Origin of the sequence: Bradyrhizobium sp. (assembly GCF_022844465.1) — a bacterium.
Lineage (GTDB): Bacteria > Pseudomonadota > Alphaproteobacteria > Rhizobiales > Xanthobacteraceae > Bradyrhizobium.
In genome coordinates this window covers 1-40,627 of sequence record NZ_JALHLP010000027.1, presented here as the reverse complement: position 1 = coordinate 40,627, position 40,627 = coordinate 1, and the positions used below count along the sequence as shown (strand labels likewise).

Sequence of the window (40,627 nt, the reverse complement as noted above, 5' to 3'; positions counted from 1 at the left end):
GTCTGCAGCGCCTGGTTGGCGATCGATTTGGCGGTATCGACCAGCTTCTGCAGCGAGGTGATGCCGGTGTTGGCGGCCTGCAGCACCTGCACGCCGTTGCCGATGCCGTCGAGGAGGTTATTGATATCACCGGCGCGCGCGTCGAGCAGCTGCGCGGTGAAGAAGTTGGTGGGGTTGTCGAGGGCGGTGTTGACCTTCTTGCCGGTGGCAAGGCGGTTCTGCGTGGTCGCGAGCAGATCGGCGGTCGACTGCAGCGAGAGAAGGTTCTGGCGAACCGACGAGGAGAGAACAATACCTGACATGACTGATTACCCTTCTGGATGAACGCGATTGACGCAACGCCGCAGCTTCATAGGCGACGCTGCCACACTGGCGGCTCAGCACTACCCGTTCGTTAACGCGCCACGCTGCAGGCCTATGCAACGGCGAGAAAACCCCATCGCCTTCTTTTATGGTAAACAATGTATGATCAGGCCGGCCCTGACTTAACGCGCCGTTCAGGAAGCGCCGAGCGTTGTCGCGCTGAAGCTTTGCCGCGCTGAAGATGATGTCGACGCGCGCATCATGCGCCGCGGCACGCAACCGTACTTCTACGGCTTCAGATTTTCACCGACGGATAAGGTTGATGAATGATAACGACACCGGCCAGGGGAGCACGCTCATGTTCACGTTTGAAACACGCGATCAAAAGGAAGTGCGGCGGTTGCGCATCGCCCAGTTCAACGGCAGGACCGCGACGGTGCGTTCATCCGGCGCTGTGGTCACCGGCCACGTTCGATCGATCGCGCCGAGCAAGTCCGGCGGCCCGGCGGCGTGGACCATCACCATCATTGTGAAGCAGCCGAAGGCGCCGACACTCCTGCGGCCCGCGCCGCGCATTCGCGCTTTGGTGGAAGATTGCCGCGAAGCGGCGGAATAGACGGCCGCCCCAGTTCAGGCGGACTGCAGCAGCGCCTTGCGAACGAGATCGGCGGTGTTGCGGGCGCCCAGCTTGCGCATCGCCTCGGCGCGATGGCTCTCGAACGTCCTTGGGCTGATGTTCATCCGTAATCCGCCCTGCTTGTTGGTGTAGCCTTCGCTGATCAGGCTCAACACCTCGCGCTCTCGCCTGGTCAGCGGCTTCTGGCCGGACGCTGGCGCGAACGTCGCGCCGCGCGGGCGTTCGCCGCCCCTGCTGCCGACCAGCCGCTCCCTCGCCTGCGCGAAGTCGGACGCCGCAGTCGGATCATTGCCCGACATCTGCCTGACCAGGGCGTAGACGTGTTCGGTCTGCTCAAGCGCATTGTCCACGACCTGCTGCAGGTAGAGGCGACCGTCCTGCGGGTGGGGCAACTGGTGGCTGTGCCGCTTGATCTCGTTGATATAGAGCAGCAGCGCGGTGACAGGCCCATTGAGTTGGCTGGCTAACGCCGCTCCGGCCTCGTCCGCTGCCTGGATGCGCGCGACAGGAGGCTCGGCCACCTCGAGAGCGTCTTCGCCAGGCGCGATTCGTTCGGCCCGTTTTGGGGCCTGCGAATCAACGGGTTGACGGGCCTGTTCCGACATGGGCGGAACTTATCGGTTGCGGTATCGCGGATGGTTAACTTCGCAGCCGGTAAGAATACGGGGCAAACCCGGCTTGACCGCGCGAAGGCTGCGAAATCATCGAAAAGATCACATTATCGCGCGGAAATTCACTGGTCGCGACCAATGCCGGGGTCGGGGTGGGATTTGGCGGCCGATATCTCCCGTAGTTTTGCGGGGATCGCATTTACCTTCCGGGATCGCCGCCGCCTGCATTTCTCGCGACCTTCAGGCATCAGGCACGCCGCCACGGCCCGGACGCATCAGGATCAGCCGAGCCTGGAAATCTGCTCTTCGGTTACGACCCGCTCGACATTCTCGGACTTGCTCTTGATGCGATAGCGCGGCCGGCCGTCGGCCTCGATCGGCAGGCACGAGACGATGGTATAGATGCTGCGTTCCTTCACCGTGGCGCGGCCCTGCGGACCCTGCTGCTGATGATGAACGTCGTCATTGATCGCATAATTGTGGGCCATCGCCGGTCTTTCCGCTGAAAAAAGGCTTGTAGTCTCAAAGGCCTCGCAAGGCAACAGATCGTTGGCCGGGAATCGCATGGTTCCATCGATCAGGCCGTCAGGAGCGCCTTTCGGCTGCCGATCCGCACGATCGAATTCGCTACCGCCGAACCGGACAGGGCCCCCTCGCGCAGACCGTCTGCGACGCATTCGGCGATCCCGGCCATTTCCTGCTCCTGATCGAACAGGTTGTTACCGATGCAAAGCATGTCGATGCCGGCCTTGAGCGATCGCAGGCAGGCTTCTCTTGTGCCGAGCGCCTTCTGCAAGCCCTGCATCTGCATGTCGTCGGTGATCAACAGCGTATCGGGAAGGCGCCGACGCAGCCGGCCAAGCCCCGCCGCCGACAAGGTCATCGGCTGATCCCCGCCCCATTGCCGGACGATAGCGTGGCTGACCAGCACCGCATCGCCGAACATTTTCGGCGCCAGCGAGTAGAACAACTCCTCCTGCTCGGGCGCCAGCGCATCGGAAATGTCCATGAACGCCTGGTGGGAATCCACCCGCGCCCCGCCGATGCCGGGAAAATGCTTCAGGCAGAGCCCGATGCGCTCAGCCCGCGCGACCTCGCTTGCCAGCAACGCATTGGCTTCCACCTCGGCGATGTCGGCCGAGTAGGATCGTTTGATGCCGCCGATGTTGGGATTGTCGGGGTTGTAATTGACGTCAATCACGGGCGTGAAATCATAATGAATGCCAAGCTGCCGCATCTCGGCGAAACTCGCGGTGAGGATGGCGCGCTTCTGACCCAGCGCGAGGTGGTTGAACTCCTTCGCGCTCGGTAGCGGCGCAAAGCCGCGGTCCTCCTTCAGCCGCCGCACCAGGCCGCCTTCCTGATCGATGAACACCATCGGCCCCGAGGGCAGCGCGGCAATCTCCGCGCAGAGGCGCCGCATTTGGTCGGGGGATTCAATGTTGTTGTCGTATTGCAGCGTCCGACAGGAATAATCGAACAGGATCACGCCGCCGAGCCCGTAGCGGCCGGCGAATTCCCGCAGCCACGCCGGAACTGTCTTGCCGAAGAAGCCGAGGATGAAGAGTTCGCCGATGGGCATGGGGGTGTTTCCGTCGCTCGGTCCTCACGCACACGATGCTAACACGAAATCGCTTTCTCGCGGACCATCAGGACATCGCCTGCATCAGGGCCGCGATCTTGATGGTCGCAAAGTTGGAATAGGTGTCGGATACGGCGTAGGGCAAGATGATCTGGTCATTGTGCCGTATCGCCCCGCAGGTATAGACAACGTTGGGAACATAGCCTTCGCGCTCGGACGCCTCGGGATGCAGCAATGGCTCGACCGAGCGCGCCAGCACCTTCGATGGATCGGTCTTGTCCAGCAGGGCCGCGCCGATCGAGTATTTTCGGAGCGGACCCACGCCGTGCGTGAGCAGCAGCCAGCCCTCGTCAAGCTCGATCGGTGAACCGCAGTTTCCGATCTGCACGAACTCCCAGGGGAATTGCGGCTTCAAAACCGCCTGACCGCCGTCCCACTGGTGCAGGTCCTCCGAATAGATCAGATAAAGGTTCTCATTGTCTTGGCGCGCGATCATGGCGTACTTGCCGTCGATCTTGCGCGGGAACAGTGCCATGCCCTTGTTGAGGGCAGCCGTCCCCCGCAGCGGCGTCATTCGAAATGACAGGAAGTCGCGGGTCTCGATCAACTCGGATCGGATCGCCTTGCCGCTGTAGGCGGTATAGGTGGCGTAGTAGGTCTTGCGGCCGCCATCACTGAACTCGACGAAGCGAGCGTCCTCGATGCCGTTCGACTGGGAATCCGTAACTGGAAAGATGACGCGCTCGCTGAGTTCTTCGTCCGCATTGAAAGTCAACTCGATATCGTCGCCATCTGGCCTGGGTACACGCAGTTTGATCCGCGGGCTGGAGGCGAGGCGGGCCGTCGGATCGACGGACAAGCTGCCGTCGGCTGCGACCGTGCCGGCACGAAACGTCAGCGACGATACATGCCCTTCGCCGACCGCACGCAGGCTGAGAACGAAGCGCAAGCCGCCCTTCGGCGCGTCCGACTGATCGGGATGCGGCACAATGCTGGGATTGAACAGCGCCGAGGCCTCGAACGAGTATTCGTTCAGAAAATAGGCGCCGATCAACTGGCGCTGCACGCTGGAGAACGTACCGTGAGCCGCCAGCGCCTGTTCCATGACATCAGCGCGCGCCTCGAAGGTTTCCAGCAGGTTTCGGTGCCGGTCCTCAAAGTTTTCCAGCACCTCTGTCAGCAGTTGAGCTGCGACCTTGGGATCCAGTGCCAGAACACGTTCAACGATGTGATTGGCGCGTGTCTTGTCGGTCGGGTTCAGATCGCGCGGTTCAGTCGTCGGCTTGAAGGGCCGCACGATCACCCGCGCTGGGTCGGGACGCAGATAGAGCGCCTGCCGGTGAAGGAAAGTGGCTTTTGACACGGTATCCTCGGTTCTCTGGGGAATTTGACTCAGACGCCAACGGCGCGAAGCGCCATTGGCGGTGTCACGCCGACATCGACACGCGCAAGCTGACGAATATCCGCAAGACCGAGCAGATAGGACACCACCGACTCGCCGCCACGGTTTTCGTTGGCGCGGTCGGGATGCAGTCCATCCCGGCAACTGCCGGTCTCGGGATCGACGAGCGCGATCGCCAGATCGTTGCGCCCGAGGAACCAGGCAAAGACGTTGGTTGCGATCGCCTTCCATTCGGCATCGCCATCCGCGCGCCATGCGGTCAGGCAGGCGGCGATGGTTGCCGCCGCCTCCACCGGCTGCTGGTCGAACGCGCGCGGCGGCTGACGCAATTCGCCGAAACCGGCGCTGCCGATGGGACGGAAATGTCCTGACGGAGCCGTTTGTTGCGTCATCAGCCAGCGCAGCGAGCGCAAACCGGCAGCGAGGTACGCGGGTGTTTGCGTCGCCATGCCTGTCAGCATCAGGGCTTGCGGCATTCGCGCATTGTCATAGGCGAGGCCTTCCTCGAACCACGACCATTCCGGCGTCTCGACCGCCGCCAGGCTGGACATCAGGCTGTCGGCAAGGGTGCGCCGAAAATCGCGGGCGCGCGCATCGTCGGCGGCAACGGCGCAATAGCCGTCCAGACCCAGCAACGTGAAAGCCAAAGCGCGCGGCGAACTAAACGTTTCGACGGCTGGAAGCGCCTCCGCAAACAAGGCAGTGGCCCATCGTCGCCGCGAAGGGCTTGCATCCCTGCGCGCGCACTCGCCCAGCGCCCACAGCGTTCGCCCATGACTGTCCTCGGAGCCAGTGTCTTCAAGCCAGGTCCGGTTGAATCCCATGAAGTTGCGAAATCGTCGCGTGTCGGGATTCCACGCATGCTGCACGAAGGCAGCAAAACGGGCCGTCAGAACCTCTGACAGGCGTTTTTCACCGGGATTGTTGAGGGCGCATGCCAGCAGCAGGGCGCGGGCGTTGTCGTCCACGCAATAGCCGTGCGCGCGATCGGGCACCGAATGCACCGCATGCTGGAACAGGCCGGTATCGTCGCACATGGAGAGGAAGTGGCTCAGTTGCATGTCGGACGCCGCAGGGCTGTGCGCGATCGCGACCGGTCCGGTACGCGCGATCACCTTGAGCCAGTCGCCCTGGCGCGCTTTTTCGAAAGTGGTCAGGTAACGCTCGGCCGCGCGCTCCCATGTCATCGATCGGCTGGTTGCGTAGGCGCGCACGCGCATTGCCTGCCGGCGTGGGGCGTCCGTGAGCAGTTGCGCAATCTCCCTGCCGATCGCGGCGGCATTGCCGAACGGCACGATGACGCCACGGCCGTCATCGAGCAGCTCCAGCGCGTGCCAGTACGGCGTGGAAACCACCGGCTTGCCCAATCCAAAGCTGTAGGCCAGGGTGCCCGACGTCATCTGCGCTTCATTGAGATAAGGCGTGACGTAGACGTCGCACATCGAAATGAACTCCAGCAACGTCGCCTGATCGACGAACTGGTCGAGGAATATGACGTGGTCCTCTACCCCAAGCTCGCGGACGCGCGTCACCAGACTCTCGCGATAGGCCTCGCCCTGATCGCGCACCAGATTTGGATGGGTCGCGCCCAGCACGACGTAGACCGCGTCCGCGCGCCGTTGCAGGATCGCCGGCATGGCATCGATCATGACCTCGATGCCCTTGCTGGGGGACAATAGTCCGAACGTCAGAATGACGGAACGGTCGCTGAATCCGAGCTTGGCCTTTGCCGCGTCGGGCTCCACCAGCGGGAAGTCGGGAATGCCGTGGGCAATGACCTCGATCTTGTCGTTCGACAGGCGATACACGCTGCGCAGCATCTCGTGTCCCTTGTTGGCCATCACGATGACCTTCGAAGAGGCTTCGACAATGCGTTCCATCACCGCGCGCTGGGCCGCGGTCGGCTTGGCCAGCACCGTATGAAGCGTCGTGACGACGGGCATGCTGAGGCGTGAAAGCAGCTCGAGAATGTGGGCGCCGGCCTCCCCGCCGAAAATTCCGAATTCATGTTGCAGACACACGACGTCGAACCGGCCGGCGTTCAGGAATGCCGCCGCACGCACATAGTCCTCGATGGTGTCGTCCCTGATCTGCAAGGCGACCGAGCCAGGATAGTCATAGGCCTGCCCGCGGTCGTTCATGGCGACAATGCTGACCTCCAGATCCGGTCGGGAATTCGAAATCGCCCGGTGGAGATCGGTTGTAAAGGTCGCGATGCCGCAGCGGCGAGGCAGCGAATTGCCGATGATGGCGATGCGGCGAAGCGGCGTCATGCTCGCCCCCCGATCTGGCCTGCAGGTCGCGCCATGGAGGCAGCGTCTGGGTGCGCAGGCTCGGCCGGCGCCGCGCCCGTTCTCTGCAACAGCGAAACGGCCGGTCTGGTGGCGGGATACGCGATCAGTGCGCTCAATCCGTCGCTGCCAACCTCGATGCTGGTGCGACCGCCGCCGATGAAAATCGCTTGTCCGATCGACGCCGCGCTCGCCCCGATGGCGGCCCGGCCGTCGAGGACAAGGAGCCATGTCTCGGGTTCGGCAAGCAGCGCCCAGCTTGACCCCTCAGGCAACGCCAGGCGCTCGAGAACAAAATGCCGGCTCGCGACCAGAATCGTTCTGTTTGCGGTATTCGCGGCAAACGGCGTCGGAATACCTGAACTTCGAAGCGGCCATGTGTGGGCGACGGCGACCCCGTTGTCTTCGTGTAATTCGCGCGCCCGGCCGTGGTCGAACAGGCGGAATGTCGCGTCGCTGTGCTGCTGAATTTCGGCGAGCACGATGCCGGCGCCGATGGCGTGGATGGTGCCGGCCGGAATGTAGATGACGTCGTCTTTGGCAACAGCTCGCCACTGGACGAGTTCGGAGATCGAGCCGTTCTGGATCGATGCACGCAATTGCTGCGGCGTTACCGGATGTTTCAATCCGGCGCCGATTTGCGAATCGGGTTGGGCTGCGAGGATATACCAAGCCTCGCTCTTCCCGTTCGGCATCCCCAGCGCGCGCGCGAACGTGTCGTCCGGATGAACCTGGATCGACAAAGGCTGGCTGGTGAACAGGAGTTTGAGGAGCAAGGCTGGGGTCGGCGCCGTGCTGTCGGCGCGTTCGAACCAAAGCTCGCCCACGGCGTCACTGGACCCGTCAACCTGGCTCCAGGGCTTTAGATCGCCGAGTCCCCACGGCTTGTGAACGACCCGTATGGCGGCATGTTCGGTAGGCATGGGAAGTCCTGACCCGTTGCGCGCGCATCAAGGCGATGCGCCGCTGGCCGAAATCGTTCTGCAGAATGTCGTTTGGCTGATGTGTTGCGGTTCCGGCAAGTTGCGAGGAACCGAGGCATCGACTAGGTAGATGGGGATCCAGGCTCCCGAAAACAACCCGGTGTCCACCACAAGAAGCGATCCAGGTTCGATTCGGCGGCACGGAATCGATGGCCGCCATGCCTCGTTACCCGAGGCGTGGTTCGCCTGAACGACCGACACGAAGGAGCGCTGTACGCCGGCGCCATTCAGCCTATACTGGAGGCAGATTGACTTTCCAGCGCGCCCCAGCGGGATGCCCAGCAGACAGGCGCATATTCAGCTTGGCTAATGCATCTCTCCACCGCTCTGAATGGAGCTCGATAGGTCACGTGAACCAGGGTCGCCGGCATTAGGCGTTCGCAACAGGCGTCGCCGCAGCACCACAGTCGCCGCACGACGGCGAATCCGGGAAAGGAAACACCGATGAATCTCTCCGCCTTGCTGGCGCAGCGCGCCGCAAAAGGCCGCCCGGTCCGCGTCGGCTTGATCGGCGCCGGCAAGTTCGGCTCGATGGTCCTGGCCCAGGCGCAATGGCTCAAGGGCTATCAAATCGTCGGCGTCGCCGACCTCGACGCATCCAAGGCGCGCGCCGCGCTGGCCCGGGTCGGCTGGCCGCAAGAGCGCTATGCCGCGTCCAGCCTCGGCGAAGCGGTGAGGGCCGGCACAACCTGCATCGTCAGCGACGCCGCCGCACTCTGTTCGTTCGAAGACGTCGATTGCATCATCGAGGCGACCGGCCACCCGATCGCCGGCGTGCGCCACGCGCTGGCGGCGATCGAGGCCGGCAAGCATGTGGTGATGGTCAACGTCGAGGCCGACGTGCTGTGCGGCCCGCTGCTTGCGGAAAAAGCCCGCGCCAAGGGCCTGGTCTACTCGATGGCGTATGGCGACCAGCCGGCGATCATCTGCGAACTGGTCGACTGGGTGCATGCCTGCGGCTACGAGCTGACCGCCGCCGGCAAGGGGATGAACTTCGAGCCGCGCTATCGCTATTCGACCCCCGACACGGTGTGGGGCTTCTTCGGCTGGAGCGAGGAAGAGGTCGCCAAGGGCGATTTCAACCCGAAAATGTACAACTCATTCACCGACGGCACCAAGGCGGCGATCGAAATGGCCGCGGTCGCCAACGGCACCGGGCTCGACTGCCCCGACGACGGCCTCGCGTTTCCGCCGGCAGGCCTGCAGGATCTCGCGCGCGTGTTCCGCCCGGCCGCCGATGGCGGGCGCCTTGCGCGCCGTGGTCTTGTGGACATCGCGGCGAGCCAGGAGCCGGACGGACGCGAGGTGTTCAACAACATCCGCTACGGCGTCTTCGTGACGTTCAAGGCCAACAACGAATATACCCGGGCGTGCTTCCACCAGTACGGGCTGTTGACCGATCCGTCCGGCTGGTACGCGTCGATGTGGCGCCCGTTCCACATGATCGGACTGGAAACCTCGGTCTCGGTTCTGTCGGCAGTATTGCGCGGCGAAGCCACCGGCTCGCCAAAAGAATTCCGCGGCGACGCCGTCGCCACCGCCAAGCGCGATCTCAAGGCCGGCGAAATGCTCGACGGCGAGGGCGGCTTTTGCGTGTGGGCCAACGCGATCCCGGCCAGCAAGAGCCTGTCGGTTGGCGGCTTGCCGATCGGGCTGGCCCACAACGTCCGCCTGATCCGCGACGTCACGCGCGACCACATCGTCACTTTCGCCGACGTCGAGATCAAGTCCGACCTCGATGTGCTGGCGTTGCGGAAAGAGATGGAGAAGAAAGCCGCGATGCAATCGGCCGGCGCGCGCTGAAGCTCGTCGAGATCGCGGATAGGAAGCGGCGTCGGGCGCCTTGCTGAGATGGCGGCTGTTCAGGAAGGGCCCGATACCGGCGCAAGTTAAGGAAGGGGAGGAATTGAATAGCGGCTAGATGGCTTCCCACTGTTCAACCGGAGCACGCCCTTGTAACTGGTCATCATATCGGTCGGATTGATGGTTGTGGCGGCGTCTGCCTGGGAAGGCGTGAGCACCGCGTGCGACCAAGTCAACAACACCATCACGACGATTGCAAAGGCACCCATTGAAAGGACTAGTTTGCGCATTGTAGGCCCCGTTGGTTGTCAATTCGATGCGGCAATGGTGTGCGCACCGTGTTTCGCGAGTGTGTTGTCGCAAGCCAAGGATGGTTTCGTCGCAGGGTTATTCGGTTTCGTGGCAGGCCGTGCGAGATTCGCCAGGGCGTCAGCGGACGGTACGGACGATTTCGCATGGCGAGAAAATTAAAGACTTACCAGACTGCGCTGGGATTCTTCGATCTGGCGATTGCCGCGCCATCGATGAAAGCAGCTCTGCAAGCATGGGGCGCTGACAGCAATCTCTTCCATCAAGGCGCGGCAAAGGAAAGCGACGATGCGGACGTCATTGCCGCGACCATGGCAAAGCCGGGCGTCGTTCTCAAGCGCCCCGTCGGCTCCGATGGCGCTTTCGGCGAGCATGCCGAACTGCCCACCCACCTGGGCGACGACGAACGACCGACGAAAGCCGCCCGCAACTCCAAAGCCGCCAAGCGGAAGAAACCGTCCGACAAGGCGGCGGAACGAGCGGCCGCGCGCGCTTTCGAAAGGCAGCAGAACCGACGCGAGCGGGAGCGCGCGGACGAAGAGGCCGCCAGGCGCAAGGCGGGTGAACGCCGACAGCACGCTATCGACAGGATTGAGGCGGCGCTGGCGGCGGCCACGCAGAAACATGCGAGAAAGGCTGCGGCGCTTCAAGCTGAAGTAAAGGCCATCGCAAAACGGGCGCGGGCTGAAGATATGCGATGGATCAAGGAGAGGGAGCTACTGGAAGCTGCGTTGCGCCGAGCGTCAGCGGCTAGCTGAGCTGCGTGTGTTTCAGGTAACGAACTTGCTGTCCACCCTGACCGGCTCATGCAGCAAATGGGTAGGTCGCAAAAAACAAGAGCCACAAATCAAATGCCCCGCTCTCACGGGGCATTCGGATCTCTGGGATCGCAGTCTTACGCCGCCTGAGCCTGCTGATTGATTGCGGTCTTGGCAATCTCCGTCAGGGCCTCGTCAGTCGCCTCTTCTTCCTCAAGGGTTTCTTCCAGCAGGGAGACAGCATCATCGAGACCCAGCTCTTCGGCCCACGCGATCAGGGTTCCGTAACGGGCAATTTCGTAGTGCTCGACCGCCTGTGCGGCACCGAGGAGGCCGGCGTCCAGCGCTGGGGACCCTTTGTATTCTTCCATAATTTCCGCACCCTCGTCCGTGATGCCGACGATAGCAGCGCAGGTCTTGCCCTGGGGCTTCTTCTCGATAACAGCAAATACCTGCTCGAGGCGATCAATCTGTCCCTGGGTCTCGGCGTGATGTTTCTCGAATGCAGCCTTGAGTTCCTCGCTTTGAGCGGCCTTCTGCATCTTGGGCAGCGTCGATAGAATTTTTTTCTCGGCGAAGTAGATATCCTTCAGCGTATCATGAAACAGCTCTTCGAGCTTCTTCGGTTCCTTGGCCATAACATCATCCTTTGTGGTGAGCCGACGCTCCACTGGAGGTGAAGCTGACGCTCTAACGGACGGCCCGATAACTCGTTCCTGCAATGGCGGGGAACACTCTCACGGTCAAACTTCAGCTGGATACGACCGGCCGGCCATAGGTGTCAGCTCCGCTGCTGAAGCTCCGCGGCCGCTTCGTTGATCACATCCATAATGGGCATCGTTGCCGATTGATGCACCATATGGCCGGCGCCGGGAACCCGGCGCAATTTACTGTTCTTCAATTCCTGATGAAGTCGAGCCGATTGCTCGTCGATATCAATCAGCCGGTCATCCTCACCGGCGACGATGACGACAGGCAATGCAAGTTCACCGTAAGAAGGGGATGCAGAAAACGCTGCGGGGATCATCAGCATGGCTTCGGCGGCAGCGGCCCGAATCTGGGATGGCCGAACAGCCATCTCCTTCGGGAACCCTTGGAACTTTGCTGGTACCGGCCGCGGCCCAAACATTTTTGCGAGATTGGCTGACCACATCAACCGAGACAGCAGCGGCGCCAGCGAGTAAGCGAGCAAATCTCCGATGACCGGTATGGCCGGTCCGGATTGCGCGACCACGTCCGCACGGACGGTTGGGAAGTAGTACCCTGACGCCAGCACGAGCGATTGCACGAGAGATGGATGCCGCCTTGCGAGCGCGAGTGCGACCAAAGTGCCCCACGAATGACCCAAGACGACGGCCTGATGGACTTGAAGCCGGGTGAGAGCCTTCACGAACAAATCGGCCTGAGCCTCGGGGCTCCAAACCACTCTTCGCGGCCGCGAACTGTGACCAAACCCCGGTCGATCGAACGCGATAACCCTGAAGTTCCTGGCGGCGAGATCAATCAAGCCGGCCGATTCAAAATCCTGGATCATGCTTCCGTTGCCATGAAGCAAGACAAGCGGTGGACCGCTTCCCCGCTCGACATAATGAAGACGAACGCCGTCGATGTCCAAAAAACGACCCTGCGGCGGATTATCGCGCTCTGCCTTCCTGGACAATCGCCAATTGACGAAAGAGATCACTGCGAGAACGCCGATGGCGGATGCAACCGCCGTGCCGACCGGATGGCTTGACGTCAGCGAATTGCGATTGTCCCTTACGGGCAGCGCACGCGCGTTTGAAGTATTCACGAGAGAGTCCTTTCCTTGGCGGCTGCATTTGGATCACGGCCAAGTAACGCCACCGCGAGCGTCGCCTCTGCCGCGAGAATCTAAGCGCATGGCGGGTCTCGATGATAATGAGAACGCATGCGCCGTTGGTGGTCACGGCATGCAGGCGCAACAGGCCCGGGATGCCATTGTTCCTGTGATCCGGAATAGTGATCGCTTCGCGCTGCCGACGGCGAGGGCGGCTTTTGCGTGTGGGCCAACGCGATCCCGGCCAAAAAAAGCCTGTCGGTCGGCGGCTTGCCGATCGGGCTCGCCCACAACGTCCGCCTGATCCGCGACGTCGCGCGCGACCACATCGTCACTTTTGCCGACGTCGAGATCAAGTCCGACCTCGACGTGCTGGCGTTGCGGAAAGAGATGGAGAAGAAGGCCGCGGCGCAATCGGCGGGCGCGCGCTGACGGTCGTCGTCAGCGGCGGGAGCGGGCCGAGCGATCGGCAAATCTAGCTTCCGAACTCGTCACACTGGCAGTTCAAATCCGACCCATAAGTAGCATGACGACCAGGATGATCAGGATGACACCGATGACACCGACGCCCCCGTGACCGAAGCCGTAGCCGTAGCCGCCGAAGCGGCCACTGAAGCCACCAAGCAGGAAGATGACGAGGATAATGATGAGTATAAGTCCGAGCGACATGCCTGACTCCTTTGGACGGACCCAATGAATATTGGGTTTCTTAGAGCCTTTTCCGTTTCGATTGAATCGAAACGGGGCTCTAGATTCTTGATTTGACGCGTTTTCTTGACGCGAACCGGTTTCCACTTCGCTGGAAAACGCTTTAGTAGTCCGATTGCAAAACCTGAACCTTGATGTTTCCGCTGTCACCTGTCGTTGGGGTCACCGAGAACAATGCCAGACTACTTCTTTTCGATTGAAATGCCACGCTCGCCGATACTGATCTCGACGCCAGTGGTTTTCTGCCGCTGCTGGTAGAATTGATAACTGAGTACCGCGACGACAGCGGCAAGCGAGCCGATGATGAGGTAAAGAATGTTGCGATTCATTGTCCAAAGACCCCTATTTGTGTGATTTTCCTTTATGCGGTCGAATGCCCGATAGTGAAGGCGGCGTTTCGACCAAATTCGGCACGGCTACAGCCAACTGATCCCTGCCAGCGGCAGTACCCGTTGAAGGATCGCTGCTAGACAGATCAGAACCACAAGCAGTTTGAGAAGGTTGGCGAGGCGGGCTTCATTAACAAACTTGTCAATCGCCCAAAAACAAATTGCACCCACGATGCAAATTATCAAAACCCCGATCAAGGCTGAAAGCATAGTATCCCCCTGTGCTGGTGCGGTGACGACCCTCGCCACCTAGGATGATAGAAAGATTGGCTTGGCTCAGTGCCCGCCTGCTACAGAGATCGCCTGACCAGTGAGCCAGATCAATGATGTCGAAGCGCGAAACCGCACCCGCACCATGATCGGATGGTCAGCAGCGGTCAAGCCGTTGCAGCCGGCGCAGAGGCGGGTATGCCGAGCAGCGGCACGACATGCAGCGGGGCAATTGCATGCCCAGAATGTCAGATGTGCTCGACTATGAGTATCTGTTGATGCCACCAAGCGATCGCCTCGTTAATCAATTCACGGGGGTCGCGCCCAGCAAAGTGCCCGTGGTTCATTTGATAGGAATAAGCTACTTCTGATAGGAATAAGCTACTTCAGGCCGTGCTTCGGTCAGCAAAATCGGCTCAGATTTTTGACCAGCAGCCAGCCCTCGATCTCGCACTCCGACTATTACTACCGTAGCCGATTGTCCTGCTCGGATTTCGCTTTCTTTAAGGACTAGATTTCGCTCTTTTTCGGTGAACTCCCAGAATATTGTGGGCTCAGGTTTGCTGGCCTTTATGCTGATCCACCATTTCTTCGCGTTGCTTGCCAGCCTGGAAGATGAGACAGCATCTGTCTTGTCCAATACATGGCCGACGCTGCGCAGCAAAGCGATGCACCCCGCTGAATTGGGCTTCCCAAGCCACGCCTACCGGGCTTTCCCACAGTCTCTCCCGGAAATATTCGCAACGCACGACAACTTCCCGCATGGCCTGAGCGCGTACTGTAGTCGCATTCACTTTGTGGTGCCTCGGTGACCGACAATTAATCCTAGTGGCATTGCGGCGGCCCGCAAGTGCCGCTGTCATGAACGCCATGGGATCGAGATCGCGAGAGGTCATCTGGGGCGGTCATATCAAAGGCGCGGAGATACACGCCCGGATTGCCCGGGAAGAAGCGAACCGCGCCGCGTGCGAAGCTGATCGCGCTTAGGTCCATGCTTGGTCACTGCCTATGGAAGGCTAGCCGAGCTTGGCCGCAAGCGCCTGTCCCTGTTGCGCGAGCTATTGCCGAAACCGGGCCTGATTGCCTTCGCCGTCGATCCGAAAAACGGCGCGACGCCGTTCCAGGTCAAGGATGTGCAAGAGGCAGCGCAGGCTGTCGGTCAACCGCTGCTGATCGCCGAGGCCGGCACCGAGGATCAGGTCGACAAGATGTTTGCGATGATCGCGGAACGTAACGTCGCCGCGATTCTCTTTGGCGCGTCACAATATTTTCAAGTGATCGCCGATCGACTGGTGGCGCTCGCGGCGCGTTACCGTATTCCCGCCCTTTATGAATGGCGCGAATTCGTCACCAGCGGCGGTCTGATGAGTTATAGTACGGATCGTGCCGACGCGGCGCGGCTCGCCGGAACGTATGCCGGGCGCATTCTCAAGGGCGAGAAGCCGGCTGACATGCCGGCGACCCAATCGACGCGTTTCGAACTGGTCATCAACCTCAGGACCGCCAAGGCGATCGGCCTGGAGTTTCCACCGGCGCTGATGGCCATTGCCGACGAGATGATCGACTAAGGCGCGCCATGCTGGCGCAGGATGCGCGACGCGGTCCTCCACGAATTGCGAAGCGCCTCTATTGATCGGGTCACCTTTGGGTTGTCACCTTGGGGGCCGTCCTTGTACACATTGGACGAACTCCACGCTCAAATCCGCCTCGACGATGCTTCCATTTGAGCAACGCGGCCGGCTCGTTGCGGGCGTGTCGATGGCACGGGTAATTTGGCATCATGCGCTGGCTCGAGAACCGGATTCCGCCGCCCCTCCTCCTCGGTCTTGCCGTGGGCCTGCAATGGGCCGGGGCACGGGCGATCGAGAGCCTCACGCTCGGGTTGCCGTGGCGGCTTGCCGTGTCAGGCCTGCTCGGCGCCATCGGCATCGCCGCGATGGCCTGGGGCGTTCTTGAATTCCGCCGCGCACGGACAACCGTCGATCCGCTGCACCCGGAGAAGGTTTCCGCCCTGGTGAAGACAGGCATCTACCGGCTCACGCGCAACCCGATGTATTCAGGCATGGCCCTCGTTCTGTTCGGATCGGCGGCTCTCTTCGATAATCTGGTGGCGTTCGTGGTCGTGCTCGCCTTTGGTCTCTTCATCGACCGCTTCCAGATCGTGCCGGAGGAACGCGTCCTGCGCGCGCGCTTCGGAAATGAGTTCGAGGACTACAGGCGCCGGGTCCGGCGCTGGATCTGATCGCGGCAGATCAGGGGCGCTGTCTGGACAATTTGAAGACTGGCGGAGAGGGAGGGATTCGAACCCCCGATAGGCTTGCACCTATGCCGCATTTCGAGTGCGGTGCATTCGACCACTCTGCCACCTCTCCAGGCGCCATGACGGGTCGGATTCGGCCCGCGGTCGGGCCGAGTTCTAGGCGAGGAAGGCGGGGCAGACAAGGCGCGGGGCCAAGAAATCCGATGGCCGCGCAGGGAGGCAAGATGGAGGAAAAAATGCAGCATTTGACGGTTCGGGCCAATGGCGCGGCGTTGCACGTGGCCCGCATCGGCACAGGGCGGCCGCTGCTGTTGCTGCATGGCTGGCCCGAATTCTGGCTGACCTGGGAGCCGGTGATGACGCGACTCGCCGATCGCTTCACGCTCTATGCTCCCGACCTGCGCGGCTTCGGCGACAGCGACAAGCCCGAGGGGCTGTTCGGCCCCGACCAGCAGGCCGCCGACATGCTGGCGCTGGTGGACGCGCTTGGTCTCGCGCAGGCCGGCATCGTCGGCCATGACGTCGGCGGCGCCTTGATGCAGCCGCTGGCGCGACTGGCGCCGGAACGCATCGCCGGGCTGTTTTTCTTCGATTTCGTCTACCCCGGGATCGGGCCGCGGATGGCGGCGCCGGAGCGCCTCAATCACATCTGGTATCAATCCTTTCACCAGATGGAGATGGCGCCGGCCCTGGTCGGCGCCAGCCGCGAAAGCTGCCGGCTTTACATCGGGCATTTCCTGAAAACCTGGTCGCATCGCAGCCACGTCTTTGACGACGATCTCGAGGCTTTCACCGACAACTTCCTCAAGGCCGGAAATCTCGCCGGCGGCTTCGCGCATTACCGCGCGGCCCATGCCGGCCGGGTCAGGATGATGCAGGGCGAAGCCCCGGCGCCGCCGCCGATCGACGTTCCGACCTGCGTTCGCTGGGCCGAGCACGATCCGCTGTTTCCCTATCAATGGACCGATCGGCTCGGCGAGACCTTTACAAATCTCGATCTCGCGATGTTTCCGGACGTCGGCCACTTTCCCCATCGCGAGGACCCTGACCGCGCCGCGGCCGAGATCGCGGCGTTCTTTGCGCGCATCGGCTGGCGCTGAGCGGCGTTGCTGTTCAGGATGAAGGGTGGGACCGCCAGACGCGACAAAAAACTGGCGGTCCCGTGTCGCTGCTTTGAAAAACTGGCCCGGGAAGTGCGGCTTCGCCGGCCAGCCGGAGCGACGAAACAACGGTAGCCAGGCCGATGGAAACGGCAACGCGATCCCGCCCTTAACCTAACCGGTCAACCTTACCGCGCGACCGCGCGGGAACTCGCGAGGCGCGGCCCCGGCGCGAAGCGCTCGCGCGAAAGCAAGTTGGACGACCACGCTATTCGCGGGCCTTTTTCGCCTTCTTGCCCTCCTTGACCTCCTTGCCGGTCTCTTTGCCATTCTTCTTGTGGCGGTTGGTCAAGCGCGCGTTACCGAGGCCGGTGCCGATGGTCAGAACGCCCCAGTGGTCGACGTCCTGCATAAAGGGAACCTCGGAAAGTCCCTGCACGACGCCGTCATTATGCATCAGCACAGCCGTATCGTGATTGCCGATCTTGGGGATCGCCTCCACCAGACTTGCCGGCAGGTTGAACTTGCTGCTCTCCCAGTTGCCGGGCAGGTTCTGCGCACCCTTTTCAATCGAGCCGTCGGCATTGATCACGCCCGGACACGCGATGCCGATGAAGGGCGCGAGTTTAAGCCCTTCGTTCTCCGCCTCGGTGATAAGTCCCTTCAGCATCTTCACCAGCCGCTTCACCGCGCCTTCGCGAGTCGGCTCATCATCGGCGTGCTTCCACAATTCGGACTTCCATACGTCGGCCTTCGACAGATCCGGCGCCTTCTTCCAGCCCGTCTCCACAACACCGCATCTAATATTGGTGCCGCCGATATCGACCGCGAGGATGCTGTCATGGGCCTCGAAGATCCATGACGGCGCCAGGTGCAGCGCGCCGATCAGGCCGGCGTCATCGGGGTGAAAGCGGATCGGCACCAGGTCGACGTCGAAATCCTCCGCCTTGAGGAGGAGGCTGGTGCGGGCGATCGCAATCTCGCCGACCCTGCTCTGCCGGAAGCCGCCGCCGACGACGATACGCTCGGTATCTCCCCATGCCTTGGTCTTCAGAAAGCGCCGCGTCACATAGGCCAGTTCCTGCACGAATTCCTCGATCGCGCCATGGACCAGCGCCGCGGCGCCGACGTCTTCGCCTATCAACGCTGCGTCGAGTTCACCCTTGGCGATCTCGCCGGTAGAGCGTTTGCCGAGCGGATCGTCGCCATTCTTCTTCAACGGCTTGCGCAACTCGTCCAGGATCTTGCGAAATGCGCTCCTGCTGGCGCGGTCGCCCAGGAAGCCGTCCTCGTCCTTCAGTTCGATATTGAAACTGTCGATCTCGACCGACGGCAGGCGGGTGGATCCGTGGTGCGCGATGCCCGTGCTGGTCGCGATGTCGTCTGCCATTTGCCCCTGCCCTGTTGATTTTCGTCCAGACAACGGGCGGGGAACCCTTTTGTTTCATGGATCGAGCGGGGCGGGAGGCAGCCAACAAGGGAGGTCGGCTCATTCCCCGATCCGATCCGGTGCTGGCCTCCCGAGCTCGGAATCCTTCATTATGGCTGGTTTTCGACTGCCTTTTCCTTGACTCGTGGCGTTCGGCGGCTATAAGTCCCCGCATCCGGCGCGGGATTTCTCGCGCCGCTTGTTTTTGCGCGATTTTGAGGGGTTCGCTCCCGACCCGCGCGAAAATCGTACCCATACCGACTGACCAAAAAGCCGACCCGGACCTGATCCTTTTGGGGATGCTGCCGAGGACGGGATCGAACACGAAGGAATAAAACGATGTTCGCAGTCATCAAAACCGGCGGCCGGCAGTACCGCGTCGTTCCGGATGATGTGCTCGAGATAGGCAAGATCGCCGGCGAAGTCGGCGCCATCGTGCAGCTGGGTGAAGTGCTGGTGGTCGGCGGTGACACGCCGGTGCTGGGCACGCCGACGGTGGCCGGCGCCACCGTTGCGGCCGAGGTGCTGCAGCACAAGCGCGGGCCGAAGGTGATCGCCTTCAAGAAGCGTCGCCGCAAGAATTCGCGCCGCAAGCGCGGTTATCGCGACGAGATCACGGTGCTTCGCGTTACCGAGATCCTGACCGACAACAAGCAGCCTTCGATCGGCCCGCGGCCGAAGCGGGAGAAGGTTGTTGTCGCGCCCGAAGCCGAGGGCGACGAGGCGCCGAAAGCCGCCAAGAAGAAGGTGCCCGCCAAGAAAACTGCCAAGAAGGCCGCGGCCAAGCCCGCCGCCAGGAAAGCCCCGGCCCGGAAAGCGCCTGCCAAGAAAGCCGCCGCGAAGGGCAAGAGCAAGAAGTGATCGGCTTCGATCAAAAGTTGAAGCGTGACAAGATTTGAAATGATTCCGTCATGGAATTGATCTAGAGAACCTAACGAAGTCGGAGACGGGCCATGGCTCACAAAAAAGCAGGCGGTTCATCGCGGAATGGACGTGATTCAGCGGGCAAGCGCCTTGGAATCAAGGCGTTTGGCGGCGAGCACGTGATTCCCGGCAACATTATCGCGCGTCAACGCGGCACCACCTGGCATCCCGGTCATAATGTCGGCATGGGCACCGATCATACTCTGTTTGCCAAGGTCGAAGGTCATGTCGAATTTCGCGCAAAAGCCAATGGTCGCACATTCGTATCGGTAGTTCCGATGACGGAGGCGGCCGAATAGACGGTGGATTGATTTGAGTCCGCCGGGTCCTGTTGAACCGGCGGAGTCGAAAAGGGCTCCAAGGGGAGGCGGGAAACCGGCCTCCCTTTTTTATTTTCTTGATTTTTCGCGTGTGCCGTCAGGACCCGCGCGGTGATCAAAAATCTGCCAAGGAGCCCTCAATGTTGCAGGATATTCAGAGCCCGACCCTGCGCGAGGCAAACAGCTGCATTCTCCAAACCGAACGGCTGACCCTGCGCCAACCGACGCTTGCGGACGTCACGGCGATCTCGCGCCTTGCCGACGACCGCCGCATTGCCGAGAACACCCGTCGCCTGCCGCATCCCTATTCGCAGGACCACGCCACCGAGTTCGTGCGCGCCCTCGCCGACGACCGGCGCGAGACGGTGTTTCTGATCGAACAAGATTATTCGCTGATCGGCATGGTCGGGATCGACTGGCGCGAGCCGGCTGCGCCGGAGCTCGGCTATTGGCTGGGCGTCGCGCACTGGGGTCAGGGCTTCGGCACCGAGGCCGCGCGCGCGACGATCGACTTCTTCTTCGAGGAGTTCGATGCCGAGCATCTGATCGCCGGCGCCCGCGTCGCCAACCCGGCGTCGCGCAACATCCTGGAGAAATGCGGCTTCCAGTGGAACGGCGTCGAGCTGCACCGCTTCGAGGCGCTGGGATCATCGACCCCGGTCGACCGCTTCCGCCTGTCGCGCAGCGTGTGGTCCTCGCTGAAGAACTGGAGCGCATCGACAAGGCGGGAGCGGTAGGCACGCGCGGCAACCGCGCTGTCGTGCCTGCGAAGGCCGGGAAGACAGACGGGCAAGTGGCTACGCCGGTGGGCTGACCACGGTTTCCTCGCGCCCGAGCTGATGTTCGCGCAGGAAGATATATAGACCGGCGCCGATGATGATGGCGGCGCCGACCAGGGTCGAAATCGACGGCACGTCGCCCCACACCACGAACCCGAAGATCACCGCCCAGACGATCATCGAATATTGATAGGGAACCACGACGCTCGCCGGCGCCAGTTTCAGCGAACGGTTGATGCAGAACAGCGCGGCCACCGAAACAGCGCCCGCCGCGGCGAACAGCGCCAGACTGCCGATCGTGGGCGTCACCCAGCCGATCGGCGACAGCAGCGCGCCGAGCAGAAACGTGCCGCCGAACTGCGTCGTCGTCAGCACGATATCCGGCGTGGCTCGCAACGAGCGCGTGATCAGCATCAAGAACGCAAACGACAGGCTGCCGCCGAGCGCGATCATCGCAGGCCAGCTCACGCTTTGCGTGGTGGGCCGCAGCGCGATCAGCACGCCGCAGAATCCGACCAGGATTGCGCTCCAGCGCCGCCAGCCGACCCGCTCGCCAAGCACGATGCCGGACAGCGCGGTCACGAAAATCGGCGCAGCCAGATAATAGGTGATGACGTCGGCCAGCGGCAGGTAGACGGTGGCGAGAAAGAAAGCGGCGACTTCCAGCGTCGAGAGCAGGACGCGAAGCATCTGCAGCCAGGGCCGCTCGATCCGGGAGAATTCGGCACGCTGCCGCCAGATCAGCGGCAGCAGCAGCAGCAGCGCCGCGCAGGCGCGCAGCCACATCAGCTGACCGACCGAATAGGTCGCGACCAGGAATTTTCCGAGCGCGTCGCCGAACGAAAACATGAAGATCGACAGCAGCATCAGCCCGATGCCGGCAAGTCGGGCGGAACGCTCGTCATAGCTGGAGATTTTGGCGAACAGGCTCATCGATCCCAGACATGTCCCGTCATGGCCGGACGCGGCCGTCACAAGGGCGGCGTCGCTCCCGCGCGCCGTCCCAATTCCGTCTTCCTTGTTGCTGCGAGGTTTAAAGACGCAGACGCCGGGGATGTCCATAGCGGTCCATCAAGGGGCCTGGGCATAAAATATCGAAAACAACCCCATGCAAAGGAGAACAAGGCCGGGATTGGCACCCCCGCGAAGCAATTGTCGCAGCCCGATCGCTGCGCTAACGCTATCCGCCACCGCAGGAAGCATCATGACCGATTTCGACCCCGCCCGGCACCGCATGGTCAGCGAACAGCGCTGGTTCGAGGACTTCACGCTCGGCGAGCGCTTCGTGATCCCGAGCCGGACCCAGACCTCGGCCGTATTCGCCGCGTTCCAGACCGCGAGCGGCGACACCCATCCGATCCATTACGACGTCGAATATTGCCGCGCCCGCGGCATGCCGGATTTGCTTGCGCACGGCTTCCAGACCCTGGTCCATACCGCGCCGGGCGCCGGGCTGTTCCCTTACCTGGTCGAGGAATCGCTGGTCGGCTTCCTCGAGCAATCGAGCCGGTTCCTAAAGCCGGTCTATGCCGGCGACACGCTCTATCCCGCGCTGGAGGTGACCGAGCTGACCCCGGGCCGCAGCACCGGCGTGGTCACGCTGCGCTCGACCGTGTTCAACCAGCGCAGGGAGCTGGTGCTGGAAGGGATGCAGAAGTTCCTGGTTCGAAGACGGCCGACCTAACCGCAAGAAGACCCGGAAATTAAGCCTTTTCGCCAATGTTTACGGGCCTTGAGGGTTGCCGCACGGGTCCCCCTGCCCTACCTGTAGCCGATGAAATTCCTTGACGAGGCAAAGGTCTATATCCGCTCCGGCGACGGCGGCAATGGCTGCGTGGCGTTCCGCCGCGAGAAGTTCATCGAGTTCGGCGGGCCCTCCGGCGGCAATGGCGGCCGCGGCGGCGACGTCATCATCGAGGTGGTCGACGGGCTCAACACGCTGATCGACTATCGCTTCCAGCAGCACTTCAAGGCGCAGAAGGGCACCAATGGCATGGGCAAGGACCGCCATGGCGCCAACGGCAAATCGATCGTGCTGAAAGTGCCGGTCGGCACCCAGATCTTCGACGAGGATCGCGAAACGCTGATCCACGATTTCACCACGCTCGGCGAAAAATTCGTGCTCGCCGAAGGCGGCAATGGCGGCTTCGGCAACGCGCATTTCAAATCGTCCACCAACCGCGCGCCGCGCAACGCCAATCCCGGCAAGGAAGGCGAGGAGCGCTGGATCTGGCTGCGGCTGAAACTGATCGCCGACGCCGGCCTGGTCGGCCTGCCCAATGCCGGCAAGTCCACCTTCCTCTCAGTCGTCAGCGCGGCCAAGCCGAAGATCGCGGACTATCCGTTCACCACGCTGCATCCGCAGCTCGGCGTCGTCAGCGCCCAGGGCCGAGAGTTCGTGCTTGCCGATATTCCCGGCCTGATCGAGGGCGCGCATGAAGGCGCCGGCCTCGGCGACCGGTTTCTCGGCCATGTCGAGCGCTGCCGGGTGCTGCTGCACCTGATTGACGTCACCTGCGAGCACGCCGGCAAGGCCTACAAGACAGTTCGGACCGAGCTCGAAGCCTATGACGGCCAGCTCGCCGACAAGATCGAGATCGTCGCGCTGAACAAGATCGACGCGGTCACGCCGGATGAGTTGAAAAAGCAGAAGGACCGCCTGAAGCGGGCCGCCGGCAAGACGCCGCTGCTGATCTCGGCGGTGACCGGCGAAGGCATGCCCGAGGCGTTGCGGGCGCTGGTCGAGGTGATCGGCGAAGCGCCGGTGTCGCTGAAGGCCAAAGGCGGCCAGGCCGAGCCGTGGGCGCCGGCGACGCCGTAACGATAACGCCCGATCCCGCGCGAAGCGCGCCCGCGCCACTTCCAAATCGGGCCACCGGCGCGTATTGCTTCCGATCATCCTCATCAATCGACCGCCGCCATGAAACGCCCCGCGCTCACAGATTTCCGCCGCATCGTCGTCAAGGTCGGCTCCTCGCTGCTGGTCGATTCCGACGCGGGCGAAGTCCGCGCGGCCTGGCTGGCGGCGCTGGCGGCCGATATCGCCCGACTGCACGGCGAGGGCCGCGACGTCCTGGTGGTCTCGTCAGGCGCGATCGCGCTCGGCCGCAGCCGGCTGAAACTGCCGCGCGGGCCGCTCAAGCTCGAGGAGAGCCAGGGCGCCGCAGCGGTGGGACAGATCGCGCTGGCGCGGATCTGGTCGGAAGTGCTTGGCCAGCACGGCATCGGCGCCGGCCAGATCCTGGTGACGCTGCAGGACACCGAGGAACGCCGCCGCTATCTCAACGCACGCTCGACCATCGCCAGGCTGCTGGAGTGGCGGGCGGTGCCCGTCATCAACGAGAACGACACGGTGGCGACCAACGAAATCCGCTATGGCGACAATGACCGCCTTGCCGCCCGCGTCGCCACCATGGCGAGCGCCGATCTCCTGATCCTGCTGTCCGACATCGACGGCCTCTATGACGCGCCGCCCGGCGCCAACCCTGACGCGAAGCTGATCCCGATCGTGGAAACCGTGACCTCGGAAATCGAGGCGATGGCGGGCGCAGCCGAATCCGAACTGTCGCGCGGCGGCATGACCACCAAGATCGAGGCGGCGAAGATCGCGACCACCTCGGGCACGCACATGCTGATCGCCTCCGGAAAGATCGCGCATCCGCTGCAGGCGATCGCCGACGGCGGCCGCTGCACCTGGTTCCTGACGCCGGCCAACCCGATCACCGCGCGAAAGCGCTGGATCGCGGGCTCGCTGGAGCCCAAGGGCACGCTGACCATCGACGCCGGCGCGGTCGCCGCGTTGCGGGCCGGAAAGAGCCTGCTGCCGGCCGGCGTGATCCGGATCGACGGCCAGTTCGCCCGCGGCGACGCCGTGGTGGTGCGCGGCCCCGATACCCAGGAGATCGGCCGCGGCCTCGTCGCCTACGACGCCGAGGAGGCCGACAAGATCAAGGGCCGCTCCTCGCCTGACGTGATGGTCATCCTCGGCATCTCCGGGCGGGCGGAAATGATCCACCGCGACGATCTGGTGGTGGGCGGGGCGCGGCAGAGCGATCCGGCTTGAGGGCGCTACGCCAGATCGTCCGCGCTGATGTCCTGACGGCCGTTCATTACCCGGATGACTTCGATGCCGTCGGATGTCGGCACGTAGAAGACAACATAGTTCCCAATCGGGAAGCTGCGTAGGTCTCTTCCTAGTTCAGAGCGCTCGCGTCCGGCCAACGGACTTTCAACCAGCATCTGGAATACTTTGCCAATGCGATCGATCAGCCGGTCCGCGGCTCGGCTGTCGTCGGCCGCGATAAAATTCCAGATTGAATCGAGATCGAGGTCGGCCTGCGGAAGCTTGCGAAATTTATTCGGCACGTTTTCGCGCTGCCAGTCTTTGCCGTCCTTGCACCTTTATGTTCTCCATCCACTCGGAGATATCAACCTCTTCGGCCGGACCGCTGTCGAAGCCCTTTTGGATCTCGGCGCGCAACGCCTCAAGCTTCACCTTGCGTCGATCCTCACGCTCTTCGACCAGCCTTAAGCCTTCGCGCATGACCTCGCTGGCCGTAGAATAGCGACCGCTTTCGACCAGCGTCTTGATCATCCCCTCAAAATGTTTGCCGATGCTGTAGCTCGTCGCCATGACCTGCTCCCCGATATCATAAAATGATACTTAATGATATTCTTCTCCGGTGCAAGCCGATCCGATTTGCCGGACTCGTCGCCGATTCGGTCATTGGCCGAGTTCGAACCCTCGGCAGCTATCCCGGTTCCGGGACCTCGCAAGATCGGGATTTCCATGCTAGCACATGGCCTTAACTCACGACCCGAGACCCCAGAGATGACCGCGCCGCTGAAGGCAATCGACGGCAACGCCGATCTGCCCGCCCTGATGAACGATCTTGCTGTCCGGGCGCGCGCCGCGGCCCGGGTGCTGGCGCTCGCCTCGCCGGAACAGAAGAACCGGGCGCTTGACGCCATCGCGCGCGCGATCCGCGATCAGGCGCCGACGATTCTCGCCGCCAATGCCGAGGATGTCGCGGAAATCAGCGCCGGCGGCGCGACGGCGGCCTTCATCGACCGCCTGACCCTGACGCCGGCGCGTATCGAGGCGATGGCCGAGGGCGTCGCCACCGTGCGGGAGATCGCCGACCCGGTCGGCGCGGTCACCGAAAGCTGGCAGCGCCCGAACGGCATGACCATCGAGCGGGTGCGGGTGCCGCTCGGCGTGATCGCCGTGATCTTCGAGAGCCGCCCCAATGTCGCCGCCGACGCCGGGGTGCTGTGCCTGAAATCCGGCAATGCGGTGATCCTGCGCGGCGGCTCCGACAGCTATCGCTCCTGCCGCGCGATCCACGACTGCCTGGTGCAGGGGCTTCGCAAGGCGGGTCTTCCCGAGGCCGCCATCACGCTGGTGCCGACGCGCGACCGCGCCGCGGTCGGCCTGCTGCTCGGCGGGCTGGACGGCGGCATCGACGTGATCGTGCCGCGCGGCGGAAAGAGCCTGGTCGCCCGCGTCGAGGCGGAGGCGCGGGTGCCCGTATTCGCGCATCTGGAGGGCGTCAACCACATCTATGTCGATCGATCCGCCGATCTGGAGATGGCGAAATCGATCGTACTGAACGCCAAGATGCGCCGGACCGGCGTCTGCGGCGCGGCCGAAACCCTTTTGGTCGATCGCGCCGCGGCGGCGACCGCGCTGAAGCCGCTGGTGACGATGCTGATCGACGCCGGCTGCGAGGTGCGCGGCGACGCTGCCGTGCAGAAGGTCGATGCGCGGGTGAAGCCCGCATCCGACGAGGACTGGGACACCGAATATCTCGACGCTATCATCGCCGCGCGCGTGGTCGATGGCGTCGACGCGGCGATCGCGCATATCGGCGATCACGGCTCGCGCCACACCGACGCGATCGTGACGGATGATGCCGACGCGGCGCGAAAGTTCCTCAACGAAGTGGATTCCGCGATCGTGCTGCACAACGCCTCGACGCAGTTCGCCGATGGCGGCGAATTCGGCTTCGGCGCCGAGATCGGGATCGCCACCGGCAAATTCCACGCCCGCGGCCCGGTCGGCGCCGAACAGCTGACCACCTTCAAATACCGCGTTCATGGAACAGGGCAGACCCGGCCGTGACCGCAACCCCGCGCGCGCGGTGACCCGGCCGATGTCCTCGCTATCAGCCGCGCAAGCCATCCCTCTGCACAGCAACGGCATGCGTATCGGCCTGCTTGGCGGCTCGTTCAATCCGCCGCACGCGGCGCACCGCGCCATCAGCCTGTTTGCCCTCAAGCGGCTGAAGCTCGACCGCGTCTGGTGGCTGCTGACGCCCGGCAATCCGCTCAAGGATAGCGGCCGTCTGAACACCATGTTCGAGCGCGCGCGCGCCGCGCGCGAAGTCGCCGATGATCCGCGCATCGATGTCAGCTGTCTCGAGGCCGTCATCGGCACGCGCTACACTGTCGATACGATCATTCATTTGCGCCGCCGCGTGTCCGGCGTGCGCTTCGTCTGGATCATGGGCGCCGACAACCTCGCGCAGTTTCATCGCTGGAAGGACTGGCGGCGCATCGCTTCCGCGGTGCCGATCGCCGTGGTCGACCGGCCGCCGCAGAGTTTCCGGGCGCTGGCCGCGCCCGCTGCACAGGCGATGGCCCGCTATCGGGCGCCCGAGAATCAGGCGGCCGGGCTGGCGGATCGGCCGGCCCCTGGGTGGGTTTTCCTCACCGGCATGAAACTGAACCTGTCATCGAGCGGGCTGCGGAACCCGGACGGCAGCTGGAAGGCAAAGAAGTGACATTTCGGTTCGAACCGGCAGGCGGGGCTCACTGGAATATTGAAACCGTTAACCCCACATGCCTAGTATAGTCAGCGAGCGCCGGGATTCGGCGTTCGCGATACAGTGAAAGGAATGGTCCCTGGCCACATCTGTATTGTCCAAGTCTGCTTCACCCAAGTCTGCTTCACCCAAGGCAGCCGGCAAGGCTGCTGGAAAAACCTCGAGCAAGGCTCCTGCCAGCGCCGCTGGCAATTCGCTTGGTAAGGCTCTTGGTAAGGCCCTTGGCAAGGTTGCTCCCGGCAAGGCTGTTTCCGGCAAGGCTCTTGGCAAGCCAGCGAAGACCGCGCGCAAGACATCGACGCCAGCTGCGGCCTTGAAGACGCAGCCCGACGCCAACAAGACGCTGGATATGATCCTCTCCCGCCTCGACGACATGAAGGCGGAAGCCACCGTCACCATCGACCTTCGCGGCAAATCCGCATTTTCCGACTACATGGTCGTCACCACCGGCCGGGCCAACCGCCACGTCGGCGCGATCGCGGAGAACGTCACCAAGGCCCTCAAGGAAAACGGCGCCAAGAGCATCCACGTCGAGGGCCTGCCCAATTGCGACTGGGTGCTGATCGATTCCGGCGATGTGATCGTGCATGTTTTCAGACCCGAGGTGCGCGAGTTCTACAATCTGGAACGGTTGTGGACGCAGAACCCTGCGGCGGCGAAGGCGATCTGAGCTTTCGGCCGATTTCGAATCGGTCGGCGCGTCTGCAATTGCATGCGTGGACGCGCGCATGCAGGGAACCCGTCATGCGCCTCGTGGTGGTCTGCATCGGTCGGCTGAAACAGGGCCCGGAGCGGGAACTGGCAGAGCGCTATCGCGAGCGTTTCGAAGATGTCGGCCGCAGGCTGGGCTTTCGCGGCCTTGAGATTCACGAAATTCCCGAGAGCCGCGCGCGCGACGCCACCGCCCGGATCGCCGAGGAGGCCGGGGCGATGGCCGCGGCGATCACGGAGAAATCGGCGCTGGTGGCGCTCGACGAGCGCGGCAGCAACATGGATAGCGCGAGCTTCGCCAATCACCTTGGCCGCTGGCGGGATGACGGGATCGCCAACGCCATTTTTGCAATCGGCGGCGCGGACGGACTTTCGCCCGATTTGCAGCGCAAGGCTCAGTTGCGCATCGCATTCGGCTCGGCGACCTGGCCGCATCAGATCGTTCGCGTCATGCTGCTTGAACAGATCTACCGGGCCGCGACCATTTTGGCGGGCCACCCCTATCATCGCGCCCAGGCAGGCTAACTCAACCATCGGCAACGCTGAATAGACCGGATGCATTCAACGCGGCACATTCATACATATCCCGACACCGCCGCGCGCGGCGTGCCGCTGACCGCAGCCGTCCTGCTTTGCCTGACATGGCTCGGCGCAAGTCTTGCCGCTTTGCCGACCCTGGCCGTTGCCCAGCCGGCAGCCCCCGCGCAACCGGCGAGCGCCGCCTCCCCCGACGCCATCAAGCAGGAACTCGAGGCCACCCGGGAGCAGCAGCGCAAAGCGACGGAGTTGCAGCAGAAGCTGAAGGCCGATATCGCCGCCATCGGGCAGGATCGCTCCAAGCTCAATCAGCAACTGATCGACATCGCCGCCCAGGTGCGCGGCGTGGAGGCCCGGATCGGCGAAACCGAAGCGCGGCTGCGCCCGCTCGACAGCCGCGAGCAGCAGATGAGAACTTCGCTCGATTCGCGCCGCTCCGAAATCGCCGAGGTGCTGGCGTCATTGCAGCGCGCCGGCCGGCGCACGCCGCCGGCGCTGCTGGTCCGGCCCGAGGACGCGCTGCAGTCGCTGCGCACCGCAATGCTGCTCGGGTCCGTGGTTCCCGAACTGCGCGGGCGCGCGGAGCGGCTCACCGCCGATCTCGGCGAATTGGTCGCGCTGCGCAAGGCCATCGCCACCGAGCGCGACGCGCAGGCGCGCGACCGCGACAAGCTGAAAGACGACCAGGTCCGGCTGGCCGCGCTGGTGGAGGAGCGGCAACGCAAGCAGAGCGCGTTCGAAAAGGACATGGAGGCCGAAAACGCCCGCGCCATCAACCTGTCCAGACAGGTCGACAGCCTGCAGGGCCTGATTACGAAGATGGAGCAGGATCTCAACAGCGCCGCCAAGGCCGCCGCAACCGCCAGCCTGCAGGGTGCCCCTTCTGTCGGCAATGGCAAACCCAATTTGGGGGCGCTGAAGGACACGGCCCGACTGAGCCCGGCGGTCGCGTTCGCCTCCGCCAAGGGGCTGTTCGCTTTTCCGGTCAATGGCCGCAAGATTCGCGATTTTGGCGGTTCTGATGGCGCGGGTGGCGTGGAAAGAGGCATTTCCTTGACAACCCGGCCAGGTGCGCAGGTCACAACCCCGTGTGACGGGTGGGTTGTTTACGCCGGACCGTTCCGAAGCTATGGACAACTCTTGATCCTGAATGCCGGGGGCGGGTATCATGTCCTGATCGCCGGGATGGAGCGCATTTCGGTAAACATCGGCCAATTTGTACTCGCCGGGGAGCCGGTGGCGACCATGGGATCGACGTCCCAGGTGGCATCCATCCTCGCGACGACCGCGAGCCAGCCGGTGCTCTATGTCGAGTTCCGTAAGGACGGCACTCCAATCGATTCGGGCCCATGGTGGGCCGCAAATGAAGGCGAAAAGGTTCGCGGATGATGCGCAAAACTTCCATAATTCTTCTCAGCGCCGCCACCGGCGCAGCTTTGACGCTGTTCGTAACGCAACCACGTTCGGTGCTGCTGATGGGATCGAGCGCGCGCGCCGCGACCTCGGACACCTATCGCCAGCTCAACCTGTTCGGCGACGTGTTCGAACGCGTGCGCAGCGACTATGTGGAAAAGCCCGACGACGGCAAGCTGGTGGAATCAGCGATTTCAGGCATGCTGGCCGGGCTCGATCCGCACTCCAGCTACATGGACGCCAAGAGCTTCCGCGACATGCAGGTGCAGACCCGCGGCGAGTTCGGCGGGCTCGGCATCGAGGTGACGATGGAAGACGGCCTGATCAAGGTCGTTTCGCCGATCGACGACACGCCGGCCTCGAAGGCAGGCATCATGGCCAACGACATCATCACCAATCTCGACGACGAAGCGGTGCAGGGCCTTACCCTGAACCAGGCGGTCGAGAAGATGCGCGGCCCGGTCAACACCAAGATCCGTCTCAAGATCATCCGCAAGGGCCAGGACAATCCGATCGAAGTGACCCTGATGCGCGACAACATCCGCGTCCGCTCGGTCCGCTCCCGCATCGAGCGCGAGGACATCGCCTATATCCGAATCACCACGTTCAACGAGCAGACCACCGAGGGCCTGAAGCGCGAGATCGGCAACCTGTCGAACCAGATCGGCGACAAGCTGAAGGGCTACATCATCGATCTCCGAAACAATCCCGGCGGCTTGCTGGAGGAAGCGGTGACGGTCTCCGACGCCTTCCTGGAACGCGGCGAGATCGTCTCGACCCGCGGCCGCAACGCCGAGGAAACCCAGCGCCGCGCCGCCCATTCGGGCGACCTGACCAAGGGCAAGCCGATCATCGTGCTGGTCAATGGCGGCTCGGCCTCGGCGTCGGAAATCGTCGCCGGCGCGCTGCAGGACCACAAGCGCGCCACGCTTGTCGGCACCCGCTCGTTCGGCAAGGGTTCGGTGCAAACCATCATCCCGCTCGGCAGTGGAAATGGCGCGCTGCGCCTGACCACGGCGCGCTACTTCACGCCGTCGGGCAAGTCGATCCAGGCCAAGGGCATCGTACCCGACATCGAGGTGCTGCAGGACGTGCCGGACGAGCTCAAGTCGCGGACCGACACCAAGGGCGAGGCCTCGCTGCGCGGCCATCTGAAGTCGGAAGGCGACGAAAAGACCGGTTCGCAATCCTACGTGCCGCCGGACGCCAAGGACGACAAGGCGTTGAAGACGGCCGCCGACCTGCTGCACGGCATCAAGGCTACGGCGACCGCACCGACCGGCGACAAGGCGGCGATCGACAAGCCTGCCGCCAAGGCCAACTGATCCTTTGACTCTCCGATGAGCGTAAAAGGGCGGCCCTCGGGTCGCCCTTTTTTGCCGGTCCGCAGCTTTCCCGAAGCCCCGTCCGAAGCCGGGCGCAGGCGCTCGAATCAGGCCCATCGTGGTATCGTCGGCGGGTTGATTCGGGGAGGTCATGACGGAAACGACCGAAGAGCTGAGCAGGCCACTCGGACAGAAGCCACCGCGCCGCAAGCGCCGGTTTCGGCTGCCTTTCACCGCTGGCCAGGCGATGGCCGTGCTGCTCGGTCTGTTCCTGGTCGCTTTCCTCACCGTCGCCCTTTTCACCGACAATCCGCTGGGGGGCGAGCCGATCGTGCGCGTCGCCCTTCGCAAGCCTGCCGCCGGGGACGAGAAACAACCCGCGGCGGCCTTGAGCCAGCCCGATCCGGCGGCGAAATCCCTCCCCGGTCCAGCCGCGACCAGCGACAGCAAGACCGTCACCATCATCGACGGCTCCAGCGGCAAGCGCCAGGAGGTCGTGATTGGCGGCGGCGCAGGCGACAGGGCCGGCGCGGAGACCACGCCCCCGGCGATGACGATCGGGATCGATCCACGGCTGTTGGAAAAATCCCGCTACGGCATGATCCCGGTGATCGCCGATGGGCTGAAGCCGTTCACGATCTATGCGGCCGAAGCCGATCGCGCCAAGGCGGCAAAAATGCCGGTGATCGCGATCGTCGTCGGCGGCCTCGGCGTCGGCGCCGCCAAGACGGTCGACGCCATCATGAAGCTGCCGCCGGCGGTGACGCTGGCATTCACCCCTTACGGCGCGGACCCTGCCAGGCTGACCGAGCGCGCCCGCGCGCAACGGCACGAAATCCTGCTGCAGATTCCCATGGAGCCGTTCGATTATCCCGACAACGATCCCGGCCCGCAGACCCTGCTGACCTCGCTGACGCCCGAGCAGAACATCGACCGCCTGCATTGGCATCTCAGCCGGTTCCAGGGTTATGCGGGAATCGCCAACTTCATGGGCGCGCGCTTTGCGGCCACCGACGCCGTGATGCAGCCGATCATGCGTGAGGCAGCCCAGCGCGGGCTCGGCTACCTCGACGACGGCGCCACGCCGCGAAGTTCCGCCCCGGCACTGGCGGCGGCGCAATCAGTGCCGTTCGCGAAGGCTGATTTCACCATCGACGCGGTGCCGACTTCGGCGGAGATCGACCGGACGCTGCTGAAACTGGAGACGCTGGCCAGGGAGCGCGGACTGGCGGTCGGCGTCGCCTCGGCTATGCCGATTTCCATCGATCGGATTGCGGCCTGGATCAAGACGCTCGATAGTCGCGGCATCATGCTTGTGCCATTGACAACAGCGATGCTGAAATCAAAATCAGGCTAGAGAACAAACTGATGGCGCCGATCCGGAACTTTCGGACTGCGCCGGCCTGATCGGTTGCGACCCCAGGGAGCCCTGACGGAATGACGCGCTACGAGGACCTGCCTTACCGGACATGCGTCGGCATGATGCTGATCAACGCAGCGGGGCTGGTCTTCATCGGCCGCCGCGCCGGTGGCATCGAGCATGTCGATGAAACCCACGTCTGGCAGATGCCGCAGGGCGGCGTCGATCCCGGCGAGGACACCTGGCAGGCCGCCAAGCGCGAATTGTACGAGGAAACCAGCGTCCGCTCGGTGGAGAAGCTCGGCGAAATTCCGGACTGGCTGATCTACGACATCCCCCGCACCGTGGCCGGCCGCGCCTGGAAGGGCCGCTATCGCGGTCAGCGGCAGAAATGGTACGCCGTGCGCTTCACCGGCAAGGACGCCGAGATCAACGTCGCGAGTCCCGGCGGCGGCCACAAGGCCGAATTCATCAGCTGGCGCTGGGAGCCGATGAAGAATCTTCCGAACCTGATCGTTCCGTTCAAGCGCCCGGTCTATGAGCGTGTCGTCAAGGAATTCTCCAGTCTTGCGGGCGGTTAGCATGGCAGCCTGGAGTTATCGTCATCTAAGCACGTCATTCCGGGGCGCGAAGCGAACCCGGAATCTCGAGATTCCGGGTTCGACGCTTTGCGTCGCCCCGGAATGACAGTCAACATGTCCGATAAACCTTATCGGCCCAATGTCGGGATCGCGCTGTTCAACGCCTCAGGGAAGGTGCTGATCGGCCGCCGCTTCCGCGACGACGGGCCGGAAATCATTCTTCCCGGCCTCGAATGGCAGATGCCGCAGGGCGGCATCGACGCCGATGAGAATCCGCGCGATGCGGTGATGCGCGAACTCTGGGAGGAGACGGGGGCGGTCAACGCCCGGCATCTCGGCGAGACCGACTGGATGACTTACGAATTTCCGCCCTATGACGGGCCATCGAGCCACCGTCTCGCCCGGTTTCGCGGCCAGCGGCAGAAATGGTTCGCGCTGCGGTTCACCGGCCGCGACGAAGAGATCGACCCGCTGACGCCGCGCAACGGCCAGCCGGCCGAGTTCGACGCCTGGCGCTGGGAGCGGCTCGACCGGGTCGCCGACCTCGTGGTGCCGTTCCGGCGCGAGGTATATCGGACGGTGGCGCGGCTTTTCGCGGCGTATGCCCGGTAGATCGCGCCGTCTATCAGGGGGCGCCGGCGACACGCTTGAGCGCCCAACCCCCTACCCTTCCGCGAACCTTTCGCCGCGACCGCAGACTAACGGTAACCGGTTCAGCTCGAACCAGCCCGCGCCCACGGTGTCCCGCCCCCCATGATGGAATTGATCATATCCAAGCGCCGCCGCAGTTGGGAGTGGCGGGTGCACGACCAGAATGGAATGCTGACCATGAGCGGGCGCGAACGTACCCGTTCGGCTGCCCGCTATCAGGGCTACCGAAGCTTGTTCCAGCAGCTGGCCATCGGGCGCAGGTCCATGGCACCGCCAAATCCGGAGATCAAGTCGAGGGCCGGTCTAATGCGACCAGGACCGGCTCGCGTGGCGGAAGCGCCTGACCACAAGCGCGCAACGCCCGACACCGGGGGTGACGAGCGCTGGAACTTCGAGCCTTGATGCTGCCCCGGAGCGATGCCCCGGGGCTTAATGCATAGCCGTCGCGGAAAGCTCGTGCTGGATGCTCCTGAAGTGGTCGAGCCGCTCGATGGCGTGATCGAGTTCGGAGCCTTCCTTTTCGGCGAGCTTGGCTTCCATTTCGGCGACGGCCTCGGCGAACTGTGCGCGGTCGAGTTCGGCCGTCGAGGTGGCGACATCGGCGAGCACGGTCAGGCCTTTGTCCGACATTTCGGCAAGGCCCCCAAGCACGATGACCTTCTGCTGCGCGCCGCCGGCGGTGATGGTCAAAATGCCCGGTCGAATCGCCGCGACCACAGGGGCGTGTCCGGCGAGCACGCCGAAATCACCTTCCATGCCGGGAATATCCACCTGATCGACCTCGCCGGAGAAGGCGAGCTTTTCGGGAGAGACAAGATCGAAGTGGAAGGTAGTCATGGTCTTTCCGTTCTTTCCGCTGTCACCCGCGGGCTTGACCCGCGGGTCCATCAAGAGAAATTTTCTTGACGATGGATTGCCGGGTCAAGCCCGGCAATGACGATATCTAACTTAAGCCGCTTCTGCCGCGAGCCGCTTGCCCTTCTCGACGGCCTCTTCGATGGTGCCGACCATGTAGAAGGCCGCTTCCGGCAGGTGGTCGTACTTGCCTTCGCAGATCGCGCGGAAGCCCTTGATGGTGTCGGCGAGATCGACGAACTTGCCGGGCGAGCCGGTGAACACTTCGGCGACGAAGAACGGCTGCGACAGGAAGCGCTCGATCTTGCGCGCACGCGCCACCGCGATCTTGTCCTCTTCCGACAGCTCGTCCATGCCGAGAATGGCGATGATGTCCTGCAGCGACTTGTACCGCTGCAGCACCTGCTGAACCATGCGCGCGGTGTTGTAGTGCTCTTCGCCGACCACGAGCGGCGACAGCATGCGCGAGGTCGAGTCGAGCGGATCCACCGCCGGATAGATGCCCTTCTCCGAGATCGCGCGGTTCAGCACCGTGGTCGCGTCCAGATGGGCGAACGAGGTCGCGGGCGCCGGGTCGGTCAAGTCGTCGGCCGGCACGTAGATGGCCTGCACCGAGGTGATCGAGCCCTTGTGGGTGGTGGTGATGCGCTCCTGCAGCGCGCCCATGTCGGTGGCGAGCGTCGGCTGATAGCCCACCGCGGAGGGGATGCGGCCCAGCAGCGCCGACACTTCCGAGCCCGCCTGGGTGAAGCGGAAGATGTTGTCGACGAAGAACAGCACGTCCTGGCCCTGGTCGCGGAAGTGCTCGGCGACCGTCAGCCCGGTCAGGCCGACGCGGGCGCGGGCGCCGGGCGGTTCGTTCATCTGGCCGAACACCAGCGCGCATTTCGACTTGACGTTGGGATCGGGGTGGTGCGGGTCGGCGTTGACCTTGGATTCGATGAACTCGTGATAGAGGTCGTTGCCTTCGCGGGTACGCTCGCCGACGCCGGCGAACACCGAGTAGCCGCCATGGGCCTTGGCGACGTTGTTGATGAGTTCCTGGATCAGCACGGTCTTGCCGACGCCGGCGCCGCCGAACAGGCCGATCTTGCCGCCCTTGGCGTAGGGCGCCAGGAGGTCGACGACCTTGATGCCGGTGACGAGAATTTCAGCTTCGGTGGACTGGTCGGTATAGGTCGGAGCTTCCTGGTGGATCGCCCGCAAGCCTTCCGAGACCACCGGGCCGGCTTCATCGATCGGCTCGCCTATGACATTGATGATGCGGCCCAGCGTGCCGACCCCGACCGGCACCATGATCGGGTTGCCGGTATCGGTGACCTCCTGACCGCGGACCAGGCCCTCGGTGGTGTCCATGGCGATGGTGCGAACCGTGGATTCGCCGAGATGCTGCGCCACTTCGAGCACCAGGCGGTTGCCGCCGTTCCGGGTCTCGATCGCGTTCAGAATGGCGGGCAGATGCCCCTCGAACTGCACGTCGACGACGGCGCCGATCACCTGGGTGATGCGTCCGGTCTGGTTGGCTGGTGTGGCCATAAACTCTCTCCTTCGAATTCTTGATTGCTGGACAACCGTCAGTTTGATCGTGCCTGTCGCCGCTACATCGCCTCGGCGCCGGAGATGATTTCGATCAGCTCCTTGGTGATCATGGCCTGACGGGTTCGGTTGTAGATCAGGGTCTGCTTGCGGATCATGTCGCCGGCGTTGCGGGTGGCGTTGTCCATGGCGCTCATCTGGGCGCCGTAGAACGAAGCGTTGTTTTCCAAGAGCGCCCGGAACACCTGAACCGCGAGATTGCGCGGCAACAGCTGCGTCAGGATCACGTCCTCTTCCGGCTCATACTCGTATGACGTGGCCGGACCGGCGTTGGCGGCAGGCGCTTCCACCACCAGCGGGATCACCTGCTGGGCGGTCGGCACCTGCGAGATCACGGACTTGAAGCGCGAATAGAACAGCGTGCAAACGTCGAACTCGCCGGCCTCGAAGCGCGCCAGAACCTTGCCGACGATATCCTCGGCGTTGACGAAGCCAAGCTGGCGCACCGAACGCAGTTCGATGTGCTCCACAATCTGCCGGTCAAAGGTGCGGCGCAGCTGCTCGTAGCCCTTGCGGCCGACGCAGAAGAACTTGACCTCCTTGCCCTGGGCGATCAGCGACAGCGCGCGCTCGCGGGCCAGCCGCACGATCGACGAGTTGAAGGCGCCGGACAGCCCGCGCTCGCCGGTGCAGACCAGGAACAAATGAACCTGGTCCCTGCCGGTGCCGGCCAGCAGCGCGGGCGCGCCGGGAGAGCCTGCGGCGGCGGAGGCGATGCTGGAAATCACCGCATCCATCTTCTCGGCATAGGGCCGCGCCGCCTCGGCGGCGTTCTGCGCGCGACGCAACTTCGAGGCGGCGACCATCTGCATCGCCTTGGTGATCTTCTGCGTCGCCTTGGTCGAGGCGATGCGGACCCGCATGTCTTTCAGTGAAGCCATTCTCAGTTCACCCTGGCGACCTGCTTTTCAAACCGGCCGCTAACCCCTGCTTCGTCATGCCCGGCCTTGTGCCGGGCATCCACGTCTTATCTTTTCCGCCACGTCCAAGGACGTGGATGGCCGGGACAAGCCCGGCCATGACGGTATGAATCAAACAAAGGTCTTGGCAAAGCCTTCGACCGCGCTCTTCAGCTTGCCAGCGAGATCGTCGGAAAGATCGCGGCTGTCGCGAATGCCGTTGAGAATATCGACGTTCTTGCCGCGCAGCAGCGACAGCAGGCCGTCCTCGAAGGCGCGCACCTTGTTGACCGGAAGCGCATCGAGATAGCCGTTGGTGCCGGCCCAGATCACGCACACCTGTTCTTCCATCTTCAGCGGCGAGAACTGCGGCTGCTTCAGGAGTTCGGTCAGCCGCGAGCCGCGATTGAGCAGGCGCTGCGTCGAGGCGTCGAGGTCGGAGCCGAATTGCGCGAACGCCGCCATTTCGCGGTACTGCGCCAGCTCACCCTTGATCTTGCCGGCGACCTTCTTCATCGCCTTGGTCTGCGCCGAGGAACCGACGCGCGACACCGACAGGCCGACATTGACCGCCGGGCGGATGCCCTGGAAGAACAGGTCGGTTTCCAGGAATATCTGGCCGTCGGTAATCGAGATGACGTTGGTCGGGATGTAGGCCGAGACGTCGTTGGCCTGGGTTTCAATGACCGGCAACGCGGTGAGAGAACCCGAGCCCTGATCCTTGTTGAGCTTGGCGGCGCGCTCGAGCAGGCGCGAATGCAGGTAGAACACGTCGCCCGGATAGGCTTCACGGCCCGGCGGACGGCGCAACAGCAGCGACATCTGGCGGTAGGCCACGGCCTGCTTCGACAAGTCGTCGTAGATGATGACGGCGTGCATGCCGTTGTCGCGGAAATATTCACCCATGGTGCAGCCGGTGAACGGCGCGATGTACTGCATCGGCGCCGGATCGGACGCGGTGGCGGCGACGATGATCGAGTATTCCAGCGCGCCCTGCTCTTCCAGCACCTTGACGAACTGGGCGACGGTCGAACGCTTCTGGCCGATCGCGACATAGACGCAATACAGCTTGAGGTTCTCGTCCGGCTGCGCGTTGAGCGGCTTCTGGTTCAGGATGGTGTCGAGCGCGATCGCGGTCTTGCCGGTCTGACGGTCGCCGATGATCAGCTCGCGCTGGCCACGGCCGATCGGAATCAACGCGTCGATCGCCTTCAGGCCGGTCGCCATCGGCTCGTTGACCGACTTACGCGGAATGATGCCGGGCGCCTTGACGTCGACCCGCATGCGCTTGTCGGACTGGATCGGGCCCTTACCGTCGATCGGATTGCCGAGCGCGTCGACGACGCGGCCGAGCAGGCCCTTGCCGACGGGCGTATCGACGATGGCGCGGGTGCGCTTGACGGTCTGGCCTTCCTTGATCTCGCGATCAGCGCCGAAGATCACGATGCCGACATTGTCGGTTTCAAGATTCAGCGCCATGCCGCGGGTGCCGTTCTCGAACTCGACCATTTCACCGGCCTGGACGTTGTCGAGGCCATAGACGCGGGCGATGCCGTCGCCCACGGACAGCACCTGTCCGACTTCGGTGACCTCAGCCTCCTGGCCGAAATTCTTGATCTGGTCCTTGAGGATCGCGGAAATTTCCGCGGCGCGGATGTCCATCAGCCTGCCTCTTTCATCGCGTGCTTGATCGAATTGAGTTTGGTGCGAAGCGAACTATCCACCATGCGGCTGCCGAGCTTGACCACAAGGCCGCCGATGATGGAGGGGTCGACTTTCACGTTGAGCGCGACGTCCTTGCCCGTCACCGATTTCAGTGCGGTCTTGAGGGCGTCGAGGTTCTTGTCGTTGAGCGCTTCGGCGACGGTGACGTCGGCGGTCGCCTCGCCCTTGAACTTCGCAACCAGCGCGCGGAAGGCGCGGATCGCGTCGGAAACGGCGAACAGCCGGCGATTGGCGGTCAGGACTTTGAGGAACTTGGCGGCAGTGCCGGTGATTCCCGCCTTGTCGAGCACGGCGGCGAGCGCCCTGGACTGGGCATCGGATGAAAACACCGGACTGCGAACGAGGCGGGTGAGGTCGGCGCTCTCGACCAGCATCGCTGCAAACCGATCGAGGTCGGCCTTTACTTCGTCGACGGATTTCTCGTCGCGCGCCAACTCGAACAAGGCCGTCGCATAGCGGCCTGACACTCCCGAAACGGACGGATCTTCTGCAGCCACAGACACGCTCTTTCAGCTGTCAAACTCGCAAGGCGGAAACCGTCGCCACAGCCAGCGGCGCCCAGCGATCCAAGTCCTTGGAATTCAAGCGGGACTTCGATTTTCGACCGGCGCGCGAGGCGCCGGGACCGTTAAAATCGCGGCTTTGCTAACATAGCGGGCGCGCAGGTGCAACATGACGGAGCATGCGAGCGATGGCTTGTCGCATGACAAACCGCAGGCCCATCGAACCTTGTTTTCTCGACGATACCTCGCCCCGAATCACTGCCGTCAAAACCCTGGTCGGTACCGCCGTTTTCAGCGGCTCGTGCGTTGTGTCGCGCCTGTATGCCGCCGCTGCGGAAACAATCCGATCCGGCGGCCTTTGATTTCCGCAATACTTGCGCACGACTTTCATCTGGTCGCGATGACTTTAATTCTGAGTAATAACAAGCATTGAAGTGGTTAATGATTCCTTAATCGAAAATATTACGGAATATGGGTGGATTAACTGAACGGCATATAAGACATGAGAGCCGGAAACATTCTGGATTACTGCCCAATTCACGCCGCATTGCGCCATCACACGCAGCGACTGTAGCTGGGACGGGGGTTCCACTTGTCACTTATGTGGCAATACTCGCTAAGGGGACTATTTAATGCTGGATATCAACAAGGCCGTACCGGGCCGCGCAACCCGGTCGCGCACGGCGTTCGCCTTGATCGCCGCGACTCTGCTGGTCGGTGGCGGCCTCACCGAAGCTTCTGCAAAATCCAGGCAGCATCGAAACCACGCCGGTCAGGCGCAGCAGGTCAAGACCAACTGGCAGGAAGCCAACGCCTCGATCGGCTCGGGACGCAGCTTCGCAGGCGTGGCCTCCTTCTACGGCAATGAATCCGGCAACAAGACCGCGTCCGGCCAGCGCTTCAACCAGAACGCCATGACCGCGGCTCACCGCTCGTTGCCGTTCGGCACCAAGCTGCGGGTGACCCATCGCGGCCAGAGCGTCGTCGTCGTGATCAACGACCGCGGCCCGTTCATCAAGGGCCGCGTGCTCGACCTCTCGAAGGGCGC

The 40,627-nt window shown here is 63.2% G+C and carries 42 protein-coding genes, 1 tRNA gene and 2 pseudogenes; 23 read left to right on the top strand and 22 right to left on the bottom strand.

What is annotated here, in order from left to right; translation table 11 throughout:
• A pseudogene (locus Q0D31_RS23515) lies at window positions 1-302 on the bottom strand (flagellar protein); the annotation flags it as partial.
• A 359-nt stretch (window positions 303-661) separates the two neighbouring features.
• On the opposite strand from Q0D31_RS23515, the gene Q0D31_RS23510 reads away from it, so the two are divergent.
• Entirely contained in the window at window positions 662-919 is a 258-nt protein-coding gene (locus tag Q0D31_RS23510) for a hypothetical protein (RefSeq protein WP_291856607.1), read from the top strand.
• A 14-nt stretch (window positions 920-933) separates the two neighbouring features.
• On the opposite strand, the gene Q0D31_RS23505 is transcribed toward Q0D31_RS23510, so the two are convergent.
• From Q0D31_RS23505 to Q0D31_RS23480, 6 genes are all read right to left on the bottom strand, one after another.
• Window positions 934-1,461 (bottom strand): helix-turn-helix transcriptional regulator, encoded by a 528-nt coding sequence (locus tag Q0D31_RS23505; RefSeq protein WP_291856605.1) that lies wholly within the window; start codon window positions 1,459-1,461, stop codon window positions 934-936.
• 371 nt (window positions 1,462-1,832) lie between these two features.
• Entirely contained in the window at window positions 1,833-2,039 is a 207-nt protein-coding gene (locus Q0D31_RS23500) for a hypothetical protein (RefSeq protein ID WP_291856603.1), read from the bottom strand.
• Window positions 2,040-2,128: 89 nt separating this feature from the next.
• Window positions 2,129-3,133: a glycoside hydrolase family 3 N-terminal domain-containing protein gene (locus tag Q0D31_RS23495; protein ID WP_291856601.1), complete on the bottom strand. Its 1,005-nt coding sequence runs from the start codon at window positions 3,131-3,133 to the stop codon at window positions 2,129-2,131.
• A 67-nt stretch (window positions 3,134-3,200) separates the two neighbouring features.
• On the bottom strand, window positions 3,201-4,496 hold the full coding sequence (locus tag Q0D31_RS23490) for a glycoside hydrolase family 130 protein (RefSeq protein WP_291856599.1): 1,296 nt from the start codon (window positions 4,494-4,496) through the stop codon (window positions 3,201-3,203).
• 29 nt (window positions 4,497-4,525) lie between these two features.
• Entirely contained in the window at window positions 4,526-6,808 is a 2,283-nt protein-coding gene (locus Q0D31_RS23485; protein WP_291856597.1) for a glycosyltransferase family 4 protein, read from the bottom strand.
• The gene (locus tag Q0D31_RS23480; RefSeq protein ID WP_291856595.1) at window positions 6,805-7,749 is read right to left on the bottom strand and encodes a class I mannose-6-phosphate isomerase; all 945 of its coding nucleotides are present in this window, start codon (window positions 7,747-7,749) and stop codon (window positions 6,805-6,807) included. Before Q0D31_RS23480 ends, Q0D31_RS23485 begins: the two co-directional genes overlap by 4 nt.
• A gap of 504 nt (window positions 7,750-8,253) precedes the next feature.
• On the opposite strand from Q0D31_RS23480, the gene Q0D31_RS23475 reads away from it, so the two are divergent.
• Window positions 8,254-9,612, top strand: coding sequence for a Gfo/Idh/MocA family oxidoreductase (locus Q0D31_RS23475; RefSeq protein ID WP_291856592.1), 1,359 nt, complete (start codon window positions 8,254-8,256; stop codon window positions 9,610-9,612).
• Window positions 9,613-10,067: 455 nt separating this feature from the next.
• On the top strand, window positions 10,068-10,679 hold the full coding sequence (locus tag Q0D31_RS23470; protein ID WP_291856590.1) for a cell envelope biogenesis protein TolA: 612 nt from the start codon (window positions 10,068-10,070) through the stop codon (window positions 10,677-10,679).
• A 137-nt stretch (window positions 10,680-10,816) separates the two neighbouring features.
• Here the strand turns inward: Q0D31_RS23470 and Q0D31_RS23465 are convergent, their stop codons facing one another.
• Both Q0D31_RS23465 and Q0D31_RS23460 read right to left on the bottom strand, forming a co-directional pair.
• Window positions 10,817-11,317, bottom strand: coding sequence for a DUF892 family protein (locus tag Q0D31_RS23465; protein ID WP_291856588.1), 501 nt, complete (start codon window positions 11,315-11,317; stop codon window positions 10,817-10,819).
• A gap of 143 nt (window positions 11,318-11,460) precedes the next feature.
• Window positions 11,461-12,378: an alpha/beta hydrolase gene (locus Q0D31_RS23460; RefSeq protein ID WP_291856611.1), complete on the bottom strand. Its 918-nt coding sequence runs from the start codon at window positions 12,376-12,378 to the stop codon at window positions 11,461-11,463.
• A gap of 300 nt (window positions 12,379-12,678) precedes the next feature.
• Between Q0D31_RS23460 and Q0D31_RS23455 the strand changes: the two are divergent.
• Window positions 12,679-12,909 (top strand): annotated as a pseudogene (locus Q0D31_RS23455) (flagellar biosynthesis protein FlgA); the annotation flags it as partial.
• A gap of 72 nt (window positions 12,910-12,981) precedes the next feature.
• On the opposite strand, the gene Q0D31_RS23450 reads toward Q0D31_RS23455, so the two are convergent.
• The 3 genes from Q0D31_RS23450 to Q0D31_RS23440 form a co-directional block, all read right to left on the bottom strand.
• Window positions 12,982-13,146, bottom strand: a complete 165-nt coding sequence (locus Q0D31_RS23450; protein WP_291856586.1) for a DUF3309 family protein — start codon at window positions 13,144-13,146, stop codon at window positions 12,982-12,984.
• Between the two features lie 221 nt (window positions 13,147-13,367).
• Complete coding sequence (locus Q0D31_RS23445; RefSeq protein WP_291856584.1) at window positions 13,368-13,514, bottom strand: hypothetical protein; 147 nt, start codon at window positions 13,512-13,514, stop codon at window positions 13,368-13,370.
• A gap of 631 nt (window positions 13,515-14,145) precedes the next feature.
• Window positions 14,146-14,448, bottom strand: a complete 303-nt coding sequence (locus tag Q0D31_RS23440) for a hypothetical protein (RefSeq protein ID WP_291856581.1) — start codon at window positions 14,446-14,448, stop codon at window positions 14,146-14,148.
• Window positions 14,449-14,779: 331 nt separating this feature from the next.
• Between Q0D31_RS23440 and Q0D31_RS23435 the strand changes: the two genes are divergently transcribed.
• Both Q0D31_RS23435 and Q0D31_RS23430 read left to right on the top strand, forming a co-directional pair.
• Complete coding sequence (locus tag Q0D31_RS23435) at window positions 14,780-15,352, top strand: ABC transporter substrate-binding protein (protein WP_291856579.1); 573 nt, start codon at window positions 14,780-14,782, stop codon at window positions 15,350-15,352.
• A gap of 212 nt (window positions 15,353-15,564) precedes the next feature.
• Entirely contained in the window at window positions 15,565-16,026 is a 462-nt protein-coding gene (locus Q0D31_RS23430) for an isoprenylcysteine carboxylmethyltransferase family protein (RefSeq protein ID WP_291856577.1), read from the top strand.
• 40 nt (window positions 16,027-16,066) lie between these two features.
• Here Q0D31_RS23430 and Q0D31_RS23425 read toward each other — a convergent pair.
• A tRNA-Ser gene (locus Q0D31_RS23425) sits at window positions 16,067-16,156 on the bottom strand.
• 124 nt (window positions 16,157-16,280) lie between these two features.
• Here Q0D31_RS23425 and Q0D31_RS23420 point away from each other — a divergent pair.
• Window positions 16,281-17,144: an alpha/beta hydrolase gene (locus tag Q0D31_RS23420; RefSeq protein ID WP_291856609.1), complete on the top strand. Its 864-nt coding sequence runs from the start codon at window positions 16,281-16,283 to the stop codon at window positions 17,142-17,144.
• Window positions 17,145-17,412: 268 nt separating this feature from the next.
• Here the strand turns inward: Q0D31_RS23420 and Q0D31_RS23415 are convergent, their stop codons facing one another.
• Entirely contained in the window at window positions 17,413-18,534 is a 1,122-nt protein-coding gene (locus Q0D31_RS23415; protein WP_291856575.1) for an ROK family protein, read from the bottom strand.
• 378 nt (window positions 18,535-18,912) lie between these two features.
• Here Q0D31_RS23415 and rplU point away from each other — a divergent pair, with 378 nt between their 5' ends.
• The 3 genes from rplU to Q0D31_RS23400 all read left to right on the top strand — a co-directional run bounded on the left by rplU (window position 18,913) and on the right by Q0D31_RS23400 (window position 20,554).
• A complete protein-coding gene (rplU, locus tag Q0D31_RS23410; protein ID WP_291856573.1) occupies window positions 18,913-19,434 on the top strand; it encodes a 50S ribosomal protein L21 in 522 nt (173 codons plus the stop codon).
• A gap of 92 nt (window positions 19,435-19,526) precedes the next feature.
• On the top strand, window positions 19,527-19,796 hold the full coding sequence (rpmA, locus tag Q0D31_RS23405; RefSeq protein WP_291856571.1) for a 50S ribosomal protein L27: 270 nt from the start codon (window positions 19,527-19,529) through the stop codon (window positions 19,794-19,796).
• 161 nt (window positions 19,797-19,957) lie between these two features.
• Window positions 19,958-20,554, top strand: a complete 597-nt coding sequence (locus tag Q0D31_RS23400; RefSeq protein ID WP_291856569.1) for a GNAT family N-acetyltransferase — start codon at window positions 19,958-19,960, stop codon at window positions 20,552-20,554.
• Between the two features lie 60 nt (window positions 20,555-20,614).
• Here Q0D31_RS23400 and Q0D31_RS23395 read toward each other — a convergent pair whose 3' ends face one another.
• Window positions 20,615-21,529 carry a DMT family transporter gene (locus Q0D31_RS23395; protein WP_291856567.1) on the bottom strand — a complete coding sequence of 305 codons (915 nt, stop codon included), beginning with the start codon at window positions 21,527-21,529 and terminating at the stop codon, window positions 20,615-20,617.
• Window positions 21,530-21,800: 271 nt separating this feature from the next.
• Between Q0D31_RS23395 and Q0D31_RS23390 the strand changes: the two genes are divergently transcribed.
• The 3 genes from Q0D31_RS23390 (at window position 21,801) to proB (ending at window position 24,659) form a co-directional block, all read left to right on the top strand.
• Entirely contained in the window at window positions 21,801-22,280 is a 480-nt protein-coding gene (locus Q0D31_RS23390) for a MaoC family dehydratase (protein ID WP_291856565.1), read from the top strand.
• A gap of 90 nt (window positions 22,281-22,370) precedes the next feature.
• Window positions 22,371-23,417 carry a GTPase ObgE gene (gene obgE, locus Q0D31_RS23385; protein WP_291856563.1) on the top strand — a complete coding sequence of 349 codons (1,047 nt, stop codon included), beginning with the start codon at window positions 22,371-22,373 and terminating at the stop codon, window positions 23,415-23,417.
• A gap of 99 nt (window positions 23,418-23,516) precedes the next feature.
• A complete protein-coding gene (proB, locus tag Q0D31_RS23380; RefSeq protein ID WP_291856561.1) occupies window positions 23,517-24,659 on the top strand; it encodes a glutamate 5-kinase in 1,143 nt (380 codons plus the stop codon).
• A 5-nt stretch (window positions 24,660-24,664) separates the two neighbouring features.
• On the opposite strand, the gene Q0D31_RS23375 is transcribed toward proB, so the two are convergent.
• A complete protein-coding gene (locus Q0D31_RS23375) occupies window positions 24,665-24,961 on the bottom strand; it encodes a type II toxin-antitoxin system RelE/ParE family toxin (RefSeq protein WP_291856559.1) in 297 nt (98 codons plus the stop codon).
• Window positions 24,951-25,229: a type II toxin-antitoxin system ParD family antitoxin gene (locus Q0D31_RS23370; RefSeq protein WP_291856557.1), complete on the bottom strand. Its 279-nt coding sequence runs from the start codon at window positions 25,227-25,229 to the stop codon at window positions 24,951-24,953. Before Q0D31_RS23370 ends, Q0D31_RS23375 begins: the two co-directional genes overlap by 11 nt.
• A 198-nt stretch (window positions 25,230-25,427) precedes the next feature.
• On the opposite strand from Q0D31_RS23370, the gene Q0D31_RS23365 reads away from it, so the two are divergent.
• The 9 genes from Q0D31_RS23365 to Q0D31_RS23325 all read left to right on the top strand — a co-directional run bounded on the left by Q0D31_RS23365 (window position 25,428) and on the right by Q0D31_RS23325 (window position 33,962).
• The gene (locus Q0D31_RS23365; protein ID WP_291856556.1) at window positions 25,428-26,720 is read left to right on the top strand and encodes a glutamate-5-semialdehyde dehydrogenase; all 1,293 of its coding nucleotides are present in this window, start codon (window positions 25,428-25,430) and stop codon (window positions 26,718-26,720) included.
• 31 nt (window positions 26,721-26,751) lie between these two features.
• Window positions 26,752-27,381, top strand: a complete 630-nt coding sequence (locus Q0D31_RS23360; RefSeq protein WP_291856555.1) for a nicotinate-nucleotide adenylyltransferase — start codon at window positions 26,752-26,754, stop codon at window positions 27,379-27,381.
• A gap of 355 nt (window positions 27,382-27,736) precedes the next feature.
• On the top strand, window positions 27,737-28,093 hold the full coding sequence (gene rsfS / locus Q0D31_RS23355) for a ribosome silencing factor (RefSeq protein WP_291856554.1): 357 nt from the start codon (window positions 27,737-27,739) through the stop codon (window positions 28,091-28,093).
• Between the two features lie 74 nt (window positions 28,094-28,167).
• Entirely contained in the window at window positions 28,168-28,659 is a 492-nt protein-coding gene (rlmH, locus tag Q0D31_RS23350) for a 23S rRNA (pseudouridine(1915)-N(3))-methyltransferase RlmH (protein WP_291856553.1), read from the top strand.
• Window positions 28,660-28,689: 30 nt separating this feature from the next.
• Window positions 28,690-30,060 carry a peptidoglycan DD-metalloendopeptidase family protein gene (locus Q0D31_RS23345; protein ID WP_291856552.1) on the top strand — a complete coding sequence of 457 codons (1,371 nt, stop codon included), beginning with the start codon at window positions 28,690-28,692 and terminating at the stop codon, window positions 30,058-30,060.
• Entirely contained in the window at window positions 30,057-31,409 is a 1,353-nt protein-coding gene (locus Q0D31_RS23340) for a S41 family peptidase (protein WP_291856551.1), read from the top strand. Before Q0D31_RS23345 ends, Q0D31_RS23340 begins: the two co-directional genes overlap by 4 nt.
• 151 nt (window positions 31,410-31,560) lie before the next feature.
• Window positions 31,561-32,766, top strand: a complete 1,206-nt coding sequence (locus Q0D31_RS23335) for a divergent polysaccharide deacetylase family protein (RefSeq protein WP_291856550.1) — start codon at window positions 31,561-31,563, stop codon at window positions 32,764-32,766.
• An 80-nt stretch (window positions 32,767-32,846) separates the two neighbouring features.
• Window positions 32,847-33,350 carry an RNA pyrophosphohydrolase gene (locus tag Q0D31_RS23330; protein ID WP_291856549.1) on the top strand — a complete coding sequence of 168 codons (504 nt, stop codon included), beginning with the start codon at window positions 32,847-32,849 and terminating at the stop codon, window positions 33,348-33,350.
• A gap of 114 nt (window positions 33,351-33,464) precedes the next feature.
• Window positions 33,465-33,962, top strand: a complete 498-nt coding sequence (locus Q0D31_RS23325; protein WP_291856548.1) for an RNA pyrophosphohydrolase — start codon at window positions 33,465-33,467, stop codon at window positions 33,960-33,962.
• Window positions 33,963-34,430: 468 nt separating this feature from the next.
• On the opposite strand, the gene Q0D31_RS23320 is transcribed toward Q0D31_RS23325, so the two are convergent.
• The 5 genes from Q0D31_RS23320 to Q0D31_RS23300 form a co-directional block, all read right to left on the bottom strand.
• The gene (locus tag Q0D31_RS23320; protein WP_291856547.1) at window positions 34,431-34,838 is read right to left on the bottom strand and encodes a F0F1 ATP synthase subunit epsilon; all 408 of its coding nucleotides are present in this window, start codon (window positions 34,836-34,838) and stop codon (window positions 34,431-34,433) included.
• 111 nt (window positions 34,839-34,949) lie between these two features.
• Window positions 34,950-36,392, bottom strand: coding sequence for a F0F1 ATP synthase subunit beta (gene atpD, locus Q0D31_RS23315; RefSeq protein ID WP_291856546.1), 1,443 nt, complete (start codon window positions 36,390-36,392; stop codon window positions 34,950-34,952).
• A 62-nt stretch (window positions 36,393-36,454) separates the two neighbouring features.
• Complete coding sequence (locus tag Q0D31_RS23310) at window positions 36,455-37,333, bottom strand: F0F1 ATP synthase subunit gamma (protein WP_291856545.1); 879 nt, start codon at window positions 37,331-37,333, stop codon at window positions 36,455-36,457.
• Window positions 37,334-37,483: 150 nt separating this feature from the next.
• Entirely contained in the window at window positions 37,484-39,013 is a 1,530-nt protein-coding gene (gene atpA / locus Q0D31_RS23305) for a F0F1 ATP synthase subunit alpha (protein WP_291856544.1), read from the bottom strand.
• Window positions 39,013-39,573 (bottom strand): F0F1 ATP synthase subunit delta, encoded by a 561-nt coding sequence (locus tag Q0D31_RS23300; RefSeq protein WP_291856543.1) that lies wholly within the window; start codon window positions 39,571-39,573, stop codon window positions 39,013-39,015. Before Q0D31_RS23300 ends, atpA begins: the two co-directional genes overlap by 1 nt.
• 638 nt (window positions 39,574-40,211) lie before the next feature.
• On the opposite strand from Q0D31_RS23300, the gene Q0D31_RS23295 reads away from it, so the two are divergent.
• Window positions 40,212-40,627, top strand: a 416-nt coding sequence (locus tag Q0D31_RS23295) for a septal ring lytic transglycosylase RlpA family protein (protein WP_291856542.1), incomplete at its 3' end; no start/stop codon positions are given.

What these genes read in the sequence shown, in the direction of transcription:
- Q0D31_RS23510 (WP_291856607.1), top strand. Translation starts at nt 662, where the DNA reads ATGTTCACGTTTGAAACACGCGATCAAAAGGAAGTGCGGCGGTTGCGC.
- Q0D31_RS23500 (WP_291856603.1), bottom strand. Translation starts at nt 2,039, where the DNA reads ATGGCCCACAATTATGCGATCAATGACGACGTTCATCATCAGCAGCAG.
- Q0D31_RS23495 (WP_291856601.1), bottom strand. Translation starts at nt 3,133, where the DNA reads ATGCCCATCGGCGAACTCTTCATCCTCGGCTTCTTCGGCAAGACAGTT.
- Q0D31_RS23485 (WP_291856597.1), bottom strand. Translation starts at nt 6,808, where the DNA reads ATGACGCCGCTTCGCCGCATCGCCATCATCGGCAATTCGCTGCCTCGC.
- Q0D31_RS23480 (WP_291856595.1), bottom strand. Translation starts at nt 7,749, where the DNA reads ATGCCTACCGAACATGCCGCCATACGGGTCGTTCACAAGCCGTGGGGA.
- Q0D31_RS23475 (WP_291856592.1), top strand. Translation starts at nt 8,254, where the DNA reads ATGAATCTCTCCGCCTTGCTGGCGCAGCGCGCCGCAAAAGGCCGCCCG.
- Q0D31_RS23470 (WP_291856590.1), top strand. Translation starts at nt 10,068, where the DNA reads ATGGCGAGAAAATTAAAGACTTACCAGACTGCGCTGGGATTCTTCGAT.
- Q0D31_RS23465 (WP_291856588.1), bottom strand. Translation starts at nt 11,317, where the DNA reads ATGGCCAAGGAACCGAAGAAGCTCGAAGAGCTGTTTCATGATACGCTG.
- Q0D31_RS23450 (WP_291856586.1), bottom strand. Translation starts at nt 13,146, where the DNA reads ATGTCGCTCGGACTTATACTCATCATTATCCTCGTCATCTTCCTGCTT.
- Q0D31_RS23445 (WP_291856584.1), bottom strand. Translation starts at nt 13,514, where the DNA reads ATGAATCGCAACATTCTTTACCTCATCATCGGCTCGCTTGCCGCTGTC.
- Q0D31_RS23430 (WP_291856577.1), top strand. Translation starts at nt 15,565, where the DNA reads ATGCGCTGGCTCGAGAACCGGATTCCGCCGCCCCTCCTCCTCGGTCTT.
- Q0D31_RS23420 (WP_291856609.1), top strand. Translation starts at nt 16,281, where the DNA reads ATGCAGCATTTGACGGTTCGGGCCAATGGCGCGGCGTTGCACGTGGCC.
- Q0D31_RS23415 (WP_291856575.1), bottom strand. Translation starts at nt 18,534, where the DNA reads ATGGCAGACGACATCGCGACCAGCACGGGCATCGCGCACCACGGATCC.
- rplU (WP_291856573.1), top strand. Translation starts at nt 18,913, where the DNA reads ATGTTCGCAGTCATCAAAACCGGCGGCCGGCAGTACCGCGTCGTTCCG.
- rpmA (WP_291856571.1), top strand. Translation starts at nt 19,527, where the DNA reads ATGGCTCACAAAAAAGCAGGCGGTTCATCGCGGAATGGACGTGATTCA.
- Q0D31_RS23400 (WP_291856569.1), top strand. Translation starts at nt 19,958, where the DNA reads ATGTTGCAGGATATTCAGAGCCCGACCCTGCGCGAGGCAAACAGCTGC.
- Q0D31_RS23395 (WP_291856567.1), bottom strand. Translation starts at nt 21,529, where the DNA reads ATGAGCCTGTTCGCCAAAATCTCCAGCTATGACGAGCGTTCCGCCCGA.
- Q0D31_RS23390 (WP_291856565.1), top strand. Translation starts at nt 21,801, where the DNA reads ATGACCGATTTCGACCCCGCCCGGCACCGCATGGTCAGCGAACAGCGC.
- obgE (WP_291856563.1), top strand. Translation starts at nt 22,371, where the DNA reads ATGAAATTCCTTGACGAGGCAAAGGTCTATATCCGCTCCGGCGACGGC.
- proB (WP_291856561.1), top strand. Translation starts at nt 23,517, where the DNA reads ATGAAACGCCCCGCGCTCACAGATTTCCGCCGCATCGTCGTCAAGGTC.
- Q0D31_RS23370 (WP_291856557.1), bottom strand. Translation starts at nt 25,229, where the DNA reads ATGGCGACGAGCTACAGCATCGGCAAACATTTTGAGGGGATGATCAAG.
- Q0D31_RS23365 (WP_291856556.1), top strand. Translation starts at nt 25,428, where the DNA reads ATGACCGCGCCGCTGAAGGCAATCGACGGCAACGCCGATCTGCCCGCC.
- Q0D31_RS23360 (WP_291856555.1), top strand. Translation starts at nt 26,752, where the DNA reads ATGTCCTCGCTATCAGCCGCGCAAGCCATCCCTCTGCACAGCAACGGC.
- rlmH (WP_291856553.1), top strand. Translation starts at nt 28,168, where the DNA reads ATGCGCCTCGTGGTGGTCTGCATCGGTCGGCTGAAACAGGGCCCGGAG.
- Q0D31_RS23345 (WP_291856552.1), top strand. Translation starts at nt 28,690, where the DNA reads ATGCATTCAACGCGGCACATTCATACATATCCCGACACCGCCGCGCGC.
- Q0D31_RS23340 (WP_291856551.1), top strand. Translation starts at nt 30,057, where the DNA reads ATGATGCGCAAAACTTCCATAATTCTTCTCAGCGCCGCCACCGGCGCA.
- Q0D31_RS23335 (WP_291856550.1), top strand. Translation starts at nt 31,561, where the DNA reads ATGACGGAAACGACCGAAGAGCTGAGCAGGCCACTCGGACAGAAGCCA.
- Q0D31_RS23330 (WP_291856549.1), top strand. Translation starts at nt 32,847, where the DNA reads ATGACGCGCTACGAGGACCTGCCTTACCGGACATGCGTCGGCATGATG.
- Q0D31_RS23325 (WP_291856548.1), top strand. Translation starts at nt 33,465, where the DNA reads ATGTCCGATAAACCTTATCGGCCCAATGTCGGGATCGCGCTGTTCAAC.
- Q0D31_RS23320 (WP_291856547.1), bottom strand. Translation starts at nt 34,838, where the DNA reads ATGACTACCTTCCACTTCGATCTTGTCTCTCCCGAAAAGCTCGCCTTC.
- atpD (WP_291856546.1), bottom strand. Translation starts at nt 36,392, where the DNA reads ATGGCCACACCAGCCAACCAGACCGGACGCATCACCCAGGTGATCGGC.
- Q0D31_RS23310 (WP_291856545.1), bottom strand. Translation starts at nt 37,333, where the DNA reads ATGGCTTCACTGAAAGACATGCGGGTCCGCATCGCCTCGACCAAGGCG.
- atpA (WP_291856544.1), bottom strand. Translation starts at nt 39,013, where the DNA reads ATGGACATCCGCGCCGCGGAAATTTCCGCGATCCTCAAGGACCAGATC.